Origin of the sequence: Sulfuriroseicoccus oceanibius (assembly GCF_010681825.2) — a bacterium.
GTDB lineage: Bacteria > Verrucomicrobiota > Verrucomicrobiia > Verrucomicrobiales > SLCJ01 > Sulfuriroseicoccus > Sulfuriroseicoccus oceanibius.
Map to the genome: position 1 here is coordinate 692,057 of NZ_CP066776.1, position 57,671 is coordinate 749,727.

Annotated in this window: 42 protein-coding genes and 1 tRNA gene (1 of these 43 cut by a window edge); 27 read left to right on the forward strand and 16 right to left on the reverse strand. The window is 59.6% G+C overall.

What is annotated here, in order from left to right; genetic code table 11:
* Positions 1–294: 294 nt before the first annotated feature.
* The 4 genes from G3M56_RS02645 to fabD all read left to right on the forward strand — a co-directional run bounded on the left by G3M56_RS02645 (position 295) and on the right by fabD (position 5,709).
* Complete coding sequence (locus G3M56_RS02645; protein ID WP_164363065.1) at positions 295–1,950, forward strand: hypothetical protein; 1,656 nt, start codon at positions 295–297, stop codon at positions 1,948–1,950.
* 193 nt (positions 1,951–2,143) lie between these two features.
* Positions 2,144–2,842 (forward strand): platelet-activating factor acetylhydrolase IB subunit, encoded by a 699-nt coding sequence (locus G3M56_RS02650; protein WP_164363068.1) that lies wholly within the window; start codon positions 2,144–2,146, stop codon positions 2,840–2,842.
* A gap of 39 nt (positions 2,843–2,881) precedes the next feature.
* Complete coding sequence (locus tag G3M56_RS02655; RefSeq protein WP_164363070.1) at positions 2,882–4,162, forward strand: hypothetical protein; 1,281 nt, start codon at positions 2,882–2,884, stop codon at positions 4,160–4,162.
* A gap of 608 nt (positions 4,163–4,770) precedes the next feature.
* The gene (gene fabD / locus G3M56_RS02660; RefSeq protein ID WP_164363073.1) at positions 4,771–5,709 is read left to right on the forward strand and encodes an ACP S-malonyltransferase; all 939 of its coding nucleotides are present in this window, start codon (positions 4,771–4,773) and stop codon (positions 5,707–5,709) included.
* 106 nt (positions 5,710–5,815) lie between these two features.
* On the opposite strand, the gene G3M56_RS02665 is transcribed toward fabD, so the two are convergent.
* Positions 5,816–7,408 carry a bifunctional GNAT family N-acetyltransferase/carbon-nitrogen hydrolase family protein gene (locus G3M56_RS02665; protein ID WP_164363075.1) on the reverse strand — a complete coding sequence of 531 codons (1,593 nt, stop codon included), beginning with the start codon at positions 7,406–7,408 and terminating at the stop codon, positions 5,816–5,818.
* Between the two features lie 149 nt (positions 7,409–7,557).
* Between G3M56_RS02665 and G3M56_RS02670 the strand changes: the two genes are divergently transcribed.
* The 6 genes from G3M56_RS02670 to trpB all read left to right on the forward strand — a co-directional run bounded on the left by G3M56_RS02670 (position 7,558) and on the right by trpB (position 12,652).
* Positions 7,558–8,304, forward strand: a complete 747-nt coding sequence (locus G3M56_RS02670; RefSeq protein WP_164363077.1) for a hypothetical protein — start codon at positions 7,558–7,560, stop codon at positions 8,302–8,304.
* A 111-nt stretch (positions 8,305–8,415) separates the two neighbouring features.
* Positions 8,416–9,339 carry a ribose-phosphate diphosphokinase gene (locus tag G3M56_RS02675; protein ID WP_164363080.1) on the forward strand — a complete coding sequence of 308 codons (924 nt, stop codon included), beginning with the start codon at positions 8,416–8,418 and terminating at the stop codon, positions 9,337–9,339.
* A 186-nt stretch (positions 9,340–9,525) separates the two neighbouring features.
* On the forward strand, positions 9,526–10,146 hold the full coding sequence (locus G3M56_RS02680) for a 50S ribosomal protein L25/general stress protein Ctc (protein ID WP_164363082.1): 621 nt from the start codon (positions 9,526–9,528) through the stop codon (positions 10,144–10,146).
* 107 nt (positions 10,147–10,253) lie between these two features.
* The gene (gene pth, locus G3M56_RS02685) at positions 10,254–10,856 is read left to right on the forward strand and encodes an aminoacyl-tRNA hydrolase (RefSeq protein WP_164363084.1); all 603 of its coding nucleotides are present in this window, start codon (positions 10,254–10,256) and stop codon (positions 10,854–10,856) included.
* Positions 10,857–10,910: 54 nt separating this feature from the next.
* Positions 10,911–11,198 (forward strand): 30S ribosomal protein S6, encoded by a 288-nt coding sequence (gene rpsF, locus G3M56_RS02690; protein ID WP_164363086.1) that lies wholly within the window; start codon positions 10,911–10,913, stop codon positions 11,196–11,198.
* A 239-nt stretch (positions 11,199–11,437) separates the two neighbouring features.
* Positions 11,438–12,652, forward strand: coding sequence for a tryptophan synthase subunit beta (trpB, locus tag G3M56_RS02695; protein ID WP_164363088.1), 1,215 nt, complete (start codon positions 11,438–11,440; stop codon positions 12,650–12,652).
* Between the two features lie 169 nt (positions 12,653–12,821).
* Here the strand turns inward: trpB and G3M56_RS02700 are convergent, their stop codons facing one another.
* From G3M56_RS02700 to hisG, 3 genes are all read right to left on the reverse strand, one after another.
* The gene (locus G3M56_RS02700; RefSeq protein ID WP_164363090.1) at positions 12,822–14,153 is read right to left on the reverse strand and encodes an ammonium transporter; all 1,332 of its coding nucleotides are present in this window, start codon (positions 14,151–14,153) and stop codon (positions 12,822–12,824) included.
* A gap of 169 nt (positions 14,154–14,322) precedes the next feature.
* The gene (locus tag G3M56_RS02705) at positions 14,323–14,427 is read right to left on the reverse strand and encodes an AURKAIP1/COX24 domain-containing protein (protein WP_164363092.1); all 105 of its coding nucleotides are present in this window, start codon (positions 14,425–14,427) and stop codon (positions 14,323–14,325) included.
* A 60-nt stretch (positions 14,428–14,487) separates the two neighbouring features.
* The gene (hisG, locus tag G3M56_RS02710; RefSeq protein ID WP_164363095.1) at positions 14,488–15,369 is read right to left on the reverse strand and encodes an ATP phosphoribosyltransferase; all 882 of its coding nucleotides are present in this window, start codon (positions 15,367–15,369) and stop codon (positions 14,488–14,490) included.
* 229 nt (positions 15,370–15,598) lie between these two features.
* On the opposite strand from hisG, the gene tkt reads away from it, so the two are divergent.
* The 3 genes from tkt to G3M56_RS02725 all read left to right on the forward strand — a co-directional run bounded on the left by tkt (position 15,599) and on the right by G3M56_RS02725 (position 19,397).
* The gene (tkt, locus tag G3M56_RS02715; RefSeq protein ID WP_164363096.1) at positions 15,599–17,584 is read left to right on the forward strand and encodes a transketolase; all 1,986 of its coding nucleotides are present in this window, start codon (positions 15,599–15,601) and stop codon (positions 17,582–17,584) included.
* A gap of 152 nt (positions 17,585–17,736) precedes the next feature.
* Positions 17,737–18,108, forward strand: coding sequence for a GxxExxY protein (locus G3M56_RS02720; protein WP_235203548.1), 372 nt, complete (start codon positions 17,737–17,739; stop codon positions 18,106–18,108).
* Between the two features lie 410 nt (positions 18,109–18,518).
* Positions 18,519–19,397 (forward strand): hypothetical protein, encoded by an 879-nt coding sequence (locus tag G3M56_RS02725; protein WP_164363100.1) that lies wholly within the window; start codon positions 18,519–18,521, stop codon positions 19,395–19,397.
* 423 nt (positions 19,398–19,820) lie between these two features.
* On the opposite strand, the gene G3M56_RS02730 is transcribed toward G3M56_RS02725, so the two are convergent.
* The gene (locus G3M56_RS02730) at positions 19,821–21,716 is read right to left on the reverse strand and encodes an ABC-F family ATP-binding cassette domain-containing protein (RefSeq protein ID WP_164363102.1); all 1,896 of its coding nucleotides are present in this window, start codon (positions 21,714–21,716) and stop codon (positions 19,821–19,823) included.
* A gap of 388 nt (positions 21,717–22,104) precedes the next feature.
* Here G3M56_RS02730 and G3M56_RS02735 point away from each other — a divergent pair, with 388 nt between their 5' ends.
* The gene (locus G3M56_RS02735; RefSeq protein ID WP_164363103.1) at positions 22,105–22,557 is read left to right on the forward strand and encodes a hypothetical protein; all 453 of its coding nucleotides are present in this window, start codon (positions 22,105–22,107) and stop codon (positions 22,555–22,557) included.
* 244 nt (positions 22,558–22,801) lie between these two features.
* On the opposite strand, the gene G3M56_RS02740 is transcribed toward G3M56_RS02735, so the two are convergent.
* From G3M56_RS02740 to G3M56_RS02750, 3 genes are all read right to left on the reverse strand, one after another.
* Positions 22,802–24,046 carry a hypothetical protein gene (locus G3M56_RS02740; RefSeq protein WP_164363105.1) on the reverse strand — a complete coding sequence of 415 codons (1,245 nt, stop codon included), beginning with the start codon at positions 24,044–24,046 and terminating at the stop codon, positions 22,802–22,804.
* A gap of 48 nt (positions 24,047–24,094) precedes the next feature.
* On the reverse strand, positions 24,095–24,514 hold the full coding sequence (locus tag G3M56_RS02745) for a response regulator (RefSeq protein WP_164363107.1): 420 nt from the start codon (positions 24,512–24,514) through the stop codon (positions 24,095–24,097).
* Positions 24,515–24,585: 71 nt separating this feature from the next.
* Positions 24,586–26,181, reverse strand: coding sequence for a PAS domain S-box protein (locus G3M56_RS02750; protein WP_164363109.1), 1,596 nt, complete (start codon positions 26,179–26,181; stop codon positions 24,586–24,588).
* A 236-nt stretch (positions 26,182–26,417) separates the two neighbouring features.
* Between G3M56_RS02750 and G3M56_RS02755 the strand changes: the two genes are divergently transcribed.
* Entirely contained in the window at positions 26,418–28,346 is a 1,929-nt protein-coding gene (locus G3M56_RS02755) for a glycosyltransferase family 4 protein (protein ID WP_164363111.1), read from the forward strand.
* Positions 28,347–28,376: 30 nt separating this feature from the next.
* Here the strand turns inward: G3M56_RS02755 and G3M56_RS02760 are convergent, their stop codons facing one another.
* The 3 genes from G3M56_RS02760 to G3M56_RS02770 form a co-directional block, all read right to left on the reverse strand.
* Positions 28,377–28,619, reverse strand: a complete 243-nt coding sequence (locus G3M56_RS02760) for a hypothetical protein (protein ID WP_164363113.1) — start codon at positions 28,617–28,619, stop codon at positions 28,377–28,379.
* 351 nt (positions 28,620–28,970) lie between these two features.
* The gene (gene uvrA, locus G3M56_RS14230; RefSeq protein WP_164363115.1) at positions 28,971–34,553 is read right to left on the reverse strand and encodes an excinuclease ABC subunit UvrA; all 5,583 of its coding nucleotides are present in this window, start codon (positions 34,551–34,553) and stop codon (positions 28,971–28,973) included.
* A gap of 174 nt (positions 34,554–34,727) precedes the next feature.
* A complete protein-coding gene (locus G3M56_RS02770; protein WP_235203550.1) occupies positions 34,728–35,165 on the reverse strand; it encodes an acyl-CoA thioesterase in 438 nt (145 codons plus the stop codon).
* Between the two features lie 90 nt (positions 35,166–35,255).
* Here G3M56_RS02770 and G3M56_RS02775 point away from each other — a divergent pair, with 90 nt between their 5' ends.
* Together G3M56_RS02775 and G3M56_RS02780 are read left to right on the forward strand one after the other, a co-directional pair.
* On the forward strand, positions 35,256–37,154 hold the full coding sequence (locus tag G3M56_RS02775) for a hypothetical protein (protein ID WP_164363118.1): 1,899 nt from the start codon (positions 35,256–35,258) through the stop codon (positions 37,152–37,154).
* A gap of 83 nt (positions 37,155–37,237) precedes the next feature.
* The gene (locus G3M56_RS02780; RefSeq protein ID WP_164363120.1) at positions 37,238–38,833 is read left to right on the forward strand and encodes an NAD(P)/FAD-dependent oxidoreductase; all 1,596 of its coding nucleotides are present in this window, start codon (positions 37,238–37,240) and stop codon (positions 38,831–38,833) included.
* A 615-nt stretch (positions 38,834–39,448) separates the two neighbouring features.
* Here the strand turns inward: G3M56_RS02780 and G3M56_RS02785 are convergent.
* Both G3M56_RS02785 and G3M56_RS02790 read right to left on the reverse strand, forming a co-directional pair.
* Positions 39,449–39,522, reverse strand: a tRNA-Pro gene (locus G3M56_RS02785).
* 117 nt (positions 39,523–39,639) lie between these two features.
* Positions 39,640–41,766: an adenylate/guanylate cyclase domain-containing protein gene (locus G3M56_RS02790; RefSeq protein ID WP_164363122.1), complete on the reverse strand. Its 2,127-nt coding sequence runs from the start codon at positions 41,764–41,766 to the stop codon at positions 39,640–39,642.
* Positions 41,767–42,040: 274 nt separating this feature from the next.
* Between G3M56_RS02790 and G3M56_RS02795 the strand changes: the two genes are divergently transcribed.
* From G3M56_RS02795 to holA, 5 genes are all read left to right on the forward strand, one after another.
* Positions 42,041–43,513, forward strand: coding sequence for a DUF58 domain-containing protein (locus G3M56_RS02795; RefSeq protein WP_164363123.1), 1,473 nt, complete (start codon positions 42,041–42,043; stop codon positions 43,511–43,513).
* Positions 43,510–45,735, forward strand: a complete 2,226-nt coding sequence (locus G3M56_RS02800; protein ID WP_164363125.1) for a transglutaminase-like domain-containing protein — start codon at positions 43,510–43,512, stop codon at positions 45,733–45,735. The genes G3M56_RS02795 and G3M56_RS02800 overlap by 4 nt, the downstream gene beginning before the upstream one ends.
* A 229-nt stretch (positions 45,736–45,964) precedes the next feature.
* Positions 45,965–46,717 carry a hypothetical protein gene (locus G3M56_RS02805; RefSeq protein ID WP_164363127.1) on the forward strand — a complete coding sequence of 251 codons (753 nt, stop codon included), beginning with the start codon at positions 45,965–45,967 and terminating at the stop codon, positions 46,715–46,717.
* 302 nt (positions 46,718–47,019) lie between these two features.
* Positions 47,020–47,715, forward strand: coding sequence for a toxin-antitoxin system YwqK family antitoxin (locus G3M56_RS02810; protein WP_164363129.1), 696 nt, complete (start codon positions 47,020–47,022; stop codon positions 47,713–47,715).
* Positions 47,716–47,748: 33 nt separating this feature from the next.
* The gene (holA, locus tag G3M56_RS02815; protein ID WP_164363131.1) at positions 47,749–48,873 is read left to right on the forward strand and encodes a DNA polymerase III subunit delta; all 1,125 of its coding nucleotides are present in this window, start codon (positions 47,749–47,751) and stop codon (positions 48,871–48,873) included.
* A 121-nt stretch (positions 48,874–48,994) separates the two neighbouring features.
* On the opposite strand, the gene msrB is transcribed toward holA, so the two are convergent.
* Together msrB and G3M56_RS02825 are read right to left on the reverse strand one after the other, a co-directional pair.
* Positions 48,995–49,546, reverse strand: a complete 552-nt coding sequence (msrB, locus tag G3M56_RS02820) for a peptide-methionine (R)-S-oxide reductase MsrB (RefSeq protein ID WP_235203551.1) — start codon at positions 49,544–49,546, stop codon at positions 48,995–48,997.
* Positions 49,547–49,607: 61 nt separating this feature from the next.
* The gene (locus G3M56_RS02825; RefSeq protein WP_235203552.1) at positions 49,608–51,533 is read right to left on the reverse strand and encodes a carbon starvation CstA family protein; all 1,926 of its coding nucleotides are present in this window, start codon (positions 51,531–51,533) and stop codon (positions 49,608–49,610) included.
* Positions 51,534–51,570: 37 nt separating this feature from the next.
* Between G3M56_RS02825 and G3M56_RS02830 the strand changes: the two genes are divergently transcribed.
* Both G3M56_RS02830 and G3M56_RS02835 read left to right on the forward strand, forming a co-directional pair.
* A complete protein-coding gene (locus tag G3M56_RS02830) occupies positions 51,571–52,566 on the forward strand; it encodes a substrate-binding domain-containing protein (protein WP_164363134.1) in 996 nt (331 codons plus the stop codon).
* Positions 52,567–52,660: 94 nt separating this feature from the next.
* The gene (locus G3M56_RS02835; protein WP_164363136.1) at positions 52,661–53,515 is read left to right on the forward strand and encodes a UDP-2,3-diacylglucosamine diphosphatase; all 855 of its coding nucleotides are present in this window, start codon (positions 52,661–52,663) and stop codon (positions 53,513–53,515) included.
* A 66-nt stretch (positions 53,516–53,581) separates the two neighbouring features.
* Here G3M56_RS02835 and G3M56_RS02840 read toward each other — a convergent pair whose 3' ends face one another.
* Complete coding sequence (locus tag G3M56_RS02840; RefSeq protein ID WP_235203553.1) at positions 53,582–54,355, reverse strand: TIGR01457 family HAD-type hydrolase; 774 nt, start codon at positions 54,353–54,355, stop codon at positions 53,582–53,584.
* A gap of 239 nt (positions 54,356–54,594) precedes the next feature.
* Here G3M56_RS02840 and G3M56_RS02845 point away from each other — a divergent pair, with 239 nt between their 5' ends.
* The 3 genes from G3M56_RS02845 to G3M56_RS02855 all read left to right on the forward strand — a co-directional run.
* Entirely contained in the window at positions 54,595–56,442 is a 1,848-nt protein-coding gene (locus G3M56_RS02845; protein WP_164363138.1) for a DUF4091 domain-containing protein, read from the forward strand.
* A 119-nt stretch (positions 56,443–56,561) separates the two neighbouring features.
* Complete coding sequence (locus G3M56_RS02850) at positions 56,562–57,383, forward strand: hypothetical protein (RefSeq protein ID WP_235203554.1); 822 nt, start codon at positions 56,562–56,564, stop codon at positions 57,381–57,383.
* A gap of 99 nt (positions 57,384–57,482) precedes the next feature.
* On the forward strand, positions 57,483–57,671 hold the 5' end (the start) of the coding sequence (locus G3M56_RS02855; RefSeq protein WP_164363140.1) for an HAD family hydrolase. It continues 819 nt past the right edge of the window; only the first 189 of its 1,008 coding nucleotides appear in the window; it begins with the start codon at positions 57,483–57,485; its stop codon lies off the right edge, out of view.

Consider the following 57,671-nt stretch of genomic DNA (forward strand, 5'->3'; position numbering starts at 1 on the left):
TTCGGGTGGTCTCTGGGCTGGACTTGGCGGGTTACGAAAATTTGTGTGTGTTGGCGAAAAAAAAGCTAACTATTTTTTTCGCATTCCGTTTATATGGAAGAGCATCCGTCGCCTGAGAGCGACATTTGGCACCATAGCGTTGGGGCGCGGGAGGGGCCGAGTGTTAGCAATTGGTGGCGGATGTTCTTTTTGTTGGTGGTGGGTGGTTTGCTGTGAGAGGGGGACTCAAGCGCTGCAAACTCCGGCGCTTTTTGCACTCGCCTTGGATGCAGTTAGTCGGCTTAGTAGCAGCCGATGAACAAACAACTCAAACAATGGCTGGTGATGCTGGCGGCGTTGGTGCTGGCATCGTGTGTGGACGAGGAGCGCGAGTTCACGCTGAATCCGGACGGGTCTGGCAAAGTGAAGGTGGTTGCTACGTTTTCCACCGACTCGGTGATTTCCTTCAATGGAGAGAGTGACAGCCCGGAGAAGCGGGCGAAGGATGCGGTGAAGGCAACTCTTGAGGATTCCCGCGGCGTGATGACCTGGGCTGACGTCTCGTATGAAGTGCTGGAAGGCAAGAAGGTGAAGTTTGAGGGGACGGCATATTTCCCGGATATCAACAAACTGCGAATCAAGGTGGGATCTACCAAGCTGGATACCTTCCAGCCGGAGATGGTGACGCAGGACGGGGTGGTGACGATCACTTGCCCGGCCAAGGACAAATCCGAGGGTGGCGATGGGGATGTGGGCATCAAGATCGGACCGACCGGCGGGGACGCTGACCAGCCGGAATGGAGCACGTTGAGCAAGGAGGGGCAGGATGCCCGTTTGGCAGAGGTAAAGGCGGAGCTGAGCAAGATGCGCATGATGATTGCGGGCTTGGCCGCGGATATGAGCAACCGGGTGGTATTCCATCTGCCTGCGGATCCACAAGGGGTGACCAATTTCGAGAAGTCGGGCGAGCGCACGCTGCGTGTTGAGCAGAGCGGCGAACAGCTTCTGGCCGCGGTGGACAAGTTGTTGGCCGATGATGAGCAGCTGCGCGGGTTGCTGGCCAGCGGTCACAATGTGATGAAGGACGGGCCTCCCGCCGAGTTGATGCTTGGGGCCAAGGGGGATCCGACGCTGCGCTTCGCGGCGAATGCGCAGCCACAGTTTGATTATGCAAAAGAGCAAGAAGCCGCTGCTACTGCGTTTCCGCAGATGATGAAAGATCTCGGCTTGGTGGTGGTGATGGCGCCGCCGATGAAGGATGGGGCGAAGCTGGAGAATGTGCGGCTTGCCGGGGTGCAGATGGCGACCAAGCAGGTGGATCGCAATCTCCGACCGTTTAACCGCTCGCAGGGCATGTCGCTGGCGTTTGTTGCAGAATTGCCGGGATCGGTTTTCAGCGCGGGCGAGGGGAAACTGACCCGCTTTGTGATGGAGGGCGGCGAAGATATGATGCCGGAGAGTGAGTGGAGCCGGAAACCTAAGAATATCGAGGTGAGCGAGGATGGGAAGTGGCTGAAGTTTGAAGTGCAGGCGGACAAGTTGCCGACCAACGCGATCACCGTGAAAGAGCTGGCCGGCGAGATTGAGTGCATGTCTTCCGGCGGTTCCGAGTGGCTGGATCTTGGGTTCGCCTCACTCAAGGAGGGAGCCAAGGGGAACCTCTACAATGCGGAGGTGAAGAAAGTAGGTGAGCATTCCTACAACGAGGGGAAATACGAGGTTTCCGTGTTTTTCGAGCTCGAGCGGGAGGTGATCAAGGACGTGAAATTCTACGACGCGGATGGGATGGAGATTCCGACCAGCCAGAATGGAGCGAGTTGGGGAGGGAAGCAGACGACGCTTGATTTCACGTTTGATGAATACCCACCGGTCAACGCAAAGGTGAAGGCGGAGATTTACACGGATTTGTTGCGGATCAACGTCCCGTTCCAGCTGGAGAATGTGGTGATCATCCCCGAGGAAGCGGAGTGATCAGCCTCTGATGGAAACCTATCGATGGGCGCTGATCGGATTTTCCCGGTCCGCGCCCTTTTCGTTTTGGAGTGAGCAGAGTGAGGGCTGGGAAATCGGCTTTGATCGAGCACGTGCCGCCCTGTCGATGAATCCAGTGCTTGCCAATAGCGGGACTCGTGGCAATGGTCGGCCTCTTCCCAACGCGCACGCTATGACCAGTACCCAGCCAGAACCCCGCATTGATGTCGATTGGTGGAAGGACCGCCACGAGGAGAAGCTCGCCGAAGTGAAGGCTGCCTCTGGTGACTGTCGGGTGCTGTTTGTCGGCGACTCGATCACGCACAGCTGGGAGGACTATGGGGCAGAGGTTTGGCAGCGTTATTATGCGCCGCGTGGAGCGTTCAATCTGGGGTTTTCCGGGGATCGTACGCAGCATTTGCTCTGGCGGTTGCAGAATGGCGAGCTGGGGGCGCTGCAGCCGGAGGTGATTGTGTTGCTGATCGGCACCAACAACACAGGGCACGTATTCCAAGAGGCGGAGGAAACCGCAGCCGGCGTGGAGGCTGTGGTGGAGCAGTTGCGGCAACATGCGCCTGCCGCGAAGCTGTTGTTGTTGGCGATTTTCCCTCGGGGCGGGACGGTGGATGATCCATTGCGCGTGCGCAATGCGGAGGTGAACGAGCGCATCCAGAGCCTGGCGGATGGCGAGCGGGTGCGTTTCCTTGATGTCGGGGATGGTTTCCTCCATGGCGATGGCTCGTTGCGAGATGAGATCATGCCGGATTTGCTGCATCCGCGAGAGGAGGGGTATCGGTTGTGGGCGGCGGCGATGGAGCCGACATTGGCGGAGATGCTGGGCGATGAACCGTTGGCTCCGATGGAGGGCGAGCTGAAGTTTTCTGAAATCTGACACAAAGAACCGGGGCGCGGTGGCGTATCGGATGAGCTTATGAAATTTTTAAAGAACCTGATTTGGGCCGCGACTCTTGGGGCGGGCATTGTCACGTCGGCTAGTGCGGAGCGTGCGGAACCAACCGATGAGATGAAGGCGAAGGTCGACGGTGCCCTGCAGCGTCTCACTCTTTGGGAGCAGCCGGCGAATCCGGAAGAGCGCCGCACCATGAAGATCATCTACTGGACGCCGAGCGATCGCGAGCCGGCGCCGGGGTATCGCGAGCGTCTGTCCCGCGCGATGCGCCACATTGAAAACTACTACCGCGGCGAGATGCAGCGTCTCGGGTTGGGCGAACGCACGATCGGACTCGAGCCGGCGGAGAATGATCCTGAGCAGGTGAAGATTCACTTGGTCACCGGCAAGAAGCCTTACTCCGAATACAATGTGCAGAGCGGTAATGCGATCCGCGAGGAGTGCCGCGCTGTGATGAAGGAGGCCGGCGTGGATATCGATCAGGAGACAATTGTGATCTTCTGCAACATGTCGAACTGGGATCCGGAGAAGCGAGCCATCAATCAAAACAGTCCGTACTACGCGTGGGGTGTGTCGACCAAAGGGACGGCATGGCAGGTGGATTCGCCGATCCTCGATCCGGAATTCATTCCGGTGAAGGACCAGCACGTGCGCGATGGCCAGTACGGACACATTTCGCTCGGTCGCTACAATTCGATCTTCATCGGTGGGATCGCTCACGAGCTCGGGCATGCGTTGGGGCTGCCGCATTGCCGTGAATGCCAGGCGGAGCGCAGTGTCTACGGCACCGCATTGATGGGCAGTGGCAACTTCACCTACGGGGAAGAGCTGCGTGGCGAGGGACCGGGGAGCTATCTGATTCTGCCTCATGCACTGAAGCTGGCGTCTCATCCGCAGTTCTCGAAGTCGATCAAGGAGATGAACCGTCGCGGTGACCGCAAGCTGACCGATGAGGTGGTGGGCGTGACCGAAGACGGGATGAACGTGCACTACGAGGTGAAAGTGGACGGTACGCCGGAGGTCTACGTGGTGATCGCGTATTTCGATCCGGAGGGCAACAGCGACTACAACTCCGCCATTACCTGTGCGATTCCGGATGAGAATGGGCGCGTGGTGTTGCGTTCGAGCGAGCTGGAGAAAGGCAAACAGTACCAGGGGCGGATCGTTTTCGTCCACGTCAATGGCGATGCCTCGGGCTGGTCATCGTCGGGAACGGTGGTGAATCGTTTCGACTTCTCGACCGCGCCGGATGGCAAAGTCACCATCGGCGGCCTCGGAGCTGCAGCGAAGGCTGGAGAGTAGACGATACTTTAGGGGGCGAAGCGATGGAGTGGTCGCTTCGCTCCTTTTTTTTGGTGGCCGGATGGGAAACCGGCGGTCCGAAGGGGCGCGTTGTGGTGCGGTGAAAATGCTCGCGCAAAGACCCGGGCGGGGGCAAAAGGGGGGCGTGAACCGCTCAATCACCGATGGGGCTACGATACTTTTGTCGTAGGGCGATGGGCTCCGTGGTGAAGTGAGCTTGAGAAACGCCTGAGTCGAGCGCAGTGGTTTCGATAAGGATAAAGATCGCTGATCTGGCGTGCGCGGCGTTGGAGGGACGGTGTCCCCACCGTCAGTGTGGTGCCGTCATGCGCTTCATGCCACGAACTTAGTGGGCTCTGCCGCCAACCAAAGGAATCCGCGTAAATCCGGGTAATCTGCGGTTCCAAAAAGCGAATCCCCCTCCGCGCAGGATCCGGGGCGGCAATATTGAAGAGACGAGGGACTCGCTGCGCTCGGTGCGGTTACGGGTTTCGCTGTCGACGAGGACGTCGAGCCTCCGTAGGCGGGATTTCGCGCCGTCCTGGGGGGAGTTCACCCTTGTGATTTCCGGGTTGCGTGATGGGGTGGGGGCGTGAAAAGTGCCCATTATGAGTACATCGAATGACGTTGTCGTATTGTTTTCCGGTCAGGGCGCCCAGCAGGTGGGTATGGGCAAAGACCTGGTCGCTGAGTTTCCTGTGGCGCTTGAGCTCGCGGAGCGCGCCGACGAAGTGCTCGGCTGGAAGTTGAGCGAGGTCATGTTCGAAGGACCAATGGACGAGTTGACCCGCACGTCGCGTTGCCAGCCGGCGCTCTACTTGCACGGCATGATGGTGCTCGAGATTCTGCGCGACCTCGTGCCGGATCTGAATGTGAAGGCTGCCGCCGGGTTGTCGCTCGGTGAGTTCACCGCGCACGCTGCTGCTGGTACGTTCTCGTTCGAAGATGGACTCAAGTTGGTTGCCCGTCGTGGTCTCTTCATGGAGCAGGCTTGCGAAGCCGAAGGTGGTGCAATGGTCGCCCTCATTGGCGGCGACGAAGAAAAGATCAAGCAACTCGCGGCTGACTGTGATGTCGACGTGGCAAACCTGAACGCACCAGGTCAGATCGTGCTTTCCGGATCGGTCGAGGGGATCGACAAAGCGGCTGCCTCCGCCAAGGAAGCGGCAGGTTGCAAGTTGGCCAAGAAGCTGCCGGTTGCCGGTGCATATCACTCGCGTTTGATGCAGAGCGCGCAGGACAAGTTGGCCGAAGAGCTGGCCGGCGTTGAGCTTTCCACCCCTGAGGTGCCGGTTTGGAGTAACTTCCTGGCCACCACCGTGAGCGATGCTGCTGAGATCCGCTCGGCGCTGGAGAACCAGGTCACCGGATCGGTGCGCTGGGCTGAGTCGATGGCGAAGATTGTGGAAGGCGGCGACACCACCTTCCTCGAGCTCGGGCCGGACAAGGCACTTGCCGGCATGATGAAGCGCATCGCCAAAGGCGCGAGCGTCACCAGCATCGGCTCTGCGGAAGACGTCGAGGCATTCGCTGGCGAAGATGCGTAAGCGTCGCGCGTTTCATTGATTTTGAATCAATCCAGCAACCCGGATCGACGTCCTCAGTCGGTCCGGGTTGTTTTGTATTCACGCCATGTGAACCGAGCGACGCGGATCACTCCTCGGGGTCGGTGACAACGCTGCGTTCGACGCCTCGTTTTTCGAAGGAGTTGCTGAGGTAGTTTTTGAACTCGAAAAGGTCGCGGCGTCGGTCGCTGACCGGAGTGACACTGCCCGCCTCACGCGAGCGGTAGAGGTCGGAGATGTCGAGGTCGGTGACGAGCATGGTCTCGACATTGGCGTCCGACTGGGCTTGCACGCCGTCGCGGGCGAATTCGAAGTCGGACGGGGTGTAAACGGTCGCGCGGCCGTAGTGGATGTCCATCACCGGAACCGCAGGCAGGTTGCCTACGACTCCGGCGGTCACGACGTAGATCTGATTTTCGATTGCCCGGGCGTGGGCGCAGACGCTGACCCGCAGGAAGCCCTGGCGGTTGTCGGTGCAATAGGGGACAAAGATGATCTCGGCGCCCTTTTCGGCAAGATAGCGGGCGGCTTCGGGGAACTCGATATCGTAGCAGATGAGGATGCCCACCTTGGCTTTCGGGGTTTGGATGAGCATCAACTCACTGCCGCCGGAGATGCCCCATGAGATGCGTTCCGACGGGGTGATGTGAAGTTTCGGCTGAGCGACGTGCGTGCCGTCCGGCCTGAAGAGCATCGCCTTGTTGTAGAGCTTTTCGTTCTCCAGAACCGGGTGTGATCCGGCGATGATATAGAGGCCGAATTCCTTCGCCAATCCGCTGACCAAGGCGATGAATTGGTCGGTGCATTCGGCGAGCTTGCGGATGCCTTCTTGCGAGGTTGCCGGATCCATCTGTGACAACAGCTGAACCGAGAAGAACTCGGGGAAGAGCACGAACTCGCTCTTGTAGTCGGCGGCGGTGGACACGAAGTAGCGCACTTGCGCTTCGAAGTCTTCGAATGAAGTCAGGCGCCGCATTTGGTACTGAACACAAGAGACTCGGACCTTGGTGTCTTCATCGACGTTGGGTTGGTAGTCCGGGTTGAGCCATTCGATGAGCGAGGCGTGGTTGCCGCTGCGTTTGTCGTGGATGTAGTTGGGCATTACGGCGCGGACGACGAACCCTTGCTTCAACTGGAAACTGAGAACCTGGTCGTGGATCTCACCGGCTTGGACGCGTGCGACGTACTCCTGTGGGGAGAACTCATCGGCGTACTTTTCGTAGTTCCAGAGCCGGCCGCCGGCGAGGATGCGGCGCAGGTTGAGCTTGCGGCAGAGGTCGCGGCGGCGGGCGTAGAGCGCGTTGCCTATGCCGGCGCGTTGAACTTTCGGATCGACGTAGACATCCGCACCGTAGAGCGTGTCGCCCTGGTAGTTGTGGTTGTAGAAGTAGCCGTCGTCGGTGATGCCGTAGTAGGTGTGTGGTCGCAGCGGGTCGTTGCCAAGATCGACAATCAAGCTCGAGGCCGCGCCGACGATCTCGTCATTGAGCTCGGCGACGAATTGCCCCTCTGGGAAGATGTCGAGATGGCTCTCCAGTTGGGCTGGTTCCCATAGTTCGTCTGTTTCCAAGAGTGTGGGAAACGCGCGGGCGTAGATCTCGATCAATTTCGGGACGTCTTCGGCGCACGCATTGCGTACTTTGAGCGTGCCTGCCGGGGTTTCGAACAAAGTCTCGTCCATAGATGGGATCTGATGGTACACGAGTGGCAGCAGGATGTCAGCCCGTAAGCCCGGAGGGTGGAAAACGGGGGGGCGGAAAATATCACAAACTGTGATTTTCTTGCCGACGCGATGAATACAGACGTGCAGCACAGCGTCGGCTGGTGACCATGAAAACCAGTTTCCGTTATTTCGTCGTGCGCGCTCTTTGCGCGGTGTTCGCCCTTGTGTCGTTCGGCTCCGGTGAGGCGCTTGCTCAAGAGAATGGCTGGCGCTCGTGGGGCTTTGGCGATGACCGTGAAGTGCCGGTGCATCGGGGGCACCGGCATCCAGTGCACCCGCATTCCGGGCATCATTCCGATTGGTACCAGACGGATGATTGCCATCACCCGGTGGTTTGTGGTCGCTGCTACAGCAACCCGTGCCGCTGCCACGGGCACGGCGGGTATCATGAGGACGATCGCTTCCATGATCACGATGGGTTCGACCATTGGGACGATCACGATGATCACTGGGATCATGGCGACCGCAGCGGTGATCTGAAGTTGGTCAAATACCGACAGGGCAAACACCGTGGGGACAAACCGAAAGGATATCACCCGCCTGAATGGTGGAAGGAGCGGGGTTACAGCCTGAAGAAAAACACATTCAAAGATCGCGACGGGAAGTATCGCGGTGCGAACAGCCCGGTGTTGAACAAAGAGCGCAAGCCCAGTAGCGGCGATCTGCGCCTGGTCAAATACCGTCAGGGAAAGCATCGCGGCAGAAAACCGTCGGGCTACCATTCACCTGAATGGTGGAAGAAGCGCGGCTACAGCTTGAAGAAAAATACCTTCAAGAACCGGGAAGGGGAGTACCGCGGGGCGAAGAGTCCGGAGTTGAACAAAAAGCGGAACAAGAAAAAAAAGAAGCGCTAATGGGGGATCCTGTGCGGTCATGCGGTACGCGGGTGCCAAAGCGGAGGAAATCGTTCAATCGTGTTGATCCCCGCTCGACAATCGACGGATTTTCGACAGGTTAAACGAACCATGAAAATCTTTAGTGGATCAGCACATCCGGAACTGGCCGAGAGTATCGCATCCGAGCTCGGGCTGGGCGTCACCAATGTCGATGTAAAAGCCTTCCCTGATGGCGAAACCTTTGTGCGGATTCATGAAAATATCCGTGGTCAGAATGTGTTCATCGTCCAGCCGACGTGCCCGCCGACGAACCACAATCTGATGGAACTTTTCATCATGGTGGATGCGGCCCGCCGAGCCAGTGCGGCGCACATCACCGCAGTGATTCCATTCTTCGGCTATGCGCGCCAGGACCGAAAAGACCAGCCACGTGTGCCGATCACCGCGAAGTTGGTGGCCAACCTGTTGGTGGCAGCCGGTGTGAACCGCGTGCTCACCATGGACCTGCACGCAGCGCAGATTCAGGGCTTCTTTGATATTCCGGTGGACCACTTGTACGCGGCGCCGGTTCTTATCCGTCACCTCAAGGAGCGTGGGCTCAATGACAACCTGGTGGTGGTTTCGCCGGATGTGGGCGGTGTGAAGATGGCTCGTGCTTACTCTGATGCATTGGGTGCTGAGTTGGCGATTGTGGCCAAGCACCGTGTCAGTGCCACCGAGGTGGAAGCGATCAATGTGATCGGTGACGTGGCCGGCAAGGACGTGCTGCTGGTCGACGATATGACCGAAACCGCAGGCACACTGACCGCGGCTGCCAAGATCCTCAAGGCAAGCGGCGCAGGGAAAATTTTCGCAGGGGTCAGCCACGCGGTGCTCAATGATTTGGCGCAGACGCGTCTCAATGAGTCCGAGATCGAAGAGCTGATCTGCACCGACTCGACTCCAATGGCCAAAGGCGAGGGCGTTACCACTCTGAGCGTGGCTCCACTGCTGGCTTCCGCGATCGAGCGCGTGAACAACGGCGAATCGGTGACCAGCTTGTTCCAAATCTAAAAACGAGAGCTTGCGGTCAATTAATCCGCGCAACGCCCTCTCCCGCAAGACTTGCGGCTTCAAAGCGTTGACATCGATCTGAAGAGTGCTTAGTTGAGCGCTCGCAGTCACCGATCGTCAGCCTGCGGTGCCCGGATCGCGGGCGTCGGGCCGAGCGCACTGCAAAGATCGAACACATCATTTACCATGGCGAAGACGCACAATTTGAAAGCCACCCAACGCAATCGTTCGGGAAGTAGTTTGCTCAAGCAGATGCGCCGCGAGGGCCTTGTCCCAGCGGTGATCTACGGCAAGGACCAGGAAAACCAGAACATCAAAGTCGATGCGAAGGAATTCTGGGACCTCCTCCACCACAGCGCATCCGAGAGCATTCTCGTGAACCTCGACATCGAAGGTACCCAGCGCTTGGCTCTGATTCAGGACGTTCAGCACGACGCAATCAAGGGTGAGACCGTTCACGTGGACTTCCTTGCAGTGGACGAAAAGGCTGAGATCACCGCAGTGCTTCCTGTGGAGATCGAAGGAAATGCTCCTGGCATCAAGGCTGGTGGTCTTCTCGACGTTCAGCTTCACGACTTGGAAATCACCTGCCTTCCACAGGATCTCCCAGAGGTTCTCAAGGTGGATGTTTCGTCGCTTGAGTTGGGTCAGGCCCTTCACATCAGCGAGATCACCTTCCCTGCGGGCGTTACTCCTACCCTCGACGGTGGTGTGGTGGTTGCTCTCATCACCGAGCCACGCGTTAAGGAAGCTGATGCTGACGAAGCTGCTGAGGTGGAAGTCATCAACGAAAAAGCAGCTGAGTAATTTTGGCTGCGCGGGGCTGGCGGCATCGCTGGTTTCGCACTGATTTTCCGGGTGGCATGGAATGATTCCGTGCCACCCGATTTTTTTTGTCATCGAGTCAGCTGATCATGTCGGAATCCGAATCCATCCAATTGGTTGTCGGCCTGGGGAATCCGGGGCGCAAATATGCTGAGACCCGTCACAATGTCGGGTTCATGGTGGTGGACGAGCTCGCGCGCAAATACGGCGTTGAGTTCAAGCCAGAGCTGCGCTGGAAGTCCGAGGTGGCGAAGTTGCCCGGCACCAACATCTGGCTGGTGAAGCCGCTGACTTTCATGAACTTGAGCGGCGAGGCGATCGGCGCACTCGCTCGCTTCCGCAAGCTCGATGCGGCGTCGGTTCTGCTGGTCTACGATGACATGGACCTCGAGCTCGGTAGGCTGCGCATCCGGCGCAAGGGGTCGGCCGGTGGCCACAATGGCGTGAAGTCCGCAATCCAGCATCTCGGTACCGATGCCATCCCGCGTGTGAAGTTTGGAATCGGGCGCCATATCGCAGGGCGCGAGCAAACCCGAGTGGTGGGTCACGTTCTGGGAAAATTTTCTCCGGATGAACGATCCGAGCTTGAATTTTCTCTGACACGGGCGATAGATGCCATCCTCTGTGCCTGCAATAGCGGTGTCATCGAGGCCATGAACGCATACAATGCGTCACCCACTGATTCTCAGTGAGTGAAAACGATTTTACTCAGAACCGAGCAACCCACAGCAACCAGCATTTTTATCATGAAGCGTAAATACGAAGGCGTTATCGTCCTGAACACCAAGGACAAGGAAGACAGCGTGGACACCATGATCAGCAACGTGAGCAAGGAACTCGAAGCTCTCGGCGCTGAACTCGAGCAGGTCGAACAGCTCGGACGCAAGGAGTTCGCTTACAATGCACGCCACCTGGCTGCCGGCTTCTACGTGAACTACTTCTTCACCGCTGAGCCAGCCGCTATCGACGCGATCACCGAGAAGCTTAAGCTTAACAAAGACGTTCATCTCCAGCACTACAAGCGTTTGGGCTAATCCAGCTCAGGCACCTGTAAACCACTCCGCTGGGGAGTAGGTTCTGAATTTACCATCCGCCACACGGCCGAATCGTCGGTCTGTGTGGCGGATTTTTTTGTGTTGGATGCCGTCGCTGTCGTGCGGTTTTCGCCCTCTCGTTGGTGAATTTGCCAAACGCGGGCGCGATGTGAAAATCAGGATTGCCGGACAGGTGCAATTCGCTCCAAGGTGTCCCGCTCAGCCCCATTTTTGAATTCATGAAAAACACATTCACGCACACGACCCCGACCGCAGAAGGATTCTTCGGTGAGTATGGCGGGAGTTTCATTCCTCCGCAGTTGAAGCAGGTGATGGACGAAATTACCGCGGCCTATGATGAGATCACGCAGGACCAGAGCTTCCTCGATGAGCTTGCATCGCTCTACCGCCACTATGTGGGCCGTCCAAGCCCGGTTTTCCATGCCAAGCGCTTGTCGGAGAAGTACGGTGCTGAGATCTACCTCAAGCGTGAGGACTTGAACCACACCGGTGCGCATAAGATCAACCACTGCCTCGGTGAGGCCTTGTTGGCCAAGCGTATGGGCAAGACCAAGCTCATTGCCGAGACCGGTGCTGGTCAGCACGGTGTGGCGCTGGCGACTGCGGCTGCGCTGCTCGGGATGGAGTGTGAGATTCACATGGGCGAAGTGGATATCGCCAAAGAGCACCCGAACGTCGTGCGGATGAAAATTCTCGGCGCCACCGTGGTGCCGGCTACGCATGGCTTGAAAACATTGAAGGAAGCGGTGGATTCCGCGTTTGAGGCGTATCTGGCGGATCCTGTGAACCAGTTCTACGCGATTGGTTCGGTGGTCGGGCCGCATCCGTTCCCGCGGATGGTCCGCGATTTCCAGTCGGTGGTGGGCAATGAAGCGCGTGAGCAGATCCAGGAGATGACTGGCAAATTGCCGGACCACGTGGTTGCGTGCGTTGGTGGCGGGTCGAATGCGATGGGGCTTTTCAGTGCGTTCCTTGATGACGAGGGCGTGGCATTGCACGGGGTGGAGCCTGCGGGGCGCGATCTCGATCAGGTCGGTGAGCATGCGGCTACCTTGACCAAGGGTGCGCCAGGCGTGATGCACGGCTTCAAGTCCTACATGCTGCAGAGCGCTGACGGTGAACCGCAGGAGGTGTACTCGGTGGCGAGTGGATTGGATTACCCGTCGGTCGGGCCGCAGCACAGCTACCTCAAGGATCTTGGGCGTGCGGAGTACCACACTGTCAACGATCAGGAAGCGATTGATGCGTTCTTTGAGCTGTCGCGCGTCGAGGGGATTATTCCGGCCATCGAGAGCTCACACGCCGTGGCGCACGCGATCAAGCTGGCCCAGCAAAAGCCGGGGCAGGCGATCTTGCTCAACCTCTCCGGACGGGGCGACAAGGACATCGACTTCGTGGTCGATAAGTACGGTGCTGGCTACGGCATCGGCTAATGCCGGTTGTTTCAGGTGTTTTCGAGCCCCTTCGTTCATCTCCTTGATGGGCGGAGGGGTTCTTTTGTGTGGTGGGGATGCGGGGCTGTCTGTGTACGCCGCATGAACAAAAAAAATCCGCCTGCCCCTCGGTGTGAGGAGCAGGCGGATTGATTCAATTGGTGAGGGATTAGGAATCCCAGTTGTAGGCTTCTTCGCCGTGTTCGGTGCGGTCGAGGCCGTTGTGCTCGACTTCCTCGCTGACCTTGATGCCGCGGCAGACCGCTTTGGCAACGACCAGGGCGATCACCGCGGCAATGGCGCTCCATCCTGCGGTGAGGAGCACGCTCTTGGCTTGGACCCAGAACTGGAGCAGGCTGCCGCCTTCGTCGCCGCGGATGAAGACACCGGTGAGCAATGCGCCCACGATGCCGCCCATGCCGTGCACGCCGAAGACGTCCAGGCTGTCGTCGTAGTTGAGCTTGTGCTTGAGGCCGGTCACCGCAAAGTAGCAGACCAAGCTGGAGATGGCGCCGATGGCCATGGCTCCGCCGATGGTCGACGTGCCCGCAGCAGGCGTGATGCCCACCAGGCCCGCCACAGCGCCGGTCGCGGCACCCACAGCAGTCGGCTTTTTCGAGATCAGCCATTCCAGAGCCATCCAGACGACGAGCGCGGCGGCGGTGGCGATCTGGGTGGTCAGCATTGCCATGCCGGCATCGCCATTGGCACCCACGGCCGAGCCTGCGTTGAAGCCGAACCATCCGACCCACAGCAGCGACGCGCCGATTGCCACGTACGGAACGTTGTGCGGCATCAGTGTTGGTCCTGGGAAGCCTTTGCGCTTGCCGACGAAGATACAGGCCACGAGTCCGGCTACACCAGCGTTGATGTGAACCACGTTGCCGCCCGCGAAGTCGATCGCGTGCTGTCCTGCGCCCATCAGCCAGTTGCCTTCTTCACCGCCGTGGAAGAGTCCGCCGCCCCACACCATGTGCCACATCGGCAGGTAGGAGAGGATGGTCCAGAGCACGGTGAATACGAGAATCGCGCTGAACTTCATGCGCTCGGCAAATGCGCCAACAATGATCGCCGGGCTGATGATGACGAAGGTCATCTGGAACGTGACGAAGACACTCTCCGGGATGGTGCCGCCGGACATCACGGTCTCGGGCTGGATGTGGCCGAGGAATGCGAATGCGGAGTCCCAGCCGAAGTAGGCATTGCCATTGCCGCCGGCGGCCACTGCGTAGCCGAAGGCAACCCACAGCAGCGACATGATGCCGGCCATGGCGAAGCATTGGACGAAGATGCTGAGCACGTTCTTGGCGCGGACGAGGCCGCCGTAAAAGAGCGCGAGGCCCGGCAGGCACATCATCAGGACAAGGAGGGTGGCGGTGAGCATCCAAGCGGTGTCGCCGCTGTCGATCTGAGCCGGTGCGGCGCTGGCGGCTGCTTCCGACGCGCGGGCCGGAGCGACGGCTGCCAGAGCAACAAGGGCTCCCAGGAGTCGTTTGGTCATGGTTGGGTGATGGGTTGGTTGTAATGGTTACGACAGTGGCCTGTCGTTGGTGGGTAGGGGATTTGGGTAGCACAAAATGCCGACAACACACGGGGCGTTGTCGGCATTTTGGATAAGGTTTCAGATGCGGGCGGGTGTGACCGCCCAGCGTAGTGCTTAAGCCCTTAGCTTAGGACTTGTAGCGAAGACGCTTCTTGTGGCGGTTGGCCTTGAGGCGCTTCTTACGCTTGTGCTTGTTGATTTTCGTCTTACGACGCTTCTTGAGGGATCCCATAATAGTTTCCGGTTAAGTTGTGGTTGTGTGACCCGCGGTTGATTTCCCCAGTGGGATGGATCATCCGATGATCTTGTTGAGCGGATACTCGATGATCCCCTCGGCGCCGAGCTCTTTGAGCTTTGGCAGGATTTCCCGCACAACCGATTCATCGATAACCGTTTCCACAGCGACCCATTCGTCGGAATTTGCCAAGGTGGAGGCAGTAGGCAGGCGGAGGGAAGGTAGGCATTCAAGCAAGCTTTGCAACTTGTTTTGAGGGAGATTCATCTTGAGGCCGACTTTTCCGCGGGCGTCGAGGGCGCTGCGCAGCATCAATCCGATGGTTTCCGCCTTGGCTCGCTTCCATGGATCTTTGGCGGCTTCTTTGCCGATGACCAACTGTGGGTACGACTCCATGATCGTGTCCACGATGCGCAAGTTGTTCGCGCGCAGTGAGTTGCCGGTCTCGGTGATGTCGACGATGGCGTCGACGAGTTCTGGTACCTTCACTTCGGTTGCGCCCCAGGAGAACTCGACTTTTGCGTTCACGCCCTTCGAGGCGAGGTAGCGCTCGGTGATGCCGATGCCTTCGGTGGCAATGCGTTTTCCTTCAAGATCTTCCACCGATTTGATCGGGGATTCCTCTGGCACGACGAGCACCCAGCGGGTTGGGCGCGAGGTGGCACGGCTGTAGGCGAGGTCGCAGATGACTTCGACTTCCGCATTGTTCTCGTAGATCCAGTCCTTGCCGGTGATACCGCAGTCGAGGAACCCTTCATGGATGTAACGACCAATTTCCTGGGCTCGAAGCAGGCGCATATCGATCTCGTCGTCGTTGATCGACGGACGGTACGAACGGCTGCTGACGTAGACATTCCAGCCGGCCTGCTTGAACAGGTCGACGGTTGGATCTTGCAGGCTGCCCTTAGGCAGGCCGAATTTCAGGGATGGCGTTGACATGACGCGTCTAATCAAACCGACAACGGCCGCATTGCAAGTTCAGATGGCACATTGCTCCCCGCTTGCCGAAATTGACCCGGTTCCGTGCCGGATTGGCGGTGTATGGCGGGCTTGAAACCGATTCTCGGGTTGCGCAATCGGCAGCAGTTGCTTTAGTTGCGTTGCTCATCCGCGCGCGGGGACTCCGCGGTCGCGGCTCGCCCGAGGTCGGAAAATTTTCCCACATCCTATGAACACAGATATTCTTTCTACTGCTGCAAACCAAGCCCGCGGGCTTGCCATCGATGCCGTGCACGCCTGCTCGTCCGGTCACTTGGGTCTTCCCCTTGGCTGCGCTGAAATCGGTGCCGTGCTTTTTGGTGAGGCGCTGCAGTTTGATCCGTCGGCTCCAAAGTGGGTCAACCGCGACCGCTTCGTGCTGTCGGCCGGTCACGGGTCGATGTTCCTTTACAGCTGGCTGCACCTGGCTGGCTACGATCTTCCGTTGGATGAAGTGAAGGCATTCCGCCAGCTCGGTAGCAAGACCCCGGGTCACCCTGAGAACTTTGAAACCGTCGGCGTGGAAGCCACCACCGGTCCACTCGGCCAGGGCGTGGGCAACGCGGTCGGATACGCATTGTCCGGCAAGATGGCTGCCGCTACCTACAACACCGCAGACCACACCATTCTCGACTACCACGTGGTCGCACTCGCCGGTGACGGCTGCTTGCAGGAAGGTGTCGCTCGTGAGGCTGTCGCATTTGCCGGCCACAACAAGCTCGACAACCTCATCCTGATCTACGATTCAAACGACGTCACCCTCGACGCGATGGCCGATGTCACCCAGTCGGAAGACACCGCCGCTCAGTACGAGTCGATGGGCTGGGATGTGCAGACCGTCGACGGTCACGACATGGTCGCGTTCGCCAAGGCATTCCAGGCTGCCAAGGACAACAACAACGGCAAGCCAAAGCTCATCATCGCCAAGACCGAGATCGGTCGCGGGATCTCGCAGGTCGCTGGCACTGCTAAGGCCCACGGTGAAGGTGGCGCCAACTTCGCCGACGAAGCACACGCCGCTCTCGGACTGCCAGCAGGTGAAACCTTCTACGTGTCGCAGGACGTGCGCGACTTCTTCGCCAAGCGCGCCGAAGAGCGTGCCGCTCAATTCGCCGAGTGGGAGAAGACCTTCGACGCTTGGACCGAAGCCAACGAAGAGCTCGCCTGCCAGTTCGGCGATGCACTCGCCGGTGCGGTGCCATCCGACATCCTCGAGCAGATTCCTGAGTTCGGTGAAGATTACAACGGTGCCACCCGTGCAGCGGGCGGTGACGTGATCCAGGCAGTCGCCAAGGCGGTGCCTCACTTCATCACCGGCTCGGCCGACCTCTACGGCTCGACCAAGAACTACATCAAGGACGGCGGCGACTACAGCGACGGCAATCCAACCGGCCGCAACATCTGGTACGGTATCCGTGAGCACGCCATGGGCGCGATCATGAACGGTATCGCCTACGACGGCATCTGGCGCACATCGGGCGCGACCTTCGCGGTCTTCGCCGACTACCTCCGTCCGTCGATCCGCATCGCGGCTCTGGCCAAGTTGCCAGTGGTTTACATCTTCACCCACGACTCCGTGGGCGTGGGCGAAGACGGCCCAACCCACCAGCCGGTGGAAACCTGCTCCGGTCTGCGCGTGATCCCGAACCTCGATGTGATCCGTCCTGGCGATCCGGAAGAAACCGCAGGTGCCTATGCTGCAGCCATGCTCCGCACCGACGGACCGACTCTTCTATTGCTCAGCCGTCAGAATGTGAAGACGCAGAGCCAGATCCCGGCGAAAGATCGCCGCGTGGGCGCGGAGAAGGGCGGCTACATCGCACGCAAGGAAAGCGCTGCGTTGGAGACCATCCTCATCGCCACCGGCTCGGAACTCGACCTGGCAATGCAGGCCGCCGAGCAACTCGGTGCCGGCACCCGCGTCGTCTCGATGCCATGCATGGAGCGCTTCGACCGCCAGAGCGCCGAGTACCGCGAAAGCGTGCTCCCAGCGGCATGCACCAAGCGCGTCGCTGTCGAAGCCGGTGTCTCCGGCCTCTGGTGGAAGTACGTCGGCACCGCCGGACAGGTGGTCGGCATCGACCGCTTCGGCATCAGCGCCCCGGGCAACACCGTCTTCTCCGAACTCGGCATGACCGTCGATAACATCGTCGAAACCGCCAAGTCCCTCGGCTAAGGCCACAGAGACATTGCTTTCAATGAATGCCGCATCGCCTGTCACGGGCGGTGCGGCAATTTTTTTGCCACAGATGGGCGGGGATGGGCACAGATGCGTTTTGGTCTGACTTTTATTCTAAGGGAGGCGGGCGTTCTGGCGTCTTTTGGGATGTGAGCAGAGGCGACCCGGAGAGTTATGCTGTGATTGGGGCTGCGATGGAGGTGCAAAACCATCTTGGGCGCGGGTATTTGGAGAGGGCGTATCAGGAAGCGTTGGAGATCGAGTTCATTGAAAGGAAGATCCCCTATCAGCGCGAGGTTGCTGTTACTCTGCATTACAAGGGGCGTCAGTTGGGGGCGCCGTACCGAGCCGACTTCGTGTGCTACGGATCTCTGCTGGTTGAGTTGAAGGCGATCCCAAGGTTGGGGGATCGGGACAGAGCACAAATGCTTCATTACCTCAAGGGGACCAAGATCGAGCGAGGGTTACTGATCAACTTCGCCAGCGATCGGCTTGAGTATGAACGATATATTCTCAGCTGAATCCTCAGAGCAAGCAAGGTGCGCGGTTTTGCTTTCAAGTCACTCAAAGCATCTGTGCCCATCTGCGCCGATCTGTGGCTCTGAGAAAAACCGTGATAGGCAATTTCTGGGATACGGTGGCGGTTTCAGGCGGAACCTCTTGGAATCCCTTCATTCGGGAAAATCTGCGGGAATTGGTGGAGGCGGGGTGAAATGGCTTGTCGATGAGCTGTCGGGTTTGCAGAGTGTCGCGAATGGTTAGAAATTATACGTGTCCCGGTTTTAGTACGAGGCTATTGGGGTCGCAGTGGTTGGCGGTTCGTTACAGTGAGTGTGATTAGTTGCTGCTTGTTATGTGTTTTAGATTGCTGTTTTTGATATTGTTGTTTCTAGTTTCGTTTCCGGTTCGTCTCGTAAGCGAGGAGTCTGATGTGAAGCCGGATGTTGAGAGGTTTAGGCAAGATCGCCTGGTTATACAGCAGAGGGTTCGAGGGTTTGTTGCTGCGGAGGAGGGAGTCTCGACGCAGTTAGCAAAAAATTTAATCCGTGCATTTCAGGATGTTGGTCAGATTAAAGAGCTTACGGTCTCAGGGGTTGAAATGTTGGAAGATGATATTCGCAGTGGTCGGTGCAGCGTCGATCAACTTTTGATTGCTATGTTGCACATAGATGAGCAAACGGTTCGGGATTCATTTGTGCAGGGGCGCGATGCAGTCGTGAGCTTGAACAATCTAGTGCGTATCTCGACGGTTGATCCTGAGGATACGTTGGTAGAAAAGTCGATTTTTTATGATCTTGCATTATCCTCAATCGAAGGGGCTGAATCGGATCGTTTGGTGAAGGGAATTAAAGAGAACGAGAGTCTTGCTTTTCGGGCTGCTGTTGTTCGGTCAATTCGCTTTCTGCAGAACGAGAATGTGTTGGATGCCGTGATCGAGGAGTATCTTGAGGATACTAGGGATGTGGTGTTGGGAGGGCCAACAGGTATAGGATTCAATTTTCGGGTGTGCGATATCACAGTGCACGAATTCCATAAGAGGTATCGTGTTGGGGTGTTTGGTATTCCTGGAGTGAGGGTGTCAGATTCAGAATTGAAGAGAGTGAAGGAATTGCATCTGAATGCGAGCGAGAGGAGGGAGCGACGACATGAGGCCTCGATCCAGGATATGGGGGCGGAATCGAGTTCCGAGGATGAGGCAGAGGTTGGCGATAGTCGTGCCTATTTGTGGTGGGGTGCTTCGATCTTATTAGCAGTGTTGGCTTACCTGATTAAGATGAGGCTTTCCGAACGTTCTCCCGGAAGAGACTAAATGGTAGCGGCAGGTGAGCGGCGAACCGGGACAGGCATTTCCTAGGCTCTGACGAGCGGGCGGTTGCCGCGGGACGGTGGTGTTGGCGGAGCCTGAGCGACGGCCTGCGGGATGGACGCTCGGCTCAACGGAGTGAGTTGGCTTGGCCAGCGAAGATTGGCTGCGTGACACAGGGCAGAAGCCCTGTGCTGTGATCCAGCCTCCTTTCAGGAGAGCTTGGAGAGGGGCTGATCAACTTCGCCATCGACCGGCTTGAGGATGAGCCGTGTCTCTCCAGATGTCCCCGAGGATTCGTGAGCCGTAGAGCCCGAGAGCATGCGATGTGCGCTGCCAGGCCCTCAGCTAGCATTTACAGCATCTGTGCCCATCTGCGCCGATCTGTGGCTCTGACAACGGACCTATCTGCGGCCCCGATCAGCGGCCCTATTCGGCTTCGCCGTTTTTGATCTTCTCGAGTTCTTCCCAGCGTTCGTAGAGAACAGGGACCGCCTCTTTGGCGGCTTTGAGGTCGGCTTCGAGTTGTTGCCAATCGTCGGCGTGGTTTTCGTAGAAATCCGGAGCGGTGAACTCGGCCTCGAGGGTGGCGACTTTTTCTTCGGCGGCGAGGATGTCCTCCTCGATGGTTTCGAGTTCGCGGGTTTCGTTGTAGGTGAGCTTGCGCTTACGGCCCTGGCTTTTTGGTGCGCTGGTTTGTTTTGCAGCGGCGGCCTGGGCTTGCCACATGGCGTCGACCTTGTCGCGGGCGGCCTTTTTCTCGAGGTAGTAGTCGTAGTTGCCTTCCTGATAGTGGACCACGCCATTGCCCTCGAACCCAAGAGTGGCGGTGCAGACGCGGTTGAGGAAATAGCGGTCGTGGCTGACCACGATGACACAGCCGTCGAAGTGAACGAGCGCTTCCTCCAGCACGCGGAGTGTGGCGAGGTCGAGGTCGTTGGTCGGTTCGTCGAGCACCAATACGTTGCCGCCGCGTTTGAGGATCTTCGCGAGCAGGACACGGCTACGTTCGCCGCCGCTGAGGAGCTCGATCTTCGTGTTGATGCGGTCTTCGGTGAAGAGGAAACGTCGCAGGTAGCTGCGCAGGCTGATGCGTTCGGTGCCCAATTGAACGTAGTCCACGCCCTCGCCGACGTCTTCCCAGACGGCTTTTTGGTCGTCGAGAAGGAGGCGGTCCTGGTCGACGAAGTTGATTACGGCCTGGGTGCCGACTTTGACCGATCCGGTGGTGGGCTCGAGCTTGCCGAGCAGCGTCTTGAGCAAGGTGGACTTGCCGAGGCCATTGGCGCCGACGATGCCGAGGCGCTCACCGGGCTCGAGTTTGAGGGTGAGGTTCTCGAAGAGAACGCGCTCATCGTAGGCGAATCCAATGTTGGTGGCTTCGATCACACGGTTCGAGAGCTGCGGGGCGGGCGGGATGATGAGATCGATGTCCATCTCCTTTTCCGGAGCGTCCTTGCCGGCCTCTTCGAAATAGCGGTCGAGGCGGTCGCGCGACTTCGTGCGGCGGGCGCTCGGGGACTTGCGCACCCATTCGAGTTCCTTTTTCAGGAAGCGCTGGCGTTTGTGTTCGGCCTGGGCTTCCGAGGCGTCGCGCTCGGCGCGGGTGATGAGGAAGTCGGTGTAGTTGCCCTCGTAGGTTTCGCATTTGCCGCGTCGGATCTCGACGATGCGGGTAGTGATGCGGTCGAGGAAATAACGGTCGTGGGTGACGAAGAGGCAGGTGCCGCGGTATTTGTTGAGGAACTGCTCCAACCACTCGATGGATCCGGTTTCGAGGTGGTTGGTCGGTTCGTCGAGGATGAGGAAATCCGGCTCGGGCAAAAGCGCGCGGCACAGCGCGACGCGGCGTTTTTCCCCGCCGGAGAGCGTGCCGATGACGCGGTCGGGTGCTGGGGCGTGGAGGTTGTTGAGCAGGCTTTCGGCGCGTTGATCGATGGTCCAGCCGTCGAAGTGGGTGATGCGCTCCATCAGGTCGGCGGCTTTGGTGCTGTCGGCCGGGAGGGATTCGTACTCGGCGATCATGTCGCGGATGAACCCGGCACCGGAGAGCACGGCGTCGAGCACGGTGGAGGATTCGTCCAACTCGAAGTCCTGCGGCAGGTAACCGGTGACGAGGCCGCGGCGGGTGACAAATTCTCCAGAATCCGGAGCGAACACACCGGCGGCAATCTTGAGCAAAGTCGATTTGCCCGAGCCATTGCGGCCGACCAGGCCAACGCGGTCGCCTTCGTGGATGGCGAGGGTGGCTCCGTCGAGTACGGACTGGTGACCGTAGGCAACGGTGAGTTCGCTGGCGCTGGCAATGGCTGGTGTGTCGGACATGGGATCGCGGCTGGAGTTCTCCGCCAAGGTAAATGTGGATGCGCCGATTGCCAGCGGTTACCCGCCGATTTGGGGAGTTGGTTGTAGGTGTGGAATTTGCGAGTGTCTTGTCGTGTTGGGAGCGGCCGGCGGGTGGGTGATGCGCGTTGGCGGTGCCGCAGGCTTGGCCTAGGCTGAGTCGGCGCGGAATATCCCAGGGTGTGGTCGCCTGAGGCTCCCGTCACCCTGGGCTGGTTTGCGGCTCCCTCTCAGGGAGCGATTGACGGAGATGGGGCTTAGGCTAGTGGCATTTGAGCGTGTCCCTGATTGCTGGGAGCGCTTCTTTGTGCTTGATCTGCCAGCGGTGAAAATGCTGTATTCCGTGGCTATGCTAACGAATGCGCAACATGTGTCGAAAGCGACAATCAGTGCCGCGGTGGAGATCATCGGAAGGGATGGGATCACCGAGGAGGAGATCGAGGACGAGGTGTTGGCATTGGTTGGCGACCCATTGGTGGCGCGGCGCCTGATCGACTGGGTGCCGGAGGTGTTTGGCAGGGTGCTGGTTGCCAGTATGGGGCGGGTGACGGTGGTGAAGGAGTTCGAGGTGCAGGACGAGCGCGGCGAGTGGCGTCGGCTGCCATTTGAGTCCGAGCCGATTGTGGCGGTGGCGCAGCAGCGGGCGCGCGAGTTGGGTGCGCAATCGCCGAACGATCTGTTTCTCAAAGTGGCGCTGCGCAGCGCGGTGGCGTCGGCCGTGGCGGACGCGATCAAAGAAGGGCACCCGCTGACGGGCAGCTCGATTGGTGGCCCGTCGTTTGTGACGCTTCCTGCGAGTGTCTACCTGAATGGGCAGGGGTGATCGTAGTGGGTGGATGGTGTCCGTTCGTGATGGGATGGGTGCTGGTATTACCTGGGTTGGCACTCGCCAGAGGCTCGTTGACCCCAGGCTGTTATGAGACTCGCTTTCAGCGAGAACTTGGGCTGGCGTGCGATTGTAGGATGTCTGTATTGCCCAGTTTCATCACGAGGATGAGCGCGGTTCGCGCCTTGCGTCATTCGAAAAAGCTCTCGGCCATTTCGCCAATTTGGTAGTTCAATTGGTATCACTCGAAGGCATTGAGAACGCCGACCCACGCGGTGTCTTCGAGTTGTTCGGTCAGTCGGTCGATTTTCTTCTGCAGTTTGTTGCGGGATTCTTCGTCGGTGGATGGGCCGGCGTCGGCGAGCTCTCTGGTGGCGAACCGTTGCATCAGATCGAGACCTTCGATGTAACGTTGAGTCTCTTCATTCTCACAGGCTGTCCATTGTGATTTGAACCGCGCTTTTTGGGCTTCGGTCATGCGGACGGGGCGCAGCCAATGGAGCCAGAGTATTGCTCGCTCCGTGTTGTCTGGTGCCAAGGACTCGACCTTGCTGAGCGCGCGGTCGACGAAGCCCCGGACTTCCGCCGAACGTGAGACACCCTCGTTGCTGTAATAGTGTGCAGCCATGAAGACGAATGCGTCCTCGTAGTCGTCCGGGTTGCCGTTTTTGCGACCAGCATCCGTTAGGCGCAGCAGGGATCCTTTCGGTGCTTTTTTATCGAAGCCCTTGCTGACGCTTTTGCGGCCGGCTGTGTTGATCCCCACCGAGCAATAGCTGACGGGAACCGCGCCTCCCGATCCATTCAGTTCACCGCAAAAGCTGATGTATCCTTGGAACCTGCCAATCTTCTTGTGAAGCAGCATCAACGCGTCCATCCCTGAGCCGTAACCGGCACCGAAGAGCCGCTCCGGATCGACGGGAAGGTTTTCTTCCATCGAGGCCAGCCAGCTTTCGGCCAGATCTGGGGCTGCGCTTTTCATGAGGCTGCCTTTGGCCTCCGTGTTCATGACCACCGGCCACCCGGCGATTTCCGCGCCACGTGCCAGACGCTTGAGATGTTTGGTCTGGGCTGTGGTTTGAGTGATGTAGCAGACGGTGGGAAGTTTGGTGTCTGGCAGCGCCGATCCGGGCACGTAGGCGACGAGGTAGGTCATCTCCCCCGCGGGGATTTCGTCGATAAATGTCCCCTTTGGCTGTTGGGTGGGTGTGGAATTGGACGCCTCCCCGGGCGCCTGTGCCGGGGCTCCTTTGAAATGCTGCTCGAGGAACTGTTGGTCCGCTGGGGAGAGTTTTTCCAGCGGGACTCGGAGCAGGTCGCCTGTGGCGGATTCTAAAATAACATCGCCGGCGTCGATCCCGTGGGCGACGGCGGCGATTTGAGTTCCTTGAGAAGAGGTCCAGGTGCGCGATGCAGTGGGGGCGCTGATGACACTGGATACGCAGAGCAGGACGGCGGAAAGCCGGAGGGCTGCTTTGGTGATCATCCTGCGATCACAACACGCCGCTTAAAATATAACAAGTGTCGATTACTGCTATTTGTTTTCTTCGACGGGGTGTTTGCCCTTTTTGGCGTCGACGTAGAGAGCGGATTCGATGCAGTGGGTGAGGGTGACCATGTCGACGGGTTTGCCGAGCATGCGCAGGTCGCCGCTTTCGACGACGGAGTTCTCGCTGATTTCGCCCTTGGCCACCAATGCGGTGAGCATGATGATTGGGATTTTGGCGGTGGCTGGGCGTTTGCGCAACTCGGCGACGACGTCGCCTCCGTCCATGCCTGGCATGACGATATCGAGCAGGATGAGGTCTGGGAGGAAGACCTGGGCGGTTTGCACGGCGTGTGGGGCGTGGTTGACCTCTTTGACCTCGTATTTTCCGGTGCCCTCAAGATTGAGTTTTACCAGACGGGTGAAGCCGGCTTCGTCGTCGACAATGAGAATGCGTTTTTTGACCATGGGGTTTTCCTCCTATGTGTTGAGTTTATCAGGTTATGGAGAGAATCGGAAGCTGTGATGCGGATGGCGGCTCAGTCGGTTGGGTTGTTCTCGTGATCGGCCGATTCGTTACTCGAGACTTTCATCATGATACGAATGGCGGTGCCCGCTCCGACTTTGGAGAATACGTCAATCCAGCCATTGTGGAGGTCGATGATCTTGCGGCAGATCGAGAGGCCGAGTCCGGTGCCTTCTCCTGTGGGTTTGGTAGTGAAGAAGGGATCGAAGATACGCTGCAGGTTTTCGCTGGAGATGCCGGGGCCCGTGTCTTTGATGGTGATGGTGGTGACGGTGTCGCCGGTGCGCAGGTGGTCCCGTGTGCGGATGCCGGCGTCGTAGGGCAAGCCGACCAGTTGCTCGGTCGAAGTACTGATGGTGAGTGTTCCCCCCGAGCGGCCCATTGCCTGGATGGCGTTGAGAGCCAGGTTGACCACCACTTGCTCGAACTTTTGGACGTCGACCCGCATTTCCGGTAGATCGGGTGCCAGGTCGAGCTCGAGGTCGATGTGGTCACGTGTGAGCTCGTGGCGCAGGAAGGGCAGGCAGCTTTCCACGATGAAGTTCATGGTCACGTGGTGGAACTCGAGCTGGCGGTTGGCCGAGAAGTCCACCATTCCGTGAACGATGGCCTCGGCGCGCTTCACCGCGGTGCGCATTTGTTCGAGCACTTCCTCCAAGTTAGGGTCTACTTCCTTCGGCAGGTTGCTCATGTATTCGATCCCCATCAGCATCATCGCCAATGGGTTTTTCACCTCGTGGGCGACGCCGGCGGCGAGGCGGCCGATCGATTCCATTTTCTCCGCCTGGATGAGCTGGAGCTGGATCAGCTTGAGTTCTTTGTACGCATCCTCGTACTTGCGGCTAAGTTTGCGCAGTTTCCGCTCCGCCTTGATCCGCGGGGTGATGTCCGCCGCCATCCCGCCGACGCCTGTGAGAAAGCCTTTCTCGTCGTAGAGCGGGAAGGCCCAAGTCAGCGAGACAAACTCGCGGCCGTGCGCGATCATGTGGTCTTCAAACTCGTGGGGCTTGCCGCTTTGTGCCACTTCGGCGTCGTGGTCGAGCATCTTGGTGGCGCGGTCTTTCTCGAACAAATCGTGGGGTGTCTTGCCCTCGATTTCGCGGCGGGTGATGCCCCATGCTTCTTCGGCGCAGCGGTTGATCAAAGTGAAGCGGCCATTGAGGTCGCGGGTGTAGATCAGGAAAGGTGCGCGGTTCATGATCCGGTTGAGCAAATCGTAACCGGCGGCAGGTCCCGTCCCCGACTGGTTCCCCCTGCGGAACGAGGCGACTTCCACCACGATCACTCCTTGTACCGGCCGTCCTTTGACTTGGGCGTAGACGGTGTCGCCGCTTTTGGCGAGGTAGCGCTTGGTTTTGTGGTATGTGCCGAGGCCGGCTTTGATAATCGCCTGGGTGTCACGGATATCGGCGGTCCTGTCTTCCTTCTTGGTTAATTTGAAGTTGTTGTTACCGACCAGGTCCTCCGGCTTCTCGTAGCCTAGCATTTCGGCGAACTGTCGGTTCATCGCCAGAATTTCCCCCTCCTTGGTGATGATCTGAGCAGGGGATGGTAACCAATGGATCCAATCAAAATCGGGCTTGCCTGCGGATGTGGGGGACGGTGGCATTGGTTGGTTTGAGGAAATCGGGCGGAGGGGCAGTGACGGCCTGACGAGGTGCCGTAGGATTGGTCAACAAATCCGTGCAGGCTTCATGTGAAGATTACGCTTCAAAGGATCTTTCAGGATATGCTGGATATTTATTGCGGAAGATAGGATGGTGTTGCTCGCGCGGCGCAGGCCATCCGATCAGGTGGGTAGTCGTGACCAGAATTATCCAATTTGATCATCCTTTCCAAGTTCCTATGAGTCAGCGTCGGATCGCCTATCTTTACTCTCGCTACCCTGTTGTTTCGCAGACGTTCTGCGATTCCGAGATGTTGGAGCTTGGGCGTCAGGATGTGGATTTGGTGGTGGCATCGATTTGCCCGCCGAAGGACAGTTTCCGGCACGAGCGGTTGAATGATTTGCAGGCGCCGGTTTTCCATCAGCCGGGCACTGCGGTACTCAAGCGCCTGGAGGCCGAGGCGCGGGCCGACGGATCATGGCCGCAGGAAATGATCGATCGCCACGAGCGCGAGTACGGGCCGTCTTATAAAGCGGCGACGCGGGCGCGCAATGCATTGTACTTTTCCAAGTTGTTCAAACGGTTGGGCGTGTCGCACTTCCACGTGCACTTTGCCAACCGAGCGACCCACACGGCTTTGTTTATCAAAGCAATCTCTGGCATTACCTTCAGTTTTACCCCGCACGCCCAGGACTTCATGGTCGACTTGGGGAGCGATGATTTGTTGCGCGAGATGTGCCGCGAAGCAAAGTTCGTAGTCGCTGTCAGTGATTTCTCCCGTAACCTTCTGTGCGAAACCTGTCCCGACTCGTGTGATAAAATCACTCGCATCTATAACGGGATCGATCCCGAGGGCTTTCCTCTGGCATCGCCCGGATCGGAGTGGGCCAACGGGATGCCGCTGCGCATCATCAGTGTCGGCCGCTTGATCGAGTTCAAGGGCTTCCGCCATTTGATCGATGCGGTGGCAAAGCTCAAGCAACAGGGAATCCCAGTCGACTGCCGGATCATTGGCGAAGGTCCGTGGCATGAGCGCTTGAGCCAACAAATCGGTGAGCTCGGGCTGGAGGATGAAGTGCAGTTGCTCGGGCGCCGATCGCAGGATGCAGTGAAGGCGGAGCTGCTGGCGGCCGATGTCTTCGCGTTGCCGTGTATCGTCGACTCCAAGGGCGCCAGTGATATTCTACCAACAGTCATCACTGAAGCGATGGCTTGTGGGTTGCCTATTGTTTCGACCCATCTCGTGGGAGTGCCGGAAATGGTCGATGATGGCGTGACTGGGTTCCTCGCGGAGCCTGGTAACAGCGACGAGCTCGTTGCGGCATTTACCCGATTGTTTGAGCGCCCGCAGTTGGCGTATTCGATGGGGCGTGCCGGCCGTGAACGCATGGAGCGTATTTTCGCGCTGAAGGTGACGGCGGGGCAGCTCAAAGAACATCTGATGGCCGCGGTTGCGGATGATGCAGCAGCCGGAACCCCAGCTGAACTGATGGTTCTAACGGATTCTCTGCCACAGGTCTCCGAGGATTTGGGCGATGCTGCGTTGGCTCAGGAGCTGAACTGGTTGCTGGATTGCAGTGGCGTGAATGTGTTGTCACTCACCGAGCAAGGCGCCTGTGCAATGCCGGAGCCTCTGGCACGTCACATTGGCGAACGCCTGGAGTTTGTGCCCGATGGCATGGTGCTTGAGATGGAGTGGCGCAGCCGGACCGAGTGGCGCCAGCAAATGGAAAACCTACGCTGCAGCCTTCATCAGGCCATCGATGGCGAGACCTTCTTGCTTCACGCGCGGCGTGCGGTCTGGCTCGCGCAGGCCATCGAGCGCAACGGGGTGAAGCGTGTTCACGCCTCGCGGTCCGAGTGCGCGCTGGTGGCGTGGCTGGTTTCCCGTCTGATCGGCGTGCCGTTCACCGTCGGGGTGGAAGAAGGTGCCGCCTGGTCGTCATCGCTGTGGAAGCACATTTTGAAGGATGCCGACAAGGTATCCATCGCCGACCACCGGGTGGCGAAGAAGGCCGAACAAACCGGAACAGCCGACACCCTGCACCTGGCGGTCCCCGAGTTGAAAGTGAAGCGCCTCGGCCCGATCCGCTGGCGCCAGCAGGCACTTCCAATTGCTACTGAGACGCGCAAAGCCGCGTTGATGAAGTTTCTGTCCCTTGGTTAGGGGGCTCCGGATGTCGATTGATTCAGCTTTCTAGCGGTACCACACCACGGTGATGCCGTGGATGCTGCTGTGGAATGTCTGAATCTGGACGATCTCGATGTGTGGGTTGTGATTGATCCACGCTTCGGCTTGCGCGTGGGATCTCTCGATCAATCCATAATCAAACTCGATATTGCCGAGCCGGGATTTCATCACTTCTTTGAAGACAGCCCGCTGGATGGCTTTCACCATCGGGGTGTCCGACTGCTCTGGAAGAGGTGGTGGGGTATTCATGTGGGGGGATGGAACCACAGAGGCCGCAGAGAGCACAGAGGAATTGTTTGGAAAGAGGGGATGTCGCGAGGCTGCTGCTCTTCTAGTACCCTGAGTCAGGTTCGTGGTCGCTCCGACGGATTGAATGGCGCCGGGGACGTTGAGCTATCCGCAGATGGTATTGCTTCTAACTACAAAACAATCTGTGGAATCCGCGTAATCTGCGAATGGCCAAAAGCGACCACGGGTAGTGTGGTTGAAACCACAAAGGGCACGAAGCACACGAAGGATTTGAAGGAGGGGGATCCTTTGCGTCTTTGCGGCTCTGCGTGAGTATTTTAACGTGAGGCTGCGCCCGATGGGACGGGGGGCTTATTTCAAGGCGGCGGCGATGAAGGGGGCGGTGTGGGAGGTCTTTTTGGCGGCGACTTGCTCCGGGGTGCCGGCGGCGGTGATGGTGCCGCCGTTAGGGCCGGCGTCGGGGCCGATGTCGATGAGGTAATCGGCTTCGGCCATGACATCGACATTGTGTTCGATGACCATGACGGTGTGGCCGTCGTCGACGAGGCGGTGGAGGACGTCGATGAGTTTGGCGACGTCTTCCATGTGCAGACCGATGGTAGGTTCTTCGATCAGGTAGAGACAACCGGGAGCCTCGCGCAATTTGAGCTTGGCGTTGGCGCTGCGGCCGACTCCACGGATCAACTGTGCGACCAGTTTGATGCGCTGGGCTTCGCCGCCGGAGAGCGTCGGGCTTGGCTGGCCGAGCTGGAGGTAGCCGAGGCCGGTGTCGGTGAGCAGCTCGAGGGTGCGACGAATTTTCGGATGGGCGTCGAAGAACGCAGCGGCCTCCTCAATGGTCATGGCCATGACATCGCCGATGGACTTGCCATTGTAGAGCACCTCGAGGGTGGCGGAGTTGTAGCGCTGGCCATTGCACTCGTCGCACGGCACCCAGGTGGTGGGGAGGAAGTTCATTTCCAGCTTCACGCGGCCGTTGCCTTTACAGGCTTCGCAGCGTCCGCCTTCCGTATTGAACGAGAAGCGGGAGGCGGTGTAGCCGCGGAGGCGTGCGTCCGGGACGTTGGCGAACAACTTGCGGATGTCGTCGAAGACCTTGACGTAGGTCGACGGTGTGGAGCGCGAGGTTTTGCCAATCGGTGACTGGTCGACTTCGTAGACGGCGGTGAGTTGGTCGAAGCCGGTGGCGGACTTGCAGAGGTCGCTGAAGTCCGGCTTTTTCGTGGTCTTCTTCTTACCGGCGAGAGCCTGGGCGACCGGGTGGACGACGCCGCGCATCAGCGTGCTTTTGCCGGACCCGGAGACGCCGGTGATGACGGTGAGGCGCTTCTCCGGGATCTGAACATTGAGGTCCTGGAGGTTGCGCAGGTGGGCGCCGTTGATCTTGAGCCACCCTTGCTTCGCGGACTTGGCGGGGAGCTTGCGGCGGGTGCCGTGGATCGGGTGTTGCATTGGCGCCTTCATGTGGCGCGCCGTGGCGGAGATCCTCGTTTTGCGTTTGATCTGGGCGAGCGACCCGGACGCGACGACTTCCCCGCCGAGGCGGCCTGCGCCGGGGCCGAGGTCGATGATGTGGGACGCGCGCTGCATGGTTTCCTCATCGTGTTCGACGACGAGCAGCGAATTCCCCTGGGTGCGCAGTTGTTCGAGGGTGTCGAGCAAGTGTTTGTTGTCCTTCGGGTGGAGACCGATGGTGGGTTCGTCGAGGACGTAGAGGACGCCGCGCAGGTTCGACCCGAGTTGGGCGGCGAGGCGGATGCGCTGGGATTCGCCGCCGGAGAGCGTGGTGGCCGCGCGGTCGAGCGAGAGGTAGCCGAGGCCGACCGATTCCATGAAGTGGAGGCGCTGGGTGATCTCGGGCAGGATGTCGCGGGCGATGAGTTTTTCGCGTCCGCTGAACGTGAGGCTGGAGATGTCGGCTTTGAGTGAGGCGACGTCGCGGGTGACGAGTTCCGGTAGCGACCACGGGTGGCCTCCGCTTTCTGGCAGGCGCACGGCGCGGGCATTGCGGTGGAGGCGTGAGCCGCCGCATTGCGGGCAGGCGACGAGTTCCGATTCGGCGGCATTTTCGAGTCGGCGTTCCTCGTTGAGTTCTTCTTCCAGCACGGATTCCTCTCGGCCGGTGGGTTTGGCGAACGAGTGGACGAAGCCGAACCCTCGGCATTCGGGGCACCATCCGCGCGGTGAGTTGAACGAGAATGTGTTGGGCTCCAGGTCGTCGAACGACTCACCGGTGACCGGGCTGACGGCGCGGGTGCTGAAGACCTGAAGCGATTTCGAACGTCCGGCGAGCACGCGCAGCGTTCCTTTGCCGTGGAGCAGCGCGGTGGCGATTAGTTCGTCCATCGCGGTGACGGACAGTCCGCCTTTTGGAACCTCACCGATGACGATGTCGATGTCGTGGGTTTTGAAACGTTCCAGTGGTTGGAAGCCGTCGATGGCGGTGATTTTGCCATCGACCAGCAAATGGGTGAACCCTTTGCGGCCCGCGGCTTCCGCGACGTCGGTGTGGAAGCCTTTACGGTTGCGGATGACGGGCGCGAGCACCTTCAGCGACGCGGATTTGGCGAGCTCGTGGAGCTGTGAGCTTATGGCCGATTCCGACTGCGAGACCACAGGCACGCCGGACTCCGGGCAATGCTGGATGCCGACTTTGGCAAAGAGCAAACGCAGGAAATGGTAGACCTCCGTGACCGTACCAACCGTGGACTTCCCGCCTCCGCGCGAGATGCGTTGTTCGATGGCGACGGTCGGCGGCAGGCCGTCGATGTGGTCGACGTCCGGCTTTTCCATCTGCTCGGCGAACTGGCGGGCATAGGGCGACATCGAGTCGAGGAAGCGGCGTTGGCCTTCGGCGAAGACGATGTCGAAGGCGATGGTCGACTTGCCGGATCCGCTGAGGCCGGTGATGACGACGAACTCATCTCGCGGGATGTCGAGGTTGATGTTTTTGAGGTTGTGCTCGCGGGCGCCGTGGATCGAGATGGTGTTGGTTTCGGGTGGGGCGGCGTTGTAGTGGGCCTCGGATTCGGCGGCGAGCGAGCGGCCGTCGGTGAGGAGTTCGGCGAGGAAGCGTCCGGTATGGGTATCTCGCTCGGCGACTTCCTCCGGCGTGCCGGTGGCGACGACGAGGCCACCGTCGGCGCCGGCGTCCGGGCCTAGGTCGATGACGTGGTCGGCGCACTTGAGGACGTCGAGGTTGTGCTCAATGACCAGCAGCGAGTGGCCGGAGTCGACCATGCGTTGGAAGGCGGCGAGCAGCAGGCGGATGTCGTCGAAGTGGAGGCCGGTGGTCGGTTCGTCGAAGATGAAAAGTGTTTTGCGCGTGGACTTGCCCGACGGACTTTCCAGCAAGTGGGAGATGAGCTTGAGGCGCTGGGCCTCGCCGCCGGAGAGTGTGTTGACGGGTTGGCCGATACGGAGGTAGCCGAGGCCGAGTTCGCGCATCAGGTCGAGGGCGTCGAGGATGCGTTGAAGGTCGCGGTTGGGCTTTTTGTGACCGGCGCGTCCGGCGAAGAAGTCGCGCGCTTCGTCGGTGGTGAGCTCCAGGGTTTCGGCGATGGTTTTGCTGCCGAGGGTGAACTCGAGCGCCGCGCTGTGGTAGCGTTTGCCCTCGCACTCAGGGCAGACCACGAACAGATCGCTGAGGAACTGCATCTCGATCTTTTCCCAACCCATGCCGCCGCAGCGCTCGCAGCGTCCGCCGGATGTGTTGAATGAGAAGTAACCTGGCTTGAGATCCTGGGCTCGCGCTTGTGGTGTGTTGGCGAAAAGCTTGCGGATAGCGTCGAAGACCCCGAGGTAGACGACCGGAGTCGAGCGAGGGGTGCGGGCGATGGGCGTTTGGTCGACCATCACGACGTCGCTGAGGTTTTCCGTGCCGGCGAGCGAGCGGATGCGCCCTTGGGACGTGCCAGAGGCGGTGGCTTTACCCAATGCGGCGGCGATGTGCGGGTGGAGAATGTGGTGGACCAGCGTGGACTTGCCGGAGCCGGAAACCCCGGAAACCGCGCAAAAGACACCGAGCGGAATGTCGACGTTGAGCTTCTTCAGGTTGTGGCCGCTGGCACCATTGACGCGCAGCCAGTTCTTCAAGGTCGGACGTCGGCGCTGGGCGGGGATGGCGATCTCCGCGGTGCCGCCGAGGTATTGTGCGGTGAGTGATTTCGGAGTGGTGGCGGGCGAGAGCTTGGCCAATGGGCCGGAGAAGACGAGGTCGCCGCCGTCCTTGCCTCGGCCCGGACCGATGTCGACCAAGTGGTCGGCGGCGCGCATGACGGACTCTTCATGTTCCACGACGACGATGGTGTTGCCCTGGTCGCGCAGGCGGTGCATCACCTCGATCAGGCGGGACGTGTCGCGCGGGTGGAGGCCGACCGATGGTTCATCGAGAACGAAGAGCGTACCGGTGAGTGCGGCGCCGAGGCAGGTGGTGAGGTTGACGCGTGCGGTTTCGCCGCCGGAGAGGGTACGGGTTTCGCGGTCGAGAGTGAGGTAGGTCAGGCCGACCTTGGTCAGGTAGTTGAGGCGAGACTCGACGTTTTCGTAGACCAGGCGGGTGGCCGGGTCGTCCTTGGGCAGTAGCGGTGCGACTTCGTTGCGGAAGAACGGCAGCAGCAGGTTGACCGGCGTGGTCCAGACCTCCGGCAGTGTGAGGTCGGCGATGCGGAAGTTGAGCGCATCAGGTTGAAGGCGCGCGCCACGGCAGGCCGGGCATTCCGTGTAGTCGCGGAAGCGGCTCAGGAACACACGGACGTGCATCTTGTAGGACTTGGATTCCAGCCAATCGAAGAACCCACGCACGCCGTACCACGCCTGGTTCGCCCACGCGTCGTCCGGGTCGGCATAGCCGGGGTCGCCGTCGCGCACCCAGTCCTGGTCGTCTTCGTCGAGGTCTTCGAATGGAACGTCGAGATCGAGGCCGCGGGTTTTGGCGCAGCGGATCAGGTCGCGTTGGCACTCGCTGTAGGTTTCCCCTTGGAAGGCTTTGACCGCTCCCTCGCGGATACTCAGCGTGGGATCCGGGATGGCGCGGTGGATGTCGAGTGCGATGACCTTGCCGAAGCCGCGGCATTTCGGGCAGGCGCCGACCGGTGAGTTGAACGAGAAAAGCCCGGGTGTGGGTGGGTGGAGGCGGATGCCGCTTTCGGGGCAGAGCCAGTCGGCGGTGAAGCGTTGCTGGTCGCCGGACTTGGAATCGATGAGCACGGCTTCGCCTTTGCCTGAATGGAGTGCGGCCTCAATGGCTTCGAGCAGGCGCGTGCGTTGGTCGTCCTTTGAGCGAATGCGGTCCTGGACGACGAGCACTTCGGCGGGGAGACGCTTTTTCGAGTAGCTTTCCGGTTCATCCGTGCGCAGCACCTCGCCGAAGATGACGACGCGCAGCACGCCTTGCTGGTGGAGGAACTCGAAGAACTCCGCGGGCTCTTTGTCGGTGGGGGCGGGAACGGGAAAGGTGACCAGCAGCGCGCGGTCCTCCCATTCGTTGAGCGCGAAGCTGAGGATGGACTGGGCGGTGGCTGGAACGACTTCGAGGCCGGTTTGCGGGCAGTAGCCCTTTGCCAGCCGGGCGAAGAGAATCTTCAGGTAGTCGTTGATCTCGGTGATGGTGCCGACGGTCGAGCGGGACGTGCGGACGTTGTTGGTTTGCTCGATGGCGATGGCCGGTGGGATGCCGTCGATGCGGTCGACCTGGGGTTTGTCCATGCGGTCGAAGAACTGCCGGATGTAGGGCGAGAACGTTTCGACGTAGCGGCGCTGGCCTTCGGCGTAGAGTGTTTGGAAGGCGAGCGAGGATTTGCCGGAGCCGGATGGGCCGGTGACCACGGTGAGCTTGCCGACAGGGATTTCGAGGTCGATCCCGTTAAGGTTGTTTTGGCGGGCTCCTGTGACGCGGATGACGCGCTGCTTTGTGGGTTGTTTTTTGCGGGGCATCCGGTGGGGTGGGTGGTAGAAGAATATTACGTCTCGCGCGGCGGTTTCGGGCTGCTGGGTTGCTGGGGCTTTCTGGAGTGAATGGTGGCTGCGCTTCGAGGGATGGTGGTTTTTTCTGCGTAGCGAGACCTTCTGTCCATCATGTGAACCCTGACTAGTTCCCGAAGCGGGGGCTTACGCCGGATCCGAGCCAACGAAGCGTTGGGCCCAGTCGGCGGGAAGGCGCATTGGTTTGCCGGCGGGCATTTGAACCAGGGCCAGTGATTGGCGTGCGGTGACCAGCAGGGTGTCGTCCGCCTCGCGGTACATGCGGAACTCAACCCAGAAGCGTACGCGTTCCAGAGCTGCCAGGGTGCCTTCGATGCGCAGTTTGTCGCCGAGCTTGCCCGGGCGTTTGTAGTCGACTTCCGTGCGGCAGAGGACGGGGAAGACCTGGGAATCGGCCATCGAGCGGAGGTCCATGCCCATTTTGGTGGCGAGGTGGGTGCGCGCGGTTTCGATCATGCGCAGGTAGGCCAGGTTGTGGACCACGCCGCCGCAGTCGGTGTCGAAGAACATGACGTCTTCGTGCGTGGTGATTTCTGGAGTTTGAAGATCTGGCGAGGCTTGCATGAGGGAATCCTGTCTTATAGGTCTGTTTGTGTTCTTGACGGAGACCGACGAAATATGGTCGGTTGAGCAACTTAGCGATCACAATATTCCATGCAGCGAGTTTTTTCCAAATCCCTGATCCGGCCATCATTGGTAGTTAGTTTGTCCGCGTTGATGGGATTGGCGGTGGTCGAGGCTGGGTATGTTCGTCCGTCGGTAGAGAAGGGATTGTTTTGCAACGAGATGTTGACTTTGGATGTTGGTCAGCGGCGCGAGGTGGCATCGATTTTGGCGGCGCTGGTGCGCAATTTCCCGGGATCCAAGGCGGACGACAATGGAGTGCGTGCGCGGGCTGTGGCGATCGCTCTGAGGTTGGACCCGACGAACCGCGACGCGATTACGGCCAATGGGATGTTTGCGCGTGGTTTGCCATTGACCAAAGTCGAGGGGATGGGGTCGTTCACCGAGTTGACCGGAGATCTTAATGATTTGGTCACTTATTTGACCAGCGATTCTGCGACCCAGGAGGACCGGAAGCTCGGGCATTATTTGCAGGATATCGGATGGCGCGTGGACCCTAATGGTGCAGCTGGGCGCTCTTACCAGGTGTTGTTGGATGCCGGCAACGGCGTGGATTGGGATGGCATTGTGGATGCTGCGGTGGACGACGAGAACGCTGAAGGCTCGTCGGAAGGCGATGATGCCAAGTACGGGGGATTCGAGGATGATGCGGGTTTGGTGGTAGAGCAGAAGGAGTCGCCGCAAGAAGTGTTGCCGGAGAAGAAGTCCGAGCCGGAGGACTTGAGAGCAGACGGCTCTCGTTTGTTGCTCCCGAAAGCGGAGGTCTCGACCATGGTGTCGGCTCCGGGGCGTGGGTTTATGCCGGAGGTGACTACCTTGACGGTGCAGAAGAACACGCGCGAGTGGAAGTGGGTGACGGGCAAACGCAAGGAGGGGGATGACAAGAAAAACAAGCGGGGGAAAGCGCGGCAGGAGTGGGTGAGTGTGCCGCGTGATCAAGGGATGCGCATGGGGTTCGCCAAAGGACACAATTTCTCCAAGAGTTTTTGCAAGCGCACCGAGCGGGCGCTGCGCGAATTGCAGAAGACGTATAAAGGCTGGCCCAAGGGGCTGGTGGTCGAAGCAGAGGCCAAATATTACGGCAAGGTCAGCGGGTCTTTGGGTGCGCTGGCGGCGTTGGTAGGTGTGGATTCGATGATTTCCGGGGTGAAGCTGGCTCCAGACGTGGCGTATGTCGGGAGCTTTGATGAGGGGAACGGCAAGTTGATCCATCACACCGAGGTGCCGACGGTGTTGTTGCGTTTGGATGAGAAGGATTTGGATTCAGTCCGGCGGCTGGTGGTGCCTCAGGATGGGGAGCAGCTGTACGTGGACATTCTTGCATCGGCGAACCCGGAGATGGCGCTGCGGATGGAGGTGATGGGGGCGTCTGGGGTGCGGCATGCGACGCGTCTTGGATCGGAGGAGTTGGAAGAATCCGAGGCACGGGCGGTGGCGGAGTTTGCCAAAGTGCAGGCGTTGGACATGCGCTTCCGCGATTTGTTGAGCAACCGGTCGGTATTGGAGAAATTGCAGGAGGTGGTGGATTTGTGCCCGAGTCACCTTTCCGCGCGGGCATTGCTGACTGCGGCACAGATGCAGCCTTACGGGCGGGTGACTTTGCCAAGGGACCGCTCGGTGGCGGTGATGGTGGAGTTGCTACGGCCGTTCGGGCACATGGTGGAATATGAGTTGGACGCGATCCGCGCGAGTGCTGCGGAGGCGGAAGCCGTGTTGCTGAAAGAGCGGCTGTCCGTGGTGCGGCGGAAGTTGGACCGCGGGATGAGTCCGGTGGTGACGCTGGCGGTCGATTTCTCGGAAGCCTTTGAGAAGTTCACTTCGCGGAAGAACCGCTCAAGCACGATGGCGCAGCAGACATTCGAGCAGGCCGAGGCGTTCTACAAAGAGCTTCAGAAGGAGATCCAGACGCGGGGCGGGACCTTGCGTTAGCGCGCTCGCGTTTGGCATTATCCGGCCTGGTGCGACTCAAACTTTTTCTGGAGTAGCGCCCGATGTGGGCGGATGGTGCGGACATGATCAAGGAATGCGAGATTGCCCTGACCCATGACCGTGCGGATGACGAGCAGCTGTGGAAGAAGCGTGCCGCCCGTGCGTTGAAGATCCATCCGAACCGGATCACGGGGATCGAGCTGACCAAGCAATCGATCGATGCGCGCAAGGCGCCGGTGAAGTTCCGTCTGCGCTTGAAGGTGACGATTGACGAAGCCTTTGAGCCGACGCCTCAGCCGGAGGCGAACGAGCAGCGATATCCATCGGTTTCGGGGGGCGGGAAGCCGCGGGTGATCATTGTGGGGTGTGGCCCGACCGGGATGTTTGCGGCGTTGGAGTGCCTGCGCCAAGGGCTGCAGCCGGTGATTCTCGAGCGCGGGAAGGATGCATCGGCGCGGCGTTACGATTTGCGCCCGATTTTGATGGAAGGTCGGGTGCTTGAGGACTCGAACTATTGTTTCGGGGAAGGCGGAGCGGGGACGTTCTCTGATGGCAAGTTGTACACCCGTGCAACCAAGCGGGGCGATGTGATGGACGTTTATGAAACGCTCGTCGCTCATGGTGCCAAGCCGGATATTCTTACCGACGCGCACCCGCACATCGGCTCGAATGCATTGCCGAATGTGATCAAGTCGATGCGTACGACCATCCTTGAGCGCGGTGGTGAAGTGCACTTTGAGTCGAAGGTGGTGGACTTGCTGGTCGAAGGAAAGGGGAATGAGCGCAGGCTTTCGGGAGTGCGCACGGCTGATGGTAAAGAATGGCTGGGCGACGCCGTGGTGATCGCGGCCGGGCATTCGGCGCGCGATATCCTGCGTCTGCTCGATAGCCATCAGGTCACTCTTGAAGCCAAGCCGTTCGCGGTGGGCGTGCGGATCGAGCACCCGCAGCCGATGATCGATTCTGTGCAGTACCATCTGCCGCGCGGTGAAGAGCGTCCGCATTCGCTGCCGGCTGCGGCATACCGCGTGGCGTGCAAGATCGAGGGGCGTGGAGTGCACTCGTTCTGCATGTGCCCTGGTGGGTTTATCGTGCCGGCATCGACTGCTAACGACGAAGTGGTGGTGAATGGCATGTCTCTGGCCAAGCGGGACTCGCCATTTGCCAACTCGGGTTTGGTGGTGACCGTCGAGCCGGAGGATACTCTCGCGTTCGCCGAGGAGCATGGTGCGTTGGCAGGGATCGCGTATCAGTCGGCGATCGAGCATGCGGCGAAGAAAGCGGGGGGTGGTGGTCAGGCTGCACCTGCACAGTTGACCCGCGACTTCATGGCGGGGCGCATTTCAGAGGAACTGCGTCCGACATCGTACAAGGCGGGGTTGAACTCATCGCCGCTGCACGAGTTGCTGCCGAAGGGGATTGTCGATCGCATGCGCACGGGATTGAAGTTGTTTGGCAAACAACTGGAAGGTTTCATTGGCGAGGAATCGCAGATGATTGGATTTGAAACGCGGACGTCGTGTCCGGTGAGGGTTCCGCGTGATCCGGAGACCTTGGAGAGCCCGGATCTCAAGCGGTTGATCCCGGCGGGTGAGGGCGCTGGTTATGCCGGCGGGATTGTCTCGGCGGCACTTGATGGCATCCGCGTGGCGAAGGCCGCGAAGAAGCTGATTCATTAGGGCGTGGATTCGGACGTGTGCGACGTTCTCCCGCACCCTCTCAGGGTGCTGGGGAAATGCTCGCTGCGCTCGAGAGGTGTTGGTCAACCACAGGAGTGTGGTTGCTCCATCGGTTTGCGTGGTGCGGCGGGCGGGAGATCCTAACGGTTTCGCGTTGGAGGCATGTTCCGCCTCCTTATCTTTATCCTCTTCGTTATCCTTATCCACCGTCAGTGTGGCCCGGTCGCAACTGACAAAAAGAATCCTCGTAAATCCGGGTAATCTGCGGTTCCTCAAGAACGAACTGGGCTGAGCTCTGGAGTGGTTGCTGCGCTCCTTTGTGTTTGGGGGCGGATGGGAAACCGGCGGTCCGGAGAGGCCATCGGTATGTCCGTCGTGGATCTCGATTGGAGTGACGGTGTCCCCACCGTCGGTGTGACGTCGTCCTGCGAGTTGGCTAACAAGCCGCGAAATCTCCGTAGCAACCCACAAAAGAGAATCCTCGCAAATCTGGGTAATCTGCGGTTCCTCAAGAACGAACTGGGCTCAACTTTGGATGAGCTTGCTCCAGCGGTTTGTGTGGTGTGGAGCGTGTGATCCGTTGGTTACCTAGTGGCTGGATCAGGGCACAAAAAATCGGGGAGACAGGATTCGAACCTGCGACATCTGGTTCCCAAAACCAGCGCTCTACCAAGCTGAGCTACTCCCCGATATTGTCCGTCACCGTGAGTGGTGCGGGCGGCACATTGCGTCAGGATGACGGAGTGTGCAACTTAATTTTTGCCATCTTTTACGAGAATTTTTCGTGGGGTGGATTTTCTCTGAGCTCAGTGTTTGTCCAAGCTTATGACACCCTTCCACTTACGCGGAGGGCGGGTGACAAATCCTTGTGCGCCTTCGAGCATGGTGGTGACCAATCCATCGGTCGGTGAGGCTGAACGGCAGCGGTCGAAATGGCGGACAGCGCTCTCAAAATCGCCGTCGTTGAAGGATTTGAGACCGGCGAGGTAGTCGTCTTTGTAGGTCAGCCAGTGGTCGACCTTTTCGCTGCGCAGCACATCAAAGAGCGTGAGGGCTTCCGGGTTGCCGTGGATTTGAATGAATGGGAGCGGGCGCATCAGCGGTTGGACGTCCTCAGGAAGGAGGCTGCGCATGGACTCGGAGAGGATGATCTCCGAACTGAACTTATGGGTGAGCGCTTCGATCTGGCGCACGGTGCTGGCGGTGCGGCCGACGATATTGAGTTGGCGTTGGTTGTGCGGGCCGATTTCTCCGATGATGCACTCGCCGACGTGGAGGCCGATGCCTTGTTTGAGGGGCGGGAACTTGCGGCGCATCCAGTAGGAGTTGAGTTCGTCGAGTTCGTGGCGGATTTGGCGTGCTGCGTCGAGAGCTCGTGGGGCGGAGGATGCGGGAGGTTCGGCGTCGAGGCTGCCCCAGCTGGCGAGGATCGAGTCGCCGGGCGAGGTGGAGGTGATGCCGTCGTTGTCGAAGATGCAGTGGTTGATGTGCTCCAGGTACTTGTTGAGCTGGGTCACGCTTTGGCCCGGAGTGCGGGGCTCCACCACTTCGGCGAAGTCTTTGAGGTTGACGGTTAGCAGCGGCATCGGGCGACGGGTGCCGGCGAGGCTTTCGCGGTATGGGGATGGGCGCCGACGCACCTTGCGGATCAACTTTGGCGAGGTTTGGCGGCTGAGTGATTGAATCATCGTCCTGCGGGCGGCGCGTTGGGCCGTCATGTCGGTGACGATTCCCACCGCGGAGACGCAGCCGAGAGCGAACAACATACCGCTCCATGGAACGAGCTGGTTGCTGCGGTTGAAAAGAATCCATACCAACCCGAGGAGAACTATCGCGGCTAACAGGGCCGCTCCTGTGCGGTAGGCTGGGTTGCGGATGAGGCAGAAGAGAACGAGGGCAACCAGGACGCCGGTGATCAGAGGCGCGTGTTCCCATTCTGTGGGAAGCTCTGTGATGATGCCGCGTTCTCCGGCGAGCAGTGCGTTGAGCGAGCAGAGTTGGATCTGTGCGGGGGATGTCGGGCCGAGAGGCGTGTTGTGCACGCTGTGGTGGGCTGGCGTGATGAGCACCTTTTTCCCATTGAAGAATGTTCCGTTATCGAACTTATCCTGCCACGTGATTGGATCGAACAAATCGCTGAGTCGGTATGGCTGAAAAGGGGCGTATCCGGCGCCCTTGGGCGAATGGGTCCAGCGGATTCGGTGTGTTTCACTTGTGATATTCTCAAGTGCTATCTTGGAGCCGGCCAAGCGTGCCGCCATACTCAGCCAGATGTGCCTTTCGGGGTGGTCTCCGGGCTGGGCTTGGGTGTCGATGACGGGAAAGGAATGGAGGATGAGCCGCACGACGCCGTCGTTGCGGTCGGGGGGGAGCGTCATGACACCAAGATCTGCGGCGTCCGGAGTGAGTGGAATAATGGCCTCGTCGGGTACCGCGAGTACTGGGTGCCCGGCAAAGAGAGTGGACTGGGGGAAGGGGCCGACCTCAGCCGAGAAATAGGCGAACTGTTGGTGCTCTGCAGCCGTGACCGCGAGTTCGTGGTCGCCCTCCGGGTACTGTAACGACGGGCGGGAGATGGGGGCGGTGATGCCGACAGTTTGGGCTCCGGCGGCGTGGAGGCGGCGGATGGCTTGGGCCAACACGGCGCGAGAGAATGGAGGTGTGCCGGTGAATGGGGCAAGTTCCGGAGTGTCGCTTTCGCGGGGGATGCGATCGATTTCGATCAGGACGATTTCAGGCGCGGGTTTGAGTTGGGTTCCGAGGCGTGTGATCAAGTCTGCCCCGGCGTTGTCTGCGGTTAGCAATATCTTCCTGCCGATAGGGGTGAAGCAAAGGACGAGGGTCAGGAGGCAGGCAACGGTGCTGATGAGTACGACGGATCCTAGTGACGGAGTCGAGGGGGGGGGGCTCTTGAATGTCGGCAGTTGGTCCATGGACAGGAGGAGAAAACAAAGGAGACGTACCGGAATCCTACTAGAGAAGTAACGAATGCGAATGCGATTTCAGCTGCAAGGGCATCGTCATCTTTTCGGGATAATCGAATTTGCAAAAATTAGAACCGCCCGGACCAAGGGGGGCGAAGGTGTAGGCGAAAAGAGAGTGGCGCATTTGCTATCGGGTAGCTACCATGCGGAACCTCTGAAACCACGTGGGCTGGCGCTGTGAGCCGCGCTGGCGCGGAAAGCTTTGAGATGGATGGGACTGCCAATGACTAAAACTACCGATAAACAACAGCGTCGTGAGGGCTGGCTGTATCGTCGGATGGCAACGGGCTACGAGCGTGGGGCGCAAACCCGGCAGCATGTGATGTTGAGGGTGACTGCGTTGGGGTGGTGGACATTGGTGTTCATGATGGCGTTCGGGTTCTTCGGTCTCGATGCGAACCGAGCGTTGGCGTACATGCTGTTCACGTGGTTTTTCGGAATGTTTTGGGCAGGCTTTTTGAGCAGTTTTCGTTTGAGCCAGCGGTTGGAGGTTGAGCGGGTGTTACCTGGGGTGGCGGCGGCCGGCGGTGCGGTGAACTACAGGGTGGTGGTGAGGAACCGAGGGAAGCGTCCGTTGTTTGGTGTTCGGTTGGTCGATCTGGCGCCACCGATGGCGCCGGAGGGCGATGAGTTTTTCACCGTGGAGGAACCCGGGGAGGCGGAGCGCAATGCGTTTGACCGGTTCTTTCGTTACTATCGGTGGACGTGGCTGGCGGATCGTCGGCACGTGCGTGAGGACATTTGGAGTAAGCCCTTTGATATTGGTGTGGGGGAAACGCGTGAATTGGAGATGCGCTTTGTGGCATTGCGTCGTGGGCGGGCGGAGTTCCGGAAGTTGCGGCTGACCCGTCCGTCGGCATTTGGTTTGTTTCGTGCGTGGTCGAAGTTGGATGCGGGATCAGGTTCGGTCGTGGTTTTGCCGAAGCGATTGAATGGCGAGCCTCAGATGATCGGGCGTGGGTCGCGCCAGCAGATGGGGGGGGAGGTGTCGCAGGCGATGGTGGGATTGTCAGACGAGTTTCATTCCCTGCGCGATTACATGCATGGCGATTCGTTTCATCACATTCATTGGAAGAGTTGGGCGAGAACCGGTAAGCCAATTGTTCGTGAGTATGAGAATGTGTTTTATCCCAGGTATGGCCTGGTGATTGATTCGCAGTTGCCGGCGTTTCCGAAAGGCAGCGCGCACCGACTGACGGCGGCATTTGAGAATGTGATGGCGTTGGCGGCGACCTTGGCGTCGGACATGGATGCGCGGGAAACGTTCTTGGATGTGTTAGTGGCGGGCGAAAAGGCGATCCAGGTGGAATCAGGGCCCGGGCGTGCCAGCACAAGGCATGTGTTGGAGGTGTTGGCTGGCCTGCATCTGGAAGGTGGTGATCACGGGGCGGAGGGTGTCCGCACATTGGTGCAGCGGTATGCTCCGGCGATGACGGGATGCTGGGTGTTGTTATTGGACTGGGGAGGATGGCGCAAAGGGCTGGTAGAAGATTTGATGGTGCGTGGTGTGGAGGTGCGCGTGCTTGTGGTGCGCTCCGAAGGTGTGGACTTCACCGAAGCGCCGGACCCTAATGATTTGGCGGTGCGGGTAGTGGATCAGGATACCGATCTGGACCGTGTGTTGTCCGGGTGGCCTGACCGTCCGCAGCGTGTGTTGGCAGGGAGTGTGAGTGACTCAGCGAAACCCGGAGCATGAAAATCAAAAGGCCAGCGAAGATTGATTACGTTGATCACGATCCTTCCCAGGAGGGCGTGATTCCGGCTGTGTGGTCGTCCCGGCAGCGGTTGCCGCTGGGGATGATGGCGGCGGCGGTGATGATCTGGGCCTACGCCACGGGGAACTGGATGTGGGGGGGGGTCGTCGGTGCGGGGTTGGAGGTGCTCAACTTTTTTTGGAGTCGGCGAATGCAGATTGCGTTCAAGACCCAGCGGCGGGCGTGGTTGGTGACGATTGTGTTCTTGTGGTGGCTGGGGATCTCGGCGTGGTTGGAAAACACACCGACCGAGGCGGTGAGGTTGGTGTTGTCATGGGCGCCGATGACTTTGCTGCCGTTGGTGGCGGTGGGAATAGCCGGGGTGCGCGGTGGAGTGCCGATGACGGTGTTTCCCTATATATTCCGTGCGCGGATCCGGCGGCATCATCGCAATGGTCGGAATTACCAGGCGCCGCGGTTTTCTCCGCATCTGCCATTTGTGGCGTCGTTGTTGCTTGGCGCGAGCTACGGATGGAGCCGCGACGTGGGAGACCGCTGGGGATTTTTGGTGGTCTCGGCATTGATGGTGACGTGGGTGTGGGTGGATGAGTCCGGGCGTTTTCGTGATCTGGAATCGGGGCGGGCAATCAGGCGGAGGTTGCCTGGGTTTGTGGTGTCGATGGCGATGGTATTGTGCTTTGCCTTCGCGGCTTCGTATGGGGTACAGCGCTTACATGAGTGGGCGGAAAGCGGCGGTTTTGGGTGGAGCGCCTCGGGCGGGCGCAACATGACCAACCGGGCGAGTGTGCAGCTGGGGGATGTGGGGGAGATCCAGTTGAGCCAGGACGTGATCTGGCGGCTGAAGACTCTGCAGGGTATTGCGCCCGATCGGGTATGTGATGGAGTGTTTGATTTGATCCGGACGTCGGTTTGGATCAACCGGACGCAGCGGCAATTCACCCGGATGGGGGATGTGATTGAGGGTGAGTATGTGGTGCGAGGAACGTGGCCATTGAGCCCGCTTCAGGCGTTGGGGAATTCGGGCGGGGGGAAGTCTCCAACCGAGGGTGGTGTGATCTGGCGCTATGAGATGTATGGCCAGGCAAATGATGATTTCACGGTGCTGCCGATGCCTAAGTCTCCGCTGTCGGTGAGTGAGCTGCCAGCGTATGAAGTCGAACGCAATGGCTTCGGCGTGGTGCGTGCGACATTGGCGCAACCCGTGATCAAGGCCGAGGTGATTGCGGCACCGATGCGGATGCCCCAGCTCGGTGCGTTGGAGCCGGATCTCGAGACCGACTTGGATCTGGGGCCGCGCTATGAAGCGTGTTTCAAGCCCTTGGCAGACGAGCTGGGGCTGCAGGGGATGAGCGACCGGGAGAAAATCGCAGCAGTGCGCGCGTTCTTCGGTGATGGGTTCCGCTATAGTTTGAGCGAGCGGCCGGATCAGGTGGAGGAATTTGTGACGACTGACAGGCAGGGGCACTGTGAGCTGTTTGCCACGGCGACGGTGTTATTGTTGCGTGCTGCAGGTGTTCCTGCCCGGTACCATACCGGGTTTGTGGTCGATGAGTACGATGCGGACGATGAGTGCTACGTGTTGAGGGGTGTGCATGCGCATGCCTGGGCGGAGGCGTGGATCGATGGTAGTTGGCGGGTCGTGGATACGACTCCGGCGGGCTGGCTTGCGATGGCGGGGGGCGATGCATCGTGGTGGCAGCGGGTAGGGGATCAGTTGCGGCTTTGGTTGCTGGATTTCCGTTATTGGCGGTCGAGTTTGGAGTCTTCGGCGTGGGCGAGCTATGTGCTGCCATGGGCGGTGGCGTTGGTGGTGGTGTACATTGCGATCCGAGTGTGGCTGGGAAGATCCCAGCTGTTGGGGGGGCGGAGTGAGGAGAGTGGCCGTTTAGTGGGAGGTGAGTTGGGGGATCACCGCGATGAGCCGACGGGGTGGGACCGATTGAGACCGGCGGTTGAGCGTGCTTTTGGTGAGATTCCCGCGGCACAGCCCGTGCGGCATTGGGTGGTGACCCACCCTGCGATTCCGGACCCCCTGCGCGCTCGGATGATTCGGCTGGTGCGAGCCCACTATCGGATTCGGTTCGCCGGGCACGACAGTGGAGAGGTCGAATCGGAAACGGCGGAGTTGGTCGATGGGTTGACCCGCGAGCTGGTGGCCAAGCCAACCGGAGAGCTTGCAAATGGGCGTATCAAGAGCAGTTGATTTGCCGATTCACAGCGAATCGGCGTGCCAAATTGTCACCTTCACTATAGAATGGACGATGTCTGGCGTGAAACCGGCATCAGTGGGTGCGGATTTCTGCCGAAATCTTACCGGCGGGACTAAGAAAATGGCATTGACAGCCGGTTATGGGTTTGAAATAAACGCAACTCGGCGAGATGGTAGCGTCTCGCCGAATCAACGCGCACTGTGACGCAGAGACTTTTTTATCATGAGCGACGATAATCAACCAACACCTCCAAAGCCGACTCCCCCGAAGCCGACTCCTCCAGCGGCACCGGCACCTCCAGCGCCTAAAGCGGGTGGCGTCGACAAGAAAACTCAGGCGGTTCAGTTGCCTCCGCAGAAGGAAACTTCGCGGATTCCAACCAAGACCCAGCGTGTTTCGCTTTCAGCCAAGCCTCAGTCCAAGACATCTGCAATTCCTCTTCGTAAGGAGACGGTGCGCATTACATTGAAGTCGTCGCCAGCCGAGCGTGCTGCCACGGCCGGGGTGGATGCTCCGGAGCCGAAGTCGATGTCCGCTCCAGTGGCACCGGCACCGGGTGTTCCGTCGGCAACGTCGAAGTCGCAGCCAGTGCCTCCGACCGCACCAGTGGCCAAGCCAGGTGCACCAGCTGCCGCGGCACCAACCGTTCAGCTCAAGAAGGGAACCACAGCTCCAGCTCCACCAGCACCAGGTGCCGCCACGCAGGAGTTGCCACAGGCCACCGTCAAGCTCAAGCAGACGCAGCCGCTTTCCTCGCCACCAGCCGCAGCCAGCCCAAGTGGTGCGGTCAAGGTGCTGCCAGGTGCCGCTGCTGCCGATCGCGAAGAGTCCGACACCGTCGCCATTGCCATTGCGGCTGTTGTGCTTCTTCTGATGGGCTTGGTGATCACATTCGAGTACGCCAAGAGCAAGGTGCCTGACGTGACCAACGCGCAGATCCTTGAGAAAGGCTGGACCGAACTGCTGAGCCAGTAATCCGCCTTAACTCGAAACTCACCCTCAACCCGTAGTTATCATGGGAACCGTTATTTTTGTCGCTGTTGTTGTACTCGCCGTTCTTGCGCTTCAGTTCATGCTGTCGCGTGAAGGTAAGTAAACGAACGGCTGGTGATCCAGCCGGTTCAGCTAGAGACTAGCAACGATTTTTCGGGGCGCTTCCACTCATCGTGGGGGCGCCCCGATTTGTTTTTTGAGAGTGCTTACCGGGCCAGCTGGAGAGTATTACTTTTTTGGCTGAACTCTTGATCGGATGGGTGATCGGGCTACACTCCGGCACCATGATGATTGAGCGATTTTTGTTGGTTCCTGCCGTTTGTGCGGCCGCTGCCGTGGCCTTGGTTGCCTGCGGAGTGAAGAAGACGGAAACCGTTGAGTTGAATCCGGATGAGCTTGAAGTGCAGGCCCCGGCGCTGGACGAAATCACGTTGGTTCTCAAAGAGGACGGCAAGTTCTACCAAGAGGGGAGAAAGAAGCCGTTTGGTGGGGTCGATGTGGAAGAGCGCATCGAAGTGGATGCCGATGGCAACGAGAAGCGTTTCGTGATCGAGACGCCCTACCGCTCCGGTGTGATCGACGGCGTGAAGCGGACGTATTTCAGCGGTGGCAGTGTGCGTGAGGAACGCCATTACAAGAAGGGCAAGCCATTGCACGTGGTCGGCTATTACTCTGATGGCTCGAAGAAACTCGAACGACTGCTCAATGACCAGGACGTGGCGGAAGGGCCATCGAAACGCTGGCACCGCAATGGCACACTCGCCAACGAGGGCTCCTACGACGCACATGAAGAGCACCACGGGATTTGGAAGGAGTACGCCGAGGACGGCTCGCTCTGTGGTCAGTATGAGTGGGAGCACGGCAAGCTCAAGCGTATCATCTTCGAGACCGATACCCAGCGTGGGCGCCGTTTGGTGCATTACGGTGAGGTCGAAGGGGCGAACAACACACCACCAGCGGCCGGTGTGGCGCCTCGCTAAGTTGCTGTTCCGGGGGAATTGACCAATCAGGTTATGGCATCGTCAAAAGATCGTATTCTCGCATTCGTCGGCTCGGACGAGGCGCAGGTGAAAGAGGCCGCGCTGGCTGCTGTGCGGCAGCGCAGTCCGCAGGACGACGGCGGCATGGGCACCGACATTGTGGACGGTGGCTCCGAGAACTCGGAGGACGCCGCGCGCATCGTGCGTGAAGTGATCATGGCGTTGCAGACCTTGCCATTTTTCGGTGGTACCAAGTTGGTATGGCTGAAGAATGCGAACTTTCTCGGTGATTCGGTGACGGGTCGGGCCGCGGCGACGCAGGACGCGGTGAAAGAGCTTGAGGCTTTGCTGGCGAAGGGCTTGCCGGACGAGGTGTGTTTTGTGATCTCGGCGACGGCGATTGACAAGCGGCGGGCGTTTTACAAGTTTCTGCAGAAATCGGCGACCTTGGAAGTGTTCGACAAAGTCGACATTTCCCGCGAGGGCTGGGAGAGCAAGCTGGTGCCATTGATTGTGAAGCGTGGCCGGCGTCTGGGCCTCGATTTTGCGCCTGGGGCTGCCGAGCACTTTGTGATGACCGTTGGCGAGGACACCCGCCAATTGGAAAGCGAGTTGGTGAAGCTGCGTGCCTATTTGGGCAATGATGAGCGGCCCGTTACATCGGACGACTTGCGCGAAATTATTTCCAAGACCCGTGGAGGGATCGTGTTCGAGATCGGCAACGCGATTGGTCGCCGCGACTTGCCCAAAGCGCTTCAGCTGCTCGAGCATTTCTTGCGTCTGGGCGAAAGCGCCGTCGGTATCATCCGTGCGGCGATTATTCCCAAGATCCGTAATCTGCTGGCTGCGCGTGATCTGATGGACCGCCACCGCAACCTGCCGTGGAACAACTACAACGCGTTCCAAGCCGCACTGGAGCGCCTGCCGGAAAGTGAAACCGCTACGTTGCCACGCACCAAGCAAGGCAAGCTGTCGGTGTACCCGCTTTTCCTAGCGGCGGGAGAGGCCAAGAAGTACTCGTTGAGCGAGTTGGCGAACGCACTCCGTGGCTGTCTCGATGCGGACTACCAGTTGGTTTTCAGTTCGACGCCGCCGAAGCTGGTGTTGTCGCAGTTTTTGATCAAGACCCTGGCCCGCACCGATAAGAAGGCGGGTTGATTATGGCCTAATCGATCCCGCTATGGGCGGAGGAGCAAGCTCAACTCTTGAGTCGATGGCACAAAAAAAATCCAGCCGCCCTGGGTGAGGGAGGCTGGATGGTGGGTTGAAGCGATCCGGTTTATTCGGATTTTTCTGCTGCGTCGTCGGCAGGCACGAAGCGCAGGGCGACGCCATTGATGCAGTAACGGACGTCTTGTGGGAGGTCGGTGCGCCCTTCGCCGCGGAAGACGTGGCCGAGGTGGGCGTCGCACATCGAGCAGACGACTTCGGTCCGGACCATGCCGTGTGAGCGGTCTTCGATTTCGCGGATGCCTTCTGCGGTGGCTTTATCGTAGAAGGATGGCCAGCCGCAGCCGGAGTCGAACTTGGTGTTCGAGTGGAAGAGTTTGTTGCCGCAAGCCACGCAGTAGTAGGTGCCCATGCCTTGCTTCTTGAACTCCTTGTAGGCTTTTCCGTTGGGAGCTTCGGTGCCGGCTTCGCGGGTGACCCGGTATTGTTCCGGGGTGAGCTGTTCGCGCCATTCGGCGTCGGATTTTTCGACTTTTTCCATAGGTTGTTCAGGTGCTTGTTTTGCGGTTGCGATGGACTCTCCTTTGTCGCCCGAGCGGACCACGGCGGTAGTGGCGATGAGGGCGAGAACGGCAACCAGTGCGATGGAGAAGGATTTCATGGGATTGAAGCGGGGTACTGGAATGGGAGGGCTGCCGTGCGGTAAATATTCCAGCTTTGGGTCAGTCGCGCGGGGTGACTTCGGTTTCGTTGAACTGGTGGCGGAAGGGGGGCAGTGGGGTCTCTTTCAGCCCTTGGACTTTAGGCCATAACAGAGCGGCTTCAACGAGGACCCAGATTTCCAGCGCAATGGTCGCCAAGCCTACTCCGACGAGCAGGTAGTTCTTTTGATCGAGCCAGCTTTGGTCGCTTCCGAGTGCTGCCACGAAGATCTGATACAGCATGGCGTAGGCCGGCAGCACGAGCATGAAGAGAGCGGGCACCGCGGCAAACCAGAGCGGCAGCCGGCGTCGGCGCAGCCAGAACAGAATGATCAGGAAGGCCACGCCGCCCAGCAGTTGGTTGGTGGCTCCGAAAAGCGGCCACAGGATCAGGCCGCCCTTGCCCGCATTCGCCCACGACCATTCCGCTCCGGCCATCGGAACCGCGGCCAGTAGCGCGGCGGTGGCAACGGCAAAGAGAGTCGCTAAGTATGGGTTGGTGAGTGGCTTAAGAGGCTTCAGCACGGGGAACCCTTCGTCAGCTGTGCGGCCGATTTCCTGCACGACATAGCGTTGCAAGCGGCAGGCCGTGTCGAGGGTGGTGGCGGCGAACGAGGCGACGAACACACCCATTAGCGTGCGTGCGAAGTCGCCGGAGATGCCGATGGCTTTGAGGAAGTTGGCGGCGCCGTCGACGAACGCGCCGACTTTTGGTCCGAGGCCATTGAGCCCTGCCCACGACGCGTAGCGGGCGTTGAATGCATCGGTGCCGGTGAGGATGGTGCCGTTTTCTCCGGTGATCCCGAGGCCGAGGCCGGCGACGCAGGCGAGGATGACGATGACGGCGAGGAAGCCTTCGGCGAGCATTGAGCCGTAGCCGATCATGCGGGCGTCGGTTTCGCAGCGCAGTTGTTTGCTCGACGTGCCACTGGAGACGAGGCAGTGGAAGCCGGAGACGGCGCCGCAGGCGACGGTGACGAAGAGAAATGGGAAAATGAGCGGTAGTTGTTTGCCGAGGTGGTCAGCTTCGATCGCAGGGGCGGCGATCTCGAGTGGTGGACGTTCTGCCGAGAGGGCGGGGTCAATGGGGGCGCCGCCCATCAGTCCGGCGACGACGAGTCCGGCGACGATGAGAACGAGAGCGGAGAGGAGTTGCAGGCTGTTGATGTAGTCGCGGGGTTGGAGGAGTGACCAGACGGGGAGTACCGAAGCAACGAGCGCGTAGCCGAGAAGAACGACGACCCATTGGATCATCGACCAGCCTTTGAGGCTTTGGTTGAAGTCGTGGAGCCATCCGGTGTCTCCGAACCATACGCTGAGGTACATCAGGGCGAGGACCACGAGCGATGGGATGAGGATGTTGCCGCCGCGTTTGTGAACGAGCAGGCCGATGCCGATGGCGAGTGGGATTTGGAGCATGCACGGAGCAATCGACTCCGGGTACATTTTGAAAACCGCGGCAATGACCAGACCGAAGATGGCGAGAACAATGGTCAGTGCCATGAAGAGGATGAAGAGAAATGCCAGCCGCACGCGGGGCGTGATCAGACGTCCCGCCAGGTCGCCGACGGTCTGGCCGCGGTTGCGCATTGAGACGACGAGCGAGCCGAAGTCGTGCACCGCGCCGATGAAGATGGAGCCGACGAGCACCCAGATCAACGCGGGGAGCCAGCCCCAGATCACGGCTAACGCGGGGCCGACAATCGGTCCCGTGCCGGCGATCGATGTGAAATGGTGGCCGAATACGACGCTGCGCGAGGTAGGGACGTAGTCCTTTCCATCGTCGATCTCACGGCTTGGCGACATGTTATCGCGGCTGAGTTTGAAGATGCGTTTGCCCAGCCATTTGCCGTAGGTGTGGTAGGCAACCAGATAAAGAACGAAAGAAGCAATGGCGATGGCGAGGGTTTGCATGCTATGGGTGCGGTGGAGTCGAGACAGTTTCATGGAAAATTCCGCACAGACAAGGATTGGTTGGTTGGTGATGGCAGTGATTTCACTGTGTGTGTTAGTGGCGTGTGGCGATCGCACCGGGCAGGGCAATGGAGGCGATCGTTCGGAGGGCGATGTGTTGGTAGCCCCGGTTGGTGACGATGGCGTGCCATTGGTTGTCCAGCGGGTGGCGGTGGTTGGTGATGGTGCGGGTGACCGGGCGTTGGTCGGTGTGGTGCGGGCGATGGTTTGGAAGCGCGTGAACGAGCGCCCGGATCTTGAGTGGATGGAATATCAAGCGGACGCCACGGCCGATGTTTGTGTGGTGGTGGGCGGTGACCGCAATGTCATTGCCGACGTGGCCCAACGAGCCGGTGCCGTGGTGCTGGTCGGCGATGGCTTGGGTGACGGAGCCCCGGTCGTGGCACGGGTGAGCTCGGATGTGGATCTGGCGGCAGGTCAGACCGGCGAGGCGATTTGGGCGGCCGCGGATGGCGAAGGCCGCGTCGTGATGGCACCTGTGTTAGTGGATTACCCGCGTGCACAGCGGCGGATAGAAAAGGTTCAGGAGTACCTGCAGCGAGCGACTCCCGAGCGTGCGAGTGAGGAGCTGGAGTTGCATTTTGAGACCGAGGGTGTGGAGTCGCACGCGCAATGCGAGGCGTGGCTCAATGATGCGTTGGGGATGCGGGTGAGCGATGGCGAGCTGTCTGCGGTGGTGGCGGTGACGCGCAATGCGACCGAGGATGTGTTGCGGCGGATGCGGGCGATCGGGCTTGCCGAAGCGGTGCCGGTGATAGGATTTGGGTTGGATGTGGATGTCGCCTCTGCGATGGATGATGGGGAGATCGTGGGGACGTTTGTTTACGATCCGGGGACGCTGGAGGCGTGCCTGCGGGTAGCGCTTGACCATGCGGCCGGAGTGAAGCTTGGCGGGCCAACCAACGCGCTTGAGGACCAATTGGTTCCGCTGCGGTGGCTCGATCACCAGCGGCTTGGAAGTGCGGATGGACGCGCTATTGCCACGCCCTATCTGGAGGCTCGTTGATCGGCGTAGACCGCTAGTGGCCAATGGGGTGTGACAACATCGGCACCCACGGTTGCGTGCGCTGGGGGCGGGGTGCGTGCTATTCATCGGCCTGATGAAAAAGACACGTCTCCGGTTCAAGACCGTGATTATTTCGGACGTCCATCTGGGAACGCCCGACTCCAAAGTGCGTCAGGTGACACGCTTTATCCGCCACATCTCATGTGAGCGATTGATCCTCAATGGCGACATTGTGGATGGTTGGTACCTGCGCCGCCACAGCGGTGGATGGACCGACGAACATACCCGCTTCGTGCGCCATTTGCTCAAGCTGGCTGAGAAGCAGGACACCGAGGTGATCTACCTGCGCGGCAACCATGACGAAGTGATCGAGCCGTTTTTGCCACTGACCTTTGGGTCGCTCAAGATGCGCTTTGAGTACCGCCACCACACGCCGCAGGGCGACTACTTGGTGGTTCACGGTGACGGCTTCGACCACGTGACCACCGGCTACAAGTGGGTGGCCGGTCTGGGTTCGGTGGGCTATGAGGCGTTGCTCAAGTTCAACCGGGGGTATAACCAAGTGCGGTCGTGGTTCGGCAAGGACTACTATTCGGTGAGCAAAGCGATCAAAGCCCGGGTGAAGAACGCGGTGAGCTTCTTTGGTCGTTATGAAGAACAACTCCAGATGCTGGCGGAGCGGCGCGGGTGCGTCGGTATCATCTGTGGCCACATCCACACGCCCGAGGACAAGCAGGTGGGCGGCGTGCATTACCTCAACTCGGGGGATTGGGTGGAGTCGATGACGGCGATTGTTGAGAATGAACCGGGTGAGTTCGAAGTGATCGACTACAAGGAGTTCAACCGCCGACTTGATGACAAAGCGTGGCAGATGGCGCTGGAGTACGAGCAGGAGAAGTCACACGACGGCCCGGGCCTGCGCGTGGTGGACGAGCGCATGGCGGAGTAGATGGAAAGGCGCCCGCATTCAGGGGGATCTGAACGCGGGCGGAAATGGACGGGCTGTCCGGGGCCGTTATTGCACCAGTTCCTCCGGGATGTGGGCGATGCTGTCGACCACGTAATCCGGTGAGTACGCATAGTCCGCCAGGTCTTGGCGGGCGGTGCCTCCGGAGAGAACCAGAACGGTTTTGTAGCTGAGCTGCGTGCCGCCGAGGATGTCGGTGGTCATGGTGTCGCCGACCATTACGGTTTGTTCGCTGGAGAGTCCGAGTTGTTTGCGCGCGGCGCGCATCATCACCGGGCTGGGCTTGCCGACGGAGAACGCCTGCTTGCCGGTGGCGGCTTCGATCATGGCAACGATAGCGCCACAGCCCGGGCGGATTCCCTCGTCGGTCGGGCACGAGGGATCAAGATTGGTGGCGATGAGCTTGGCTCCGTTTTGCACCAGCCGGGTGGCTTTCTCGATGGTTTCAAAGTTCATCGTGCGTCCTTCGCCGATGACGACAAAGTCGGGGTCGTCGTCGACCAGGGTGTAGCCGTTCTTGAACAACGCGGTGGTGAGTCCGCTTTCGCCGATAACGAATGCGGTGCCCTCGGGTTTGCGCTCGGCCAGGTAGCGGGCGGTGGCGATGGCGCAGGTGAAGACATCGTCGGCCTCGGCGGAGATGCCCATTTGCTCGAGTTTGTGGGCGACGTCGCGGCGTGTGCGTTGGCTGTTATTGGTGAGGAAGAGGAAGGGGATCTCCTTTTCGCGCAACGTGGCGACGAACTCTTTGGCGCCGGGGATGAGTTCTTTGCCCTTGTAGATGACACCGTCCATGTCGAGGAGGAAGCCGAATTTGCTCATAGTGGTTGGGATATGTGTGTGGGGGGATGATGTGGACGGGGGTTCGCGGCTGGCAAAGCACATGGCGTGCCAGCTGGAGCGGTGGGGCGGTGGGGCCGTGGGATCGGCTCGCAATGAGGGTACGCGTGGGCGGAGAACTGGACGGCAAGAATTCGAGGGGCTCGTGCGTTCTACGGGCGCTGTGGTGTGGGCGTGCTTGAGTGTTGGCTTCTTCCGTGGTGTGTTGCTGATAGATGCTTATGAGGATTTTTGGACTTTTGCTCGTGTCGTGGATGATGGTCGCCGGATGGGCAGTGGCCGCTGGAAGTTTTATCGACCCTACCTTGAGTCTGCGGCCGACGGCACATGAGCGGGTCAACGGATTGGACCAACGGGTGCTGCAGGCCACGGCGTGGCGAGGCGAGCGGGTCAATGGACAGATCGTGTTGTGGGGCGCGGATGCGGCCGTGCAGGCTCGTGCGGTCGCCAGTGATTTGGAAAGTACGGACGGGCATCGGATCGGTGCCGGTTTGGTGAGGCTCGATTTTCTCAAGTTCATCGAAATGAACACACGCGATGGTTACGCGGCCGACCCAAGTCATGTCGAGCGGGTGCCGGACATGCTCAATGGGAGCGGGCCGGTCACTGTTCCCGCCGGGGAACTGCAGCCGCTGTGGGTGGGCGTGGACGTGCCGCGCGATGCGGAACCGGGGCTCTACCGGGGAAAGGTAGCCGTGCGTTATGGTAGCCAGCGCCACGTTTTCGGACTCGAGATCGAAGTGCTGCCGCTAACGGTGCCGGCGGTCGAGGATTGGGCATTCGACGTCGATTACTGGATGCACCCGCAGGCCACGCTGCATTACTACCTCGGCTGCAAGGGACGGGGGCAGGACCCCGCTGGTGATGAGCACATGGGATGCTCCGAACTCCTGTGGTCGGACCAGCACTTGGCGTGGTACCGCCCGACGCTCGAGCTGCTGCGCGACGTCGGCGTGAAAACCATCACCGTCAACCTGGTGAAGGATCCGTGGCGCAGCGCCTACCGCATGCAACGCGAGCAGCAGCAAACCAATTACTCGTACGACGAACTGATCAAGTGGCGCCGCAAGGCCGATGGCTCGTTCTCGTTCGACTTCCGCCATTTCGAAAAGTACGTCCGCTTTTGCATGGAACTCGGGATCGACCGCGAGATCGAATGCTTCTCGATGCTCCCTTGGATCCACAGTCAGTTCTCTGCGGTGACTTGTTATGACGAGGCGTCGGGGCAGGAGGTGATCCACTATTTCGAAAGCTGGGAAGAATACGATCAGGTCTGGACGTCGTTCATGGAGGCCTTTGTGCCGGTGCTGGTGAAGAACGGATGGTTCGACAAAACACGCATCGGTGCCGATGAACGCGGGCTCGGCAACATGGGCCATGTCGAGAAGGTGCTGAACAAGTTCAAGCACGAGGGCAAGGCGTTGCGGATCTCAGCTGCGGCAAACAAAACCCATGCATTCGATGACCGGCTCTACTACATCTCGATGCACGGAGGCATTAGTAAAATCGTCAACGACCAGTGGACCGATGCCCAGTTCGCCGAGTGGGCGCAGCGCCGCCGAGCCAAGGGGCTGAAGTCCACGTGGTATACTTGCACCGGCACCTATCCGGGGAACTTCGGCAACTCGCGCCCGGCGGAGAGTTTGTTCATCGGCTGGTACAGCGCGAAGATTGGCGCAGACGGCTACCTGCGCTGGGCGGTGGACAGTTGGAACGACGAACCAACCGTGACCACCGACCACAAGGTCTTTGAGACCGGCGATACGTTTCAGATCTACCCTGGGGATCGGGACGCGGCCGTGCCGTTCACGCGTTCCTCGGTGAGGCTGGAGTTGTTCCGTCAGGGCGTGGTGGATTACGAGAAGATGCGCGTGTTAAAAGAGCAGTTCCCCCAGGCCCGTGAGGCGATTGCCGAGCTGTTGCAAACCATCGAGCGTCCGCAGCGGCCGCCGCAGATCGAGGGCAATTCATCGCTGCGGTATGCACCGGAGACCGAGCGCGACTTCTCGGCAATGCTCGTGCGCGCGCGGCTGCGGTTGCTTGAGATTACGCGGGATGTATTGCGTTAGGGGCGGTTTGTAACCTTCTCTGCTGGAATGGCTTGCTAGAGAGGGGTGGTTCTGGAATGCTGGGCCGTTGAGATCACAGCCGTTAGGTGGTCTCGTCCAACCCAAACCTCCGCCAATCCATGAAAGCTACCTTTGCTCTGTCCCTGATCGGGGCAATCGCCGTTGGAGGCGCTTGTGCCGACGCACTGCCGCCTGAAGAAGAACCGCCAGCAGCCCCATCACCCGCCAATGCCGCCGCCCAGGCGAACAACCCATTGGCAAACATGAAGGCGCTCAACTTTCAGAACTACTACATCGGCGAGCTCACCGGTGTGGAGGAGGAGGCCAATCAGTTCTGGGTTCGTTACGCGCAGCCGTTTTCGATCGGGAATACGGACTGGCTGATGCGGGCTTCGCTGCCCGTCAATACGTTCCCCGACTTCGGCGGCGGGCACACCACGGGGATCGGTGATGCCAGCATCTTTGCCGCCTGGCTGATGGACACCGGCAACCCGGCGATCAGTTTCGGCGTGGGGCCTCAGTTGACCGCGCCAACCGCATCCGAGGACATTCTGGGAAGCGAGAAGTGGTCGGCGGGATTTGCCAATGTGTTGTTCAATGGAAGTTCGCCGAAATTCCAATATGGCTATTTGTTAACCTGGCAGCATAGCTTTGCCGGCGACAGCGATCGCGATCACGTGAACCTCGGGGCGTTCCAGCCGTTTTTGATCTACCAACTTGGCAACGGAGCCTATCTGCGTTCCGCTCCCATCTGGGTCTACGATTTCCAAAACGACGGTTACAGCGTCCCGATGGGGTTGGGTGTCGGCAAGGTGATGAAAAAGGGCAGCACCGTGTACAACTTCTTCGTCGAGCCCCAGTACTCGTTGTGGGACGATGGTGCGGGCTTCCCGCAGTGGCAGGTTTTCTTTGGAGTGAACCTGCAGTTCATGGGGGGCTAATCACGTGAACCAAGTTGGTGCCATCTGTCCGGGAGTCCGCAGCGTAATGACTCCCGGACATTTTTGTGTGCTCTGCCAACTTCTCGCCCTCTCATTTTGATGAAGATTTCCACCGTTCTCGCTGCATTTGTCGTCGTTACCCTGTCTTCGCTCTGTAGTCAGGAAAACCCATTGCCGTCGTGGAATGACGGGCCGAGCAAGGCCGCGCTGGTGGCATTTGTCGAGAAGGTCACAACTCCTAACACGGAAACTTTTGTCCAGCCTGCGGATCGGATTGCTGTGTTTGAC

Coding starts and splice junctions, on each gene's coding strand:
- G3M56_RS02760 (WP_164363113.1), bottom strand. CDS start 28,619: ATGAATACCCCACCACCTCTTCCAGAGCAGTCGGACACCCCGATGGTG.
- G3M56_RS02645 (WP_164363065.1), top strand. CDS start 295: ATGAACAAACAACTCAAACAATGGCTGGTGATGCTGGCGGCGTTGGTG.
- msrB (WP_235203551.1), bottom strand. CDS start 49,546: ATGAAATCCTTCTCCATCGCACTGGTTGCCGTTCTCGCCCTCATCGCC.
- G3M56_RS02810 (WP_164363129.1), top strand. CDS start 47,020: ATGATGATTGAGCGATTTTTGTTGGTTCCTGCCGTTTGTGCGGCCGCT.
- G3M56_RS02835 (WP_164363136.1), top strand. CDS start 52,661: ATGAAAAAGACACGTCTCCGGTTCAAGACCGTGATTATTTCGGACGTC.
- G3M56_RS02665 (WP_164363075.1), bottom strand. CDS start 7,408: ATGGACGAGACTTTGTTCGAAACCCCGGCAGGCACGCTCAAAGTACGC.
- G3M56_RS02730 (WP_164363102.1), bottom strand. CDS start 21,716: ATGTCCGACACACCAGCCATTGCCAGCGCCAGCGAACTCACCGTTGCC.
- tkt (WP_164363096.1), top strand. CDS start 15,599: ATGAACACAGATATTCTTTCTACTGCTGCAAACCAAGCCCGCGGGCTT.
- G3M56_RS02705 (WP_164363092.1), bottom strand. CDS start 14,427: ATGGGATCCCTCAAGAAGCGTCGTAAGACGAAAATCAACAAGCACAAG.
- G3M56_RS02840 (WP_235203553.1), bottom strand. CDS start 54,355: ATGAGCAAATTCGGCTTCCTCCTCGACATGGACGGTGTCATCTACAAG.
- G3M56_RS02800 (WP_164363125.1), top strand. CDS start 43,510: ATGAAAATCAAAAGGCCAGCGAAGATTGATTACGTTGATCACGATCCT.
- G3M56_RS02850 (WP_235203554.1), top strand. CDS start 56,562: ATGAAAGCTACCTTTGCTCTGTCCCTGATCGGGGCAATCGCCGTTGGA.
- uvrA (WP_164363115.1), bottom strand. CDS start 34,553: ATGCCCCGCAAAAAACAACCCACAAAGCAGCGCGTCATCCGCGTCACA.
- holA (WP_164363131.1), top strand. CDS start 47,749: ATGGCATCGTCAAAAGATCGTATTCTCGCATTCGTCGGCTCGGACGAG.
- G3M56_RS02755 (WP_164363111.1), top strand. CDS start 26,418: ATGAGTCAGCGTCGGATCGCCTATCTTTACTCTCGCTACCCTGTTGTT.
- G3M56_RS02825 (WP_235203552.1), bottom strand. CDS start 51,533: ATGAAACTGTCTCGACTCCACCGCACCCATAGCATGCAAACCCTCGCC.
- G3M56_RS02675 (WP_164363080.1), top strand. CDS start 8,416: ATGAAAATCTTTAGTGGATCAGCACATCCGGAACTGGCCGAGAGTATC.
- G3M56_RS02670 (WP_164363077.1), top strand. CDS start 7,558: ATGAAAACCAGTTTCCGTTATTTCGTCGTGCGCGCTCTTTGCGCGGTG.
- G3M56_RS02845 (WP_164363138.1), top strand. CDS start 54,595: ATGAGGATTTTTGGACTTTTGCTCGTGTCGTGGATGATGGTCGCCGGA.
- G3M56_RS02780 (WP_164363120.1), top strand. CDS start 37,238: ATGATCAAGGAATGCGAGATTGCCCTGACCCATGACCGTGCGGATGAC.
- G3M56_RS02805 (WP_164363127.1), top strand. CDS start 45,965: ATGAGCGACGATAATCAACCAACACCTCCAAAGCCGACTCCCCCGAAG.
- G3M56_RS02680 (WP_164363082.1), top strand. CDS start 9,526: ATGGCGAAGACGCACAATTTGAAAGCCACCCAACGCAATCGTTCGGGA.
- rpsF (WP_164363086.1), top strand. CDS start 10,911: ATGAAGCGTAAATACGAAGGCGTTATCGTCCTGAACACCAAGGACAAG.
- trpB (WP_164363088.1), top strand. CDS start 11,438: ATGAAAAACACATTCACGCACACGACCCCGACCGCAGAAGGATTCTTC.
- G3M56_RS02745 (WP_164363107.1), bottom strand. CDS start 24,514: ATGGTCAAAAAACGCATTCTCATTGTCGACGACGAAGCCGGCTTCACC.
- G3M56_RS02740 (WP_164363105.1), bottom strand. CDS start 24,046: ATGATCACCAAAGCAGCCCTCCGGCTTTCCGCCGTCCTGCTCTGCGTA.
- G3M56_RS02750 (WP_164363109.1), bottom strand. CDS start 26,181: ATGCCACCGTCCCCCACATCCGCAGGCAAGCCCGATTTTGATTGGATC.
- G3M56_RS02650 (WP_164363068.1), top strand. CDS start 2,144: ATGACCAGTACCCAGCCAGAACCCCGCATTGATGTCGATTGGTGGAAG.
- pth (WP_164363084.1), top strand. CDS start 10,254: ATGTCGGAATCCGAATCCATCCAATTGGTTGTCGGCCTGGGGAATCCG.
- G3M56_RS02775 (WP_164363118.1), top strand. CDS start 35,256: ATGCAGCGAGTTTTTTCCAAATCCCTGATCCGGCCATCATTGGTAGTT.
- hisG (WP_164363095.1), bottom strand. CDS start 15,369: ATGTCAACGCCATCCCTGAAATTCGGCCTGCCTAAGGGCAGCCTGCAA.
- G3M56_RS02790 (WP_164363122.1), bottom strand. CDS start 41,766: ATGGACCAACTGCCGACATTCAAGAGCCCCCCCCCCTCGACTCCGTCA.
- G3M56_RS02795 (WP_164363123.1), top strand. CDS start 42,041: ATGACTAAAACTACCGATAAACAACAGCGTCGTGAGGGCTGGCTGTAT.
- G3M56_RS02700 (WP_164363090.1), bottom strand. CDS start 14,153: ATGACCAAACGACTCCTGGGAGCCCTTGTTGCTCTGGCAGCCGTCGCT.
- G3M56_RS02655 (WP_164363070.1), top strand. CDS start 2,882: ATGAAATTTTTAAAGAACCTGATTTGGGCCGCGACTCTTGGGGCGGGC.
- G3M56_RS02830 (WP_164363134.1), top strand. CDS start 51,571: ATGGCAGTGATTTCACTGTGTGTGTTAGTGGCGTGTGGCGATCGCACC.
- G3M56_RS02770 (WP_235203550.1), bottom strand. CDS start 35,165: ATGCAAGCCTCGCCAGATCTTCAAACTCCAGAAATCACCACGCACGAA.
- fabD (WP_164363073.1), top strand. CDS start 4,771: ATGAGTACATCGAATGACGTTGTCGTATTGTTTTCCGGTCAGGGCGCC.